Source organism: Achromobacter sp. JCM 18799 (genome assembly GCF_055395645.1).
On the sequence record NZ_AP043866.1, the window covers coordinates 6,103,933 to 6,159,073 of the forward strand.

General features: G+C 63.8%; 52 protein-coding genes, 1 tRNA gene and 1 pseudogene (2 of these 54 running past the window's edge). 38 read left to right on the forward strand and 16 right to left on the reverse strand.

Annotated elements, in window-relative coordinates; translation table 11 throughout:
- Positions 1-676, reverse strand: the 5' portion of a protein-coding gene (locus tag ACZ5YA_RS28940; RefSeq protein ID WP_464091566.1) for a zincin-like metallopeptidase domain-containing protein. 458 nt of this gene lie to the left of the window's left edge; the window shows 676 of its 1,134 coding nt (coding positions 1-676); the start codon lies at positions 674-676; its stop codon lies off the left edge, out of view.
- A gap of 116 nt (positions 677-792) precedes the next feature.
- Here ACZ5YA_RS28940 and ACZ5YA_RS28945 point away from each other — a divergent pair, with 116 nt between their 5' ends.
- The 5 genes from ACZ5YA_RS28945 to ACZ5YA_RS28965 all read left to right on the forward strand — a co-directional run bounded on the left by ACZ5YA_RS28945 (position 793) and on the right by ACZ5YA_RS28965 (position 3,228).
- Positions 793-1,008, forward strand: coding sequence for a hypothetical protein (locus ACZ5YA_RS28945; RefSeq protein ID WP_464091567.1), 216 nt, complete (start codon positions 793-795; stop codon positions 1,006-1,008).
- Positions 1,005-1,850, forward strand: a complete 846-nt coding sequence (locus ACZ5YA_RS28950) for a transglutaminase-like domain-containing protein (RefSeq protein ID WP_464091568.1) — start codon at positions 1,005-1,007, stop codon at positions 1,848-1,850. The genes ACZ5YA_RS28945 and ACZ5YA_RS28950 overlap by 4 nt, the downstream gene beginning before the upstream one ends.
- Positions 1,851-2,040: 190 nt before the next feature.
- The gene (locus tag ACZ5YA_RS28955) at positions 2,041-2,424 is read left to right on the forward strand and encodes a hypothetical protein (RefSeq protein WP_464091569.1); all 384 of its coding nucleotides are present in this window, start codon (positions 2,041-2,043) and stop codon (positions 2,422-2,424) included.
- Positions 2,425-2,452: 28 nt separating this feature from the next.
- Positions 2,453-2,956, forward strand: a complete 504-nt coding sequence (locus tag ACZ5YA_RS28960) for a hypothetical protein (RefSeq protein ID WP_464091570.1) — start codon at positions 2,453-2,455, stop codon at positions 2,954-2,956.
- Entirely contained in the window at positions 2,953-3,228 is a 276-nt protein-coding gene (locus ACZ5YA_RS28965; protein ID WP_131728729.1) for a hypothetical protein, read from the forward strand. The genes ACZ5YA_RS28960 and ACZ5YA_RS28965 overlap by 4 nt, the downstream gene beginning before the upstream one ends.
- On the opposite strand, the gene ACZ5YA_RS28970 is transcribed toward ACZ5YA_RS28965, so the two are convergent.
- Positions 3,225-4,505 carry a tyrosine-type recombinase/integrase gene (locus ACZ5YA_RS28970; RefSeq protein WP_464091571.1) on the reverse strand — a complete coding sequence of 427 codons (1,281 nt, stop codon included), beginning with the start codon at positions 4,503-4,505 and terminating at the stop codon, positions 3,225-3,227. The two genes, ACZ5YA_RS28965 and ACZ5YA_RS28970, sit on opposite strands and share 4 nt — an antisense overlap.
- Before the next feature lie 131 nt (positions 4,506-4,636).
- Between ACZ5YA_RS28970 and ACZ5YA_RS28975 the strand changes: the two are divergent.
- The 3 genes and pseudogenes from ACZ5YA_RS28975 to ACZ5YA_RS28985 all read left to right on the forward strand — a co-directional run.
- Positions 4,637-5,623: pseudogene (locus tag ACZ5YA_RS28975) on the forward strand (replication-associated recombination protein A); the annotation flags it as partial.
- 42 nt (positions 5,624-5,665) lie between these two features.
- Positions 5,666-7,024, forward strand: coding sequence for a serine--tRNA ligase (serS, locus tag ACZ5YA_RS28980; protein ID WP_464091572.1), 1,359 nt, complete (start codon positions 5,666-5,668; stop codon positions 7,022-7,024).
- A gap of 232 nt (positions 7,025-7,256) precedes the next feature.
- A complete protein-coding gene (locus tag ACZ5YA_RS28985; protein ID WP_082400638.1) occupies positions 7,257-7,505 on the forward strand; it encodes a hypothetical protein in 249 nt (82 codons plus the stop codon).
- 257 nt (positions 7,506-7,762) lie between these two features.
- Here ACZ5YA_RS28985 and ACZ5YA_RS28990 read toward each other — a convergent pair whose 3' ends face one another.
- From ACZ5YA_RS28990 to ACZ5YA_RS29000, 3 genes are all read right to left on the reverse strand, one after another.
- Positions 7,763-8,101, reverse strand: a complete 339-nt coding sequence (locus ACZ5YA_RS28990) for a virulence factor (RefSeq protein WP_059373816.1) — start codon at positions 8,099-8,101, stop codon at positions 7,763-7,765.
- A gap of 332 nt (positions 8,102-8,433) precedes the next feature.
- Positions 8,434-9,513 (reverse strand): IS630 family transposase, encoded by a 1,080-nt coding sequence (locus ACZ5YA_RS28995; RefSeq protein ID WP_005801445.1) that lies wholly within the window; start codon positions 9,511-9,513, stop codon positions 8,434-8,436.
- Positions 9,514-9,589: 76 nt separating this feature from the next.
- Entirely contained in the window at positions 9,590-10,102 is a 513-nt protein-coding gene (locus tag ACZ5YA_RS29000) for an ASCH domain-containing protein (protein WP_059373817.1), read from the reverse strand.
- A 191-nt stretch (positions 10,103-10,293) separates the two neighbouring features.
- Between ACZ5YA_RS29000 and ACZ5YA_RS29005 the strand changes: the two genes are divergently transcribed.
- Both ACZ5YA_RS29005 and ACZ5YA_RS29010 read left to right on the forward strand, forming a co-directional pair.
- Positions 10,294-10,491 (forward strand): hypothetical protein, encoded by a 198-nt coding sequence (locus ACZ5YA_RS29005; protein ID WP_013391913.1) that lies wholly within the window; start codon positions 10,294-10,296, stop codon positions 10,489-10,491.
- Between the two features lie 67 nt (positions 10,492-10,558).
- Positions 10,559-11,755, forward strand: a complete 1,197-nt coding sequence (locus ACZ5YA_RS29010) for an amidohydrolase family protein (protein WP_251877658.1) — start codon at positions 10,559-10,561, stop codon at positions 11,753-11,755.
- Between the two features lie 10 nt (positions 11,756-11,765).
- Here the strand turns inward: ACZ5YA_RS29010 and ACZ5YA_RS29015 are convergent, their stop codons facing one another.
- Complete coding sequence (locus ACZ5YA_RS29015; protein WP_059373819.1) at positions 11,766-12,644, reverse strand: LysR family transcriptional regulator; 879 nt, start codon at positions 12,642-12,644, stop codon at positions 11,766-11,768.
- Positions 12,645-12,802: 158 nt separating this feature from the next.
- Between ACZ5YA_RS29015 and ACZ5YA_RS29020 the strand changes: the two genes are divergently transcribed.
- The 4 genes from ACZ5YA_RS29020 to ACZ5YA_RS29035 all read left to right on the forward strand — a co-directional run bounded on the left by ACZ5YA_RS29020 (position 12,803) and on the right by ACZ5YA_RS29035 (position 18,308).
- Positions 12,803-13,930 (forward strand): mandelate racemase/muconate lactonizing enzyme family protein, encoded by a 1,128-nt coding sequence (locus ACZ5YA_RS29020; RefSeq protein ID WP_054450128.1) that lies wholly within the window; start codon positions 12,803-12,805, stop codon positions 13,928-13,930.
- Positions 13,931-14,074: 144 nt separating this feature from the next.
- Entirely contained in the window at positions 14,075-15,055 is a 981-nt protein-coding gene (locus ACZ5YA_RS29025; protein ID WP_059373820.1) for a Bug family tripartite tricarboxylate transporter substrate binding protein, read from the forward strand.
- 98 nt (positions 15,056-15,153) lie between these two features.
- Positions 15,154-16,740 carry an EAL domain-containing protein gene (locus ACZ5YA_RS29030; protein WP_464091573.1) on the forward strand — a complete coding sequence of 529 codons (1,587 nt, stop codon included), beginning with the start codon at positions 15,154-15,156 and terminating at the stop codon, positions 16,738-16,740.
- Positions 16,741-17,087: 347 nt separating this feature from the next.
- Entirely contained in the window at positions 17,088-18,308 is a 1,221-nt protein-coding gene (locus ACZ5YA_RS29035) for a porin (RefSeq protein ID WP_464091574.1), read from the forward strand.
- 56 nt (positions 18,309-18,364) lie between these two features.
- Here ACZ5YA_RS29035 and ACZ5YA_RS29040 read toward each other — a convergent pair whose 3' ends face one another.
- On the reverse strand, positions 18,365-19,204 hold the full coding sequence (locus ACZ5YA_RS29040; protein WP_059373822.1) for an IclR family transcriptional regulator: 840 nt from the start codon (positions 19,202-19,204) through the stop codon (positions 18,365-18,367).
- A 172-nt stretch (positions 19,205-19,376) separates the two neighbouring features.
- Between ACZ5YA_RS29040 and ACZ5YA_RS29045 the strand changes: the two genes are divergently transcribed.
- The 4 genes from ACZ5YA_RS29045 to ACZ5YA_RS29060 all read left to right on the forward strand — a co-directional run bounded on the left by ACZ5YA_RS29045 (position 19,377) and on the right by ACZ5YA_RS29060 (position 24,648).
- Positions 19,377-21,029: an MFS transporter gene (locus ACZ5YA_RS29045; RefSeq protein ID WP_464091575.1), complete on the forward strand. Its 1,653-nt coding sequence runs from the start codon at positions 19,377-19,379 to the stop codon at positions 21,027-21,029.
- 16 nt (positions 21,030-21,045) lie between these two features.
- Positions 21,046-22,002 (forward strand): carbon-nitrogen hydrolase family protein, encoded by a 957-nt coding sequence (locus ACZ5YA_RS29050; RefSeq protein ID WP_118931708.1) that lies wholly within the window; start codon positions 21,046-21,048, stop codon positions 22,000-22,002.
- A gap of 3 nt (positions 22,003-22,005) precedes the next feature.
- The gene (locus ACZ5YA_RS29055; RefSeq protein WP_059373825.1) at positions 22,006-22,623 is read left to right on the forward strand and encodes a flavin reductase family protein; all 618 of its coding nucleotides are present in this window, start codon (positions 22,006-22,008) and stop codon (positions 22,621-22,623) included.
- Positions 22,624-23,058: 435 nt separating this feature from the next.
- Complete coding sequence (locus tag ACZ5YA_RS29060; protein WP_306633992.1) at positions 23,059-24,648, forward strand: methyl-accepting chemotaxis protein; 1,590 nt, start codon at positions 23,059-23,061, stop codon at positions 24,646-24,648.
- A gap of 145 nt (positions 24,649-24,793) precedes the next feature.
- Here the strand turns inward: ACZ5YA_RS29060 and ACZ5YA_RS29065 are convergent.
- Positions 24,794-24,884, reverse strand: a tRNA-Ser gene (locus tag ACZ5YA_RS29065).
- A 277-nt stretch (positions 24,885-25,161) separates the two neighbouring features.
- On the opposite strand from ACZ5YA_RS29065, the gene ACZ5YA_RS29070 reads away from it, so the two are divergent.
- The 3 genes from ACZ5YA_RS29070 to yaaA all read left to right on the forward strand — a co-directional run bounded on the left by ACZ5YA_RS29070 (position 25,162) and on the right by yaaA (position 28,049).
- Complete coding sequence (locus ACZ5YA_RS29070) at positions 25,162-26,379, forward strand: cation:proton antiporter domain-containing protein (protein WP_306633990.1); 1,218 nt, start codon at positions 25,162-25,164, stop codon at positions 26,377-26,379.
- A gap of 102 nt (positions 26,380-26,481) precedes the next feature.
- Complete coding sequence (locus ACZ5YA_RS29075; protein ID WP_059373828.1) at positions 26,482-27,264, forward strand: 3-hydroxybutyrate dehydrogenase; 783 nt, start codon at positions 26,482-26,484, stop codon at positions 27,262-27,264.
- Positions 27,265-27,278: 14 nt separating this feature from the next.
- A complete protein-coding gene (gene yaaA, locus ACZ5YA_RS29080) occupies positions 27,279-28,049 on the forward strand; it encodes a peroxide stress protein YaaA (RefSeq protein ID WP_464091576.1) in 771 nt (256 codons plus the stop codon).
- Between the two features lie 58 nt (positions 28,050-28,107).
- On the opposite strand, the gene ACZ5YA_RS29085 is transcribed toward yaaA, so the two are convergent.
- On the reverse strand, positions 28,108-30,330 hold the full coding sequence (locus ACZ5YA_RS29085) for an FUSC family protein (RefSeq protein ID WP_251877646.1): 2,223 nt from the start codon (positions 30,328-30,330) through the stop codon (positions 28,108-28,110).
- A gap of 471 nt (positions 30,331-30,801) precedes the next feature.
- Here ACZ5YA_RS29085 and ACZ5YA_RS29090 point away from each other — a divergent pair, with 471 nt between their 5' ends.
- The 4 genes from ACZ5YA_RS29090 to pssA all read left to right on the forward strand — a co-directional run bounded on the left by ACZ5YA_RS29090 (position 30,802) and on the right by pssA (position 35,064).
- Positions 30,802-32,517: an acetolactate synthase 3 catalytic subunit gene (locus ACZ5YA_RS29090; RefSeq protein WP_464091577.1), complete on the forward strand. Its 1,716-nt coding sequence runs from the start codon at positions 30,802-30,804 to the stop codon at positions 32,515-32,517.
- Between the two features lie 11 nt (positions 32,518-32,528).
- The gene (ilvN, locus tag ACZ5YA_RS29095) at positions 32,529-33,020 is read left to right on the forward strand and encodes an acetolactate synthase small subunit (RefSeq protein WP_054450173.1); all 492 of its coding nucleotides are present in this window, start codon (positions 32,529-32,531) and stop codon (positions 33,018-33,020) included.
- Positions 33,021-33,096: 76 nt separating this feature from the next.
- The gene (gene ilvC / locus ACZ5YA_RS29100; RefSeq protein ID WP_013391929.1) at positions 33,097-34,113 is read left to right on the forward strand and encodes a ketol-acid reductoisomerase; all 1,017 of its coding nucleotides are present in this window, start codon (positions 33,097-33,099) and stop codon (positions 34,111-34,113) included.
- Between the two features lie 177 nt (positions 34,114-34,290).
- Positions 34,291-35,064 (forward strand): CDP-diacylglycerol--serine O-phosphatidyltransferase, encoded by a 774-nt coding sequence (gene pssA, locus ACZ5YA_RS29105; RefSeq protein WP_059373830.1) that lies wholly within the window; start codon positions 34,291-34,293, stop codon positions 35,062-35,064.
- Positions 35,065-35,129: 65 nt separating this feature from the next.
- On the opposite strand, the gene ACZ5YA_RS29110 is transcribed toward pssA, so the two are convergent.
- Positions 35,130-35,648: a hypothetical protein gene (locus ACZ5YA_RS29110; RefSeq protein WP_464091578.1), complete on the reverse strand. Its 519-nt coding sequence runs from the start codon at positions 35,646-35,648 to the stop codon at positions 35,130-35,132.
- Positions 35,649-35,960: 312 nt separating this feature from the next.
- Here ACZ5YA_RS29110 and rpsO point away from each other — a divergent pair, with 312 nt between their 5' ends.
- The 4 genes from rpsO to ACZ5YA_RS29130 all read left to right on the forward strand — a co-directional run bounded on the left by rpsO (position 35,961) and on the right by ACZ5YA_RS29130 (position 40,665).
- Positions 35,961-36,230, forward strand: coding sequence for a 30S ribosomal protein S15 (rpsO, locus tag ACZ5YA_RS29115; protein ID WP_006223612.1), 270 nt, complete (start codon positions 35,961-35,963; stop codon positions 36,228-36,230).
- A gap of 90 nt (positions 36,231-36,320) precedes the next feature.
- Positions 36,321-38,483, forward strand: a complete 2,163-nt coding sequence (gene pnp, locus ACZ5YA_RS29120; protein ID WP_059373832.1) for a polyribonucleotide nucleotidyltransferase — start codon at positions 36,321-36,323, stop codon at positions 38,481-38,483.
- A 288-nt stretch (positions 38,484-38,771) separates the two neighbouring features.
- Positions 38,772-39,434 (forward strand): hypothetical protein, encoded by a 663-nt coding sequence (locus ACZ5YA_RS29125; RefSeq protein ID WP_410469166.1) that lies wholly within the window; start codon positions 38,772-38,774, stop codon positions 39,432-39,434.
- Positions 39,435-39,447: 13 nt separating this feature from the next.
- Positions 39,448-40,665, forward strand: a complete 1,218-nt coding sequence (locus tag ACZ5YA_RS29130; protein WP_059373834.1) for a threonine ammonia-lyase — start codon at positions 39,448-39,450, stop codon at positions 40,663-40,665.
- A 15-nt stretch (positions 40,666-40,680) separates the two neighbouring features.
- On the opposite strand, the gene ACZ5YA_RS29135 is transcribed toward ACZ5YA_RS29130, so the two are convergent.
- From ACZ5YA_RS29135 to ACZ5YA_RS29145, 3 genes are all read right to left on the reverse strand, one after another.
- On the reverse strand, positions 40,681-41,244 hold the full coding sequence (locus ACZ5YA_RS29135; protein WP_240633213.1) for a PIN domain-containing protein: 564 nt from the start codon (positions 41,242-41,244) through the stop codon (positions 40,681-40,683).
- A gap of 177 nt (positions 41,245-41,421) precedes the next feature.
- On the reverse strand, positions 41,422-42,111 hold the full coding sequence (locus ACZ5YA_RS29140) for a glutathione S-transferase family protein (protein ID WP_059373836.1): 690 nt from the start codon (positions 42,109-42,111) through the stop codon (positions 41,422-41,424).
- 523 nt (positions 42,112-42,634) lie between these two features.
- Positions 42,635-43,558: a carbon-nitrogen hydrolase family protein gene (locus ACZ5YA_RS29145; RefSeq protein WP_464091579.1), complete on the reverse strand. Its 924-nt coding sequence runs from the start codon at positions 43,556-43,558 to the stop codon at positions 42,635-42,637.
- Between the two features lie 84 nt (positions 43,559-43,642).
- Here ACZ5YA_RS29145 and ACZ5YA_RS29150 point away from each other — a divergent pair, with 84 nt between their 5' ends.
- Positions 43,643-44,575, forward strand: a complete 933-nt coding sequence (locus tag ACZ5YA_RS29150) for a LysR substrate-binding domain-containing protein (RefSeq protein ID WP_464091580.1) — start codon at positions 43,643-43,645, stop codon at positions 44,573-44,575.
- Positions 44,576-44,584: 9 nt separating this feature from the next.
- Here the strand turns inward: ACZ5YA_RS29150 and ACZ5YA_RS29155 are convergent, their stop codons facing one another.
- Complete coding sequence (locus tag ACZ5YA_RS29155; protein ID WP_464091581.1) at positions 44,585-46,120, reverse strand: tetratricopeptide repeat protein; 1,536 nt, start codon at positions 46,118-46,120, stop codon at positions 44,585-44,587.
- Positions 46,121-46,143: 23 nt separating this feature from the next.
- Entirely contained in the window at positions 46,144-47,232 is a 1,089-nt protein-coding gene (locus ACZ5YA_RS29160; protein WP_464091582.1) for an RDD family protein, read from the reverse strand.
- A 106-nt stretch (positions 47,233-47,338) separates the two neighbouring features.
- Here ACZ5YA_RS29160 and ACZ5YA_RS29165 point away from each other — a divergent pair, with 106 nt between their 5' ends.
- The 4 genes from ACZ5YA_RS29165 to ACZ5YA_RS29180 all read left to right on the forward strand — a co-directional run bounded on the left by ACZ5YA_RS29165 (position 47,339) and on the right by ACZ5YA_RS29180 (position 51,618).
- On the forward strand, positions 47,339-48,259 hold the full coding sequence (locus ACZ5YA_RS29165; RefSeq protein ID WP_118931717.1) for a LysR family transcriptional regulator: 921 nt from the start codon (positions 47,339-47,341) through the stop codon (positions 48,257-48,259).
- Between the two features lie 170 nt (positions 48,260-48,429).
- Complete coding sequence (locus ACZ5YA_RS29170) at positions 48,430-49,638, forward strand: CaiB/BaiF CoA transferase family protein (RefSeq protein ID WP_280015028.1); 1,209 nt, start codon at positions 48,430-48,432, stop codon at positions 49,636-49,638.
- 70 nt (positions 49,639-49,708) lie between these two features.
- Complete coding sequence (locus tag ACZ5YA_RS29175; RefSeq protein ID WP_059375549.1) at positions 49,709-50,668, forward strand: Bug family tripartite tricarboxylate transporter substrate binding protein; 960 nt, start codon at positions 49,709-49,711, stop codon at positions 50,666-50,668.
- Positions 50,669-50,691: 23 nt separating this feature from the next.
- On the forward strand, positions 50,692-51,618 hold the full coding sequence (locus ACZ5YA_RS29180; RefSeq protein WP_059375546.1) for a hydroxymethylglutaryl-CoA lyase: 927 nt from the start codon (positions 50,692-50,694) through the stop codon (positions 51,616-51,618).
- A 25-nt stretch (positions 51,619-51,643) separates the two neighbouring features.
- Here the strand turns inward: ACZ5YA_RS29180 and ACZ5YA_RS29185 are convergent, their stop codons facing one another.
- Positions 51,644-52,081: a universal stress protein gene (locus ACZ5YA_RS29185; RefSeq protein ID WP_059375544.1), complete on the reverse strand. Its 438-nt coding sequence runs from the start codon at positions 52,079-52,081 to the stop codon at positions 51,644-51,646.
- A gap of 238 nt (positions 52,082-52,319) precedes the next feature.
- Between ACZ5YA_RS29185 and cobA the strand changes: the two genes are divergently transcribed.
- The 4 genes in view from cobA to ahbB are tightly spaced (at most 7 nt apart) and all read left to right on the forward strand, a layout consistent with a single transcriptional unit that may run on beyond the window.
- On the forward strand, positions 52,320-53,111 hold the full coding sequence (cobA, locus tag ACZ5YA_RS29190; protein ID WP_118931719.1) for a uroporphyrinogen-III C-methyltransferase: 792 nt from the start codon (positions 52,320-52,322) through the stop codon (positions 53,109-53,111).
- Positions 53,090-53,437, forward strand: coding sequence for a c-type cytochrome (locus ACZ5YA_RS29195; RefSeq protein ID WP_464091583.1), 348 nt, complete (start codon positions 53,090-53,092; stop codon positions 53,435-53,437). The genes cobA and ACZ5YA_RS29195 overlap by 22 nt, the downstream gene beginning before the upstream one ends.
- A 7-nt stretch (positions 53,438-53,444) precedes the next feature.
- A complete protein-coding gene (locus ACZ5YA_RS29200) occupies positions 53,445-54,614 on the forward strand; it encodes a cytochrome D1 domain-containing protein (protein WP_280015031.1) in 1,170 nt (389 codons plus the stop codon).
- Positions 54,604-55,141: the 5' portion of a siroheme decarboxylase subunit beta gene (ahbB, locus tag ACZ5YA_RS29205; protein ID WP_464091584.1), read on the forward strand. Its footprint extends 461 nt past the window's final position; 538 of the gene's 999 nt are visible here — the first part of the coding sequence; its start codon is at positions 54,604-54,606; its stop codon lies off the right edge, out of view. The genes ACZ5YA_RS29200 and ahbB overlap by 11 nt, the downstream gene beginning before the upstream one ends.

Consider the following 55,141-nt stretch of genomic DNA (forward strand, 5'->3'; position numbering starts at 1 on the left):
ATCTATGTTGACCTGGTAGGTGAATGAGGTCCTGACTGGGTGAGTAATAAGCCTTGCCTTCTGCTGTGGAGCCAAAGCGCAAGCCCGTCGCTTCCATCGCAAGTCCCATCTTACGAATGAAATCCACCTCTTCGAACTCATTCATGACCTTAGGCGCACGAGCAGGAAACATCTCTTGCCCCGCATCAGATAGCTGGCTCACATTGTAGGCAGGATAGAACTTAACAAACTTACGAGTCTTTTGTTCCTGCTTCTCTTCCTCACTCTCTGAACTATCGTTCTTATTTCCTTCGGCTGAATCCTTTACGGGAACCACACTTGTAAAGCAGACATAGTTTGTGCATTTCTCCCCTTTTCTTATTCTTACCTCTCCGTTTGTCTCTTTGAAGAGTCTTGCTACATCAGTGCCAGTCACAAAGCCAGGATGCTCATATTGAGAAGACAGTAAACCCATGATGTTAGTAGGACCCGTATATTCTCTTCCTGTGACGGCATTGTAGGGAAGCTGATTTGATACGAACCAACCCTTCTTGTATTTTGTAGGGTTCTCACGAAAATCAATCATGATCTGAACGAGCTTATCTCCTGTGAGCTTTAACTTCTCATCGGCAAGTTCTTGCCAACTCTTCTTGGCACCCTCGTATGTGCTGCTTGTTTTATTCTTGTTATATGCCATAGCATCCTCCTTTTAACTTGAGAATACTAAATCCATCTTTGATGTCAACTTTCTGTCAATAGTCTCTTGCGTTTTTCGAGTTATATGTTATAGCTATAACATACAAGGAGGAAAATATGACAAAAACAACATACGATATCAAAGAAGCTATTCTAAATGCCGCTCTGTTTGTGTCTATCGTATTTATTACGACACTGGCATACAACTACATTCAGGAAAAATTGGAAAAGCGATCTATCCGATCTGAGGCGGTAACTGCATTTCAAGTGGAAGATATCCTCAAGAATGGAAGTCACCTAAATAAGGTGTTGGTAGAACAGGGGGCAAAATGAAGAAGATCCCCATATTGACAACAATTGCTCTATCAGTCGTTTCTGCTTCAGCTATGTTCGCAAATCAGAACACAATCGCTGATCTAAAGCCTCAGATGCTTCTAGCATCAAACTTCAAAGAAAAGCCTGATTTCAGACTTCAAAAACTAGAAGCTGCCATGGAGCAGCATGAAGAAGAGAAGCCTCAAGATTGGGACACTCTTGTAGATATCGTAAGAAAAGCTCGTGTAGAGCATGGCGATTACGCAATGGTGGCCACAGCCAATGTAATCATCAATCAAATCCCGTATGTTGATGGGACTGATGGCAGCTACTTCCCACCTCTCAAAGGATTTCAAAGAGGCGGTGTGGTCTGTAAAGACTATGCAGTAGCTAAATACATTCTGTTGAAAGAAGCGGGATTTCCTGCTGAAAAGATGGCTCTTTTAATCCATCAATCCGTTCTCGATCCTGAGAATGGAGCTCACGTTGTTCTAATTGTTGATATAGACAATGAGCTATGGATAGCAAATCAATTTTGGAATTCTACTGCGAACGAGTTCTACAAGGACTATAAGATTGATCGCAAGAAATTCCAGAAAGAGATCAAAGAGAAAGGTGTTGCTGCATTGCGCACTGATATTTGGTTTGACAATAAGTACAACAAGAAGAGCTTAACCAAACTTCGTCATTATGCTTACACAGATAGATTAGTTCTTTCTGTGGTTAATGAATACGGCATCTTTCAGCAAGCTAAGTTTGATGCTATGCAAGCAAAATTAGCAAAGATTAAGTCTAACCGAAAGCCTAAGGCCGCTCCGAAAAAGAAGAAACAACAATCAGTGGGGGTGAGTCAAGCATGATGCCATCTTTACAAATGCGAATTATTGATTATATTGAATCTGTATAACGAGGAGAAAATATGGATTCAATTATCAAATTCGCTATGTTTCTCAATATCCTTGCTTCATTGGCATTGGTAGGAATCGTTTCCTACTATTCTTATGTTGGCATGGTTAAGTTGAGAAGTGCGATAAAAAGAAAGGAGGCGTCATGTCAAGAATAAAAGATAGACACAAAGCATTGAAGATAAATTCTGTTCATGCGCAGAAACTCGAAGAGATCCGCCTTGCCTTTGGCATGAGTAGCCGGAAGGCAGGTGCTTTCATCCTTGGCTATGTCTATGGGATAGAGAGCATCGTGAAGGAGTCGCACTCTTCCCCAAGCACCTCCAAACTAGCTGAGCAGAGAAACATCTTTCTACCGATGACAGATGAGCAATTTGATTCAGCTATAGATCAAGCTAAGAAATTGGGTTATGACTTCTCAACCATTTTCAAAGTTGCCGTGGATAAGTTCTATGAAGAATGGAAAGGAAATGGGGTCGATCTTCAAAAGACTGCATTTATTAGACGAATACTTAAAGGGCACTTATGAGCCTAGATAACAATAACAAGGAGAAACTATGATCAAAGAAATTCAATTGCCCAATGCTCAAAGAGACATCGAACTCTTGATGATTGGTTATGCACAAGATGTGCCAGGTGTGATTCAGTCCGCATTGGATCAAATAGAGGATTCATTTGAAAGGCTAACTTTCCAAGATGAAGAGGAAAGCTATACGTTCGTGAACTTCCTCACTGCTCTCTATCAAATCTTGAGGCTTCATTTTGAAGCATCTGAAATGATGAATCTTCATCCTGAGCCACTTTATTCAGATGAACGTTTTGATGATGCTGTTGTTAAGCTTGCTCAAATGTATGAGTTAGAAGACTCATCCGTTCAAGCGGCGTCCATGAAATTTCTCTTCGCTTTTGAACATATCTTAAATGGATATGAGGAGAATGCTATTTCTTGGAGGGAGTTCTTGTTTGATGGTTATGAAGAGGTTAGAAAGCATATCCTTGCTATGCAACTAGCAGCCAATAAAAAAGCCATCGATAGTGATGGCTCAAAAGGTGAAGTATGAGTTGGCAGGCTACTAAAAGAAGGGTGGAAAGAAAGCTCGATGTGGCAGCAATGTCACTCATGAAAAAAATCGTGTTTTCTTTCTACTTCCTAGCGTATGTCGGCTTCATTGCTAACTTCTTTGCTCAGGCTAAACAAACAAGCGCCAGTCAATTCATTTCCGCTTTTATCCTTCAATTGTTAGGATTCAGCTTTGTTGTTGGAGTTGTATCGCTAATCGCTTGGGTGTTGTACAAGATGCTGGGCTTTCTAATCAAGCCTTTTGTGAGTTAGTTTCTGTCGCCATAGTATGCATTGGTCATTGCCATACTTCCATGACCAGCCAATGCCATAATTTCTTGTTCATTCAATGCTTCACCCCTTCTAAGCTTTGCAAAGATGTCTGCCATACGATCAGGCATCTTTTCTTTCTCTTGCTCAATGGTTTGAGGTGATGCTCCCATTTCTTTCGCAATTTGGAAGGTATTGTTTGATCGTTGACGAATCAGCTTAGTAATCGCCGTTCGCCTTGTATCGTGAAAGTGAGGGCGGCGCTTCTCATCCTCATACATATCCAAAGCAGTCAAAGCATCAACCCAATATTGGCGAAAATTCCAATTGGTGAGTTTGAAGACCTTCCCTTGCTTTTGCTTGTTGTCACGAAGCCATTGCCTCAATTGCTCATCGTCAGGGATGGAGATTGTTCTATCTTTGCCATTCTTTGTTTTGGGAAAGTAGATAGTCCAATCATGCAGATCCACATTCTCCCAAAGACATCCCAATACCTCACTCTTTCGAGCTCCACTTTCAAGGCACAAGATGAAGACATACAACGGCTCTTGGTTCTTCTTCATGCTGAGCCATTCGCCAATCTTTGCTGCCTCATCGTCTGAGATGACTCGCTTTCGTCCGAGGTAAGGTTTTGGCTTTTCATCTCTGGGCAACATCTTGACAGGATTGATGATGCCATTGGGAAACTGAGTGGGATACATCTTATAGACTCTATCGAAGCCTGAGCTAACAATAGAGAGTTCCTTCAAGATGGTGTTGTCCTTGATGCCTGACTTCTTGCGAGATGCGATGTAGGCCATGATGAGCCAAAAGTCCACGGTATCCAGCTTGAAGTCACCAAAGGGGATGAAATCCTCACTGTAGGTTCGCTTGAGCATGGCATTGACAATGTTGTTGCCATAGCGATAGTTAGGAAATTTCGCCCCAAGATCTGCCATGTAGATCGGGATGGCAGGGATGGAACTCTCGCACCGATTCTTGTTGGTCTGCAGCGAATTGGGCGAGTGTTTGCTCAGGTAATCATCGAAGTGCTTTTGAAGCATGGAGGCTATACTCGGCATCTCCATCTGATACTTCAGATCGATGAGCTTATCCTGAGGAATGCCCATCTTGAGCCGCTTGAGTTCGTCTTCCTCGAAGGAGCGGGCTAGACTTTCCTCATCGAACACCTTGTTGATGTTCTCGCCATTCTGGCGAATTTGAACGCGCCATTTCTTCACCGAGACCTTACGCCCCGTTTGACGGTTCAGAACCTTATACGTGTATGGATATACAGCCATCAGAACCTCGACTTTGCACAACAAACTTTTGTGGGCAATCTGTTGTGCTTGAGAACGGCGAATTTGTGCAATTCGGCGCGTATGATTACCTGAAAACCCTTGAAAATCAACGGGTGCATAGCATTTTACTTCGCTTCAACAAGGCGCAGCAGGATGCCTTCCTGCCCTATGTGGAAAGCGGGCTGTTCACCTTCATCGGCGCCACCACCGAAAACCCCTCGTTCGAGGTCAATTCGGCGTTGTTGTCGCGGGCGCGGGTGTACGTGCTGCAATCGCTTACCGCCGAGGAACTGCAGCAACTGGTCGACCGCGCCGTGCAGGCCCTGAACGACGGGCTGGAAGAGGGCGAACGCATCCATGTCGAGGCCGACGCGCGTGAACAACTGGCGGCCTGGGCCGACGGCGACGCGCGCCGCCTGATCAGCGCGGTCGAAGTGGTGGCCGAGTCGGCGCAAGCCGCCGGCCGCGACACGGTGGACGCGGCCTGGCTGGAGATCTCGCTGTCGCAGAACCTGCGCCGCTTCGACAAGGGCGGCGACGCGTTCTACGACCAGATCAGCGCCCTGCACAAGTCGGTGCGCGGCTCCAACCCCGACGCCGCGCTGTACTGGTTCTGCCGCATGATCGACGGCGGCGCCGATCCCAAGTACCTCTCGCGCCGCCTGGTGCGCATGGCGGTGGAGGACATCGGCCTGGCCGATCCCCGCGCCACGGACCTGGCCGTGAACGGCGCCGATATCTATGAACGCCTGGGTTCGCCGGAAGGCGAGCTGGCGCTGGCGCAGGCCGTGGTCTACATGGCCTGCGCGGCCAAGTCGAACGCCGTCTACAACGCCTACAACCAGGCGCGCAAGTTCGCGGCCGAGCACGGCAGCGCGCCGGTGCCGATCCATCTGCGCAACGCGCCTACCAAATTGATGAAGCAGCTGGGCCATGGCAAGGCCTACCGCTACGCGCACGACGAGCCGCACGGCTACGCCGCCGCCGAGCAATATTTCCCCGATGGACTCAATCCCTCCTTCTATCGGCCGACCGATCGCGGCCTGGAGGCTAAAATCCAGCAAAAGCTGGCATTCCTGCGCGAGCTGGACGCGCAGGAACGCGCCAAGAAACGGTAACGGGCGCCGCCCGTTGCTTCACGCAACCTCACCGATATCACCATGCTAGACCCGATACTGCTGCGCAAAGACCTGCAAACCGTCGTAGACCGCCTCAAGAGCCGTGGCGTGTCCTTCGACACGGAACGGTTCAATGAGCTGGAATCCCGCCGCAAGGCCGTCCAGACCGAAACCGAGTCCCTGCAAGCCCGCCGCAACGCGCTGGCCAAGCAGATCGGCCAGCTCAAGGCCAAGGGCGAGGACGCCAGCGCCGTCATGGCCGAATCGCAGGCCGTGCCTGTGCGCCTGAAGCAGCTGGAAGAAGAGCTGGCCGCCTTGCAGCAGCCGCTCAACGAACTGCTGATGTCGGTGCCCAACCTGCCGCACGCCAGCGTGCCGCTGGGCGAATCCGCCGACGACAACGTCGAAGTGCGCCGCTGGCTGCCGGGCGCGGCTGACGCCGACGGCAATCCGCCGGCCCTGGCCTTCGAGGCCCGCGACCACGTCGCCATCGGCGAACCGCTGGGCCTGGATTTCGACATGGCCGCCAAGCTGTCCGGCGCCCGCTTCTCGTTCATGCGCGGCCCCATCGCCCGCCTGCACCGCGCGCTGTCGCAGTTCATGCTGGACCTGCAGACGGGCACGCACGGTTATACCGAGTGCTACACCCCCTACATCGTCAACGCCTCGACGCTGTACGGCACGGGCCAGCTGCCGAAGTTCAAGGACGACATGTTCGCCGTGTCCAAGGGCGGCGGCGACGACGATCCCAAGGTCGACGATCAGGGCAAGCCGTACGTGCGTGAAGACCAGTACCTGATCTCCACCTCGGAAATCACCTTGACCAGCGTGGCGCGCGACACCATCCAGGCTGCCGCCGACCTGCCGCTCAAGCTTACGGCGCACACGCCGTGCTTCCGCTCGGAAGCCGGCAGCGGCGGCCGCGATACCCGCGGCATGATCCGCCAACACCAGTTCGACAAGGTCGAAATGGTGCAGATCACCCAGCCGGATCAGTCCTACGAGGCGCTGGAAGACATGGTGGGCCACGCCGAGCGCGTGCTGCAGCTGCTGGGCCTGCCGTACCGCGTGGTGCTGCTGTGCACGGGCGACATGGGCTTTGGTTCGGCCAAGACCTATGACCTGGAAGTGTGGCTGCCGGCGCAGAACACCTGGCGCGAGATTTCCTCGGTGTCGAACTGCGAAACCTTCCAGGCCCGCCGCATGCAGGCGCGCTTCCGCAATGCCCAGGGCAAGCCGGAATATGTGCACACGCTCAACGGTTCCGGTCTGGCTGTGGGCCGCGCGCTGGTCGCCGTGCTGGAAAACCACCAGCAAGCCGACGGCAGCGTGCTGATTCCGGAGGCGCTGCAGCCTTACATGGGCGGCCTGACGGTGCTGAATCCGGCGCCGAAAGCCTGACGTTTTTCAGCTGTCCATCCGCCATTTGGCGGAGTAAAAGACGGAGCCTTCGGGCTCCGTTTTTTTTTATTATCTGTACATATTCCTGTCGCCTCACGCCATTAAGCTGACCGCGCGAGTGTTTGATTATGATGTGAGCAATTGTGTATTCCAATAAAAGGGCCGGATAGTTACGGCACAATATGCCCCGTGTGCTACACGCTTCATTCACTTAAATAACAAGGAGTTGCCCATGACTTCAAGAATGATTGGAGATTTTCGTGTGAGATGCTCCGTGGCTCAGGAAGACGAGCAGGGCTACCGCGTGCAGATATGGACCCGCCGTGTTGGCGGCACCGCGCCGGAAAAATGCTGGACCGTGCCCGGACAGGCGCCGTTTTCGAGCCTGCACGAAGCCGAGCAGGAAAGCCTGCAACTGTTCCAAGGCATCAACGGCGTGCGTTTCAACGGTGAACCGGAGTTTGCCCATGCGTCCGCATAATGGTTGGTGGCGGTCGTCGAGCGAGCCCCGCCGTTGGATCGATCTCGTTCAGGAAACGCCGCGGTGGAGCGATGGCAAGGCCAGCAAAACCCCGCAGCAACCGGCCGTGCTGGCTGGCAAACCCGTGCAGGCGCCCGCAGCCTGAGGGGTATTTCACCGGGCACCGGACATTGCCCGCAGAAAAAAAAGGCCACTCTTGCGAGTGGCCTTTGTCGTTTCCGGGGCAACCGGCCTGCGCTTGACGCGCGGCCCGCAGCTTAATCGTCGTGGTCGTGTCCGCGGCCCCGGCCGCGGTAATAATCGTGTCCGTGTCCGCGCCCGCGGCCATAGTAGTAGCCGCGGTCATAGTAGCGGCCGCCGCCGCGGTAATACACCGGCGCCGGATAGACCACCGGCGGTGCGACGTACACCGGCGCGGGGCGGTAATAGACGGGCGGCGGGGGCGGCACGTATACCGGCTGCGGCGCGACGTAGACCGGCGCGGGGTACACGACCCCCGGTATGCCGATCGAGATGCCGACGTCCACCCGAGCCAGGGCGACGCTGGAGATCAGCAGACCAGCGGCACCAGCACCAGCGATAAGCCATTTTTTCATCTTGCACCTGCCTGCCGCGTGACGCAGCAAAGTTGAGTATTCGTTGAGCTTATTTTCGGGCTTTTTGCGCTGGCAGAAGTAAGCGGGCCGGCCTCAATCGCGACAATCCGCAACCGTCCCCGTCCAGGTGGCATGGGGCTTGCTGCCACGCAGCAGCGCAGGTCCGCTCTGACGCGGCCGCGATTGAAATGGATTGAAATCGCCTGGAATCAGGTGAAGCCGGATAGCCAGGTTACAGGCAGTCACCATCCGCCCCTGTTTCCGCGTAACGACGTTGCGCGGGCGCACCAGTTTTTGGGGGCGGGGCTAGTGTGGTGTCTCAAAAGTAATCATCAAATAATGGTACTCGCTGCCCGCGCCACAGATGCCAAGATGGTGTCCGCACTTTTATGCCACACGAACGGCTTGGGATCCTCGTTGTGACGATCAATGTATTCCCGTATGGATTGCTCCAGCTGAGCAACGCTGGTGTGGGCGCTGCGCTTGATCCACTGCTCGCTGATCTGGCTAAAGAAACGCTCGACCAGATTGAGCCAGGACGCTGAGGTGGGCGTGAAGTGAACGTGGTAGCGAGGATGGGCTGCTAGCCAGGCCCGCACTGCCTGCGTCTTGTGCGTGCCGTAGTTGTCCATGATCAGGTGGATGTCTTGTTCGCCAGGCACCGCTGCATCGATGGCTTTGAGGAACTGCAGGAATTCCACACTGCGGTGACGGCGCTTGAGCTGTCCTATGACTTTGCCAGTGGCCACATCCAGCGCTGCAAACAGCGACGTTGTGCCATGGCGCTTGTAATCGTGCGTGCGCGTGCTGGGTTTGCCAAACGTCAGTGGTAACCCTGGTTGGGTGCGATCCAGAGCCTGGATCTGGCTCTTCTCGTCCACGCACAGCACCAAGGCGCGATCGGGTGGTGCCATATACAGCCCCACCACATCCCGTACCTTGTCCACGAAATGGGGATCCGTCGATAGCTTGAAGGTTTCTTGCAGGTGCGGCTTCAGCCCAAAGGCATGCCAGATGCGCTGCACCGTCGCGGGCGATACGCCAGCGTGCCGACTCATCTGGCGCACGCTCCAGTGCGTGGCGTTGTCAGGCTTGCTCTGGCGAACCTTGTCCACAATGAGCTGAACCTGCTCGTCGCCCACACTGCGCGGGCGGCCAGCGCGCGGGGCATCGGTCAAACCCGCCAGACGATACGCCCGGTAGCGCCGCCGCCACTTGGAGACAGTTTGCACCGTCGTGCCCAAGCGTTGGGCAATCATGGTGCCCGACTCCCCATCTGCGCAGCCCAGCACGATTCGCATGCGCAGCTTCTCGTCCTCGGGCGCTTTGCGTACGCGCAGTCGCGCATGCAGCTCTGCGCGCTCGGCATCGGTGATCTGCAGCTTCGTGGCGGGGCGTCCAGGGTGGGCCATCAGCGTAGTCTCCTATAAGGAAGCTGATTCGACCAACACCGGTCAAAATAGTTCTATCTATTTTTGAGACACCACACTAGGCGTCCTGTTCCCCGTCGACCTGTTGGCGGCGGAATTCGACCACCCAGACCCAGGGGTTCGCAGCCCAGGCATGCGAGCCGTAACGCTCGCACCAGGTCAAGGCGAAGGCGGTTTGCAGCGGCACGCCCGGCAGCAGGGCGGAGCTTTGGTACAAGGCTTGCGTGCCTTCGGCGCGGGCATCGGCTTCGGACAGCGTTTGCAGGCGCTGGACGCGCACCCCCACGATAACGGCGGTGGCGAAGGTATTGCCGGCTTCGTCGGTCAATTCGATGCTGTCGCCGGATTTTCCAAATGGACACCTGACCCAGCTGGAGGTTTTGCGCAATTCGGATGGATGATCCAGCGACGGGCCCATGGCTACCCATCTGCCGGAATCCGCAGCGTCCGCATACCAGACCGTGGTCAGTTTGGTCGGTTGCGGCTTGAGGATGCGCCGGCTCTGCACTTTACGGCCGTCCAAAACAGCTTGTTTAAGCGGCTCGCTGAATTGAAGAGACTGCCTTTTCATACGCTCGCGGTTCCTCCAACGATCAAAGCATATGCGCCAATGCGGCGACAGCCTGGTCGACGCATGCCTACTGTGCGGGCGGTTTGGGCCTGGAATCGGGAAGTATGCCGCCTCAACGCCATCATGTCAGGCATGACCTGGATTTATGTGTCTTTTTGAATACGGCGCGGGGATGTTTGTATACTCGAAACATGACTACGAACCTGCATGATCTCAAGCCGGGTTACTACTGGTACACCATGGCAAACGACCCGCTCGCCATTATTCATATCCACGAGGATGGCGGCGCCACGCTGATGGGTACGGATTACCGCATCGGCGCCGAAGGCGTGGCCGACATGGTCCGCCAGGGTGAACGCTTCTTCTGGATAGAACCGCCCCAAGCCTGAGCTTGATGGCGCGTGCCGCCTGGTCTGCGCAAGGCCGGCCGCCACGCGCGGCGCCTGGAATCCTGCCATGACCGATCTGTTTTTGAAGAATGTCCGCGCCCCGCAAGGCGGCGCGGTGGACGTGCTGGTGCGCGACGGACGTATCCAGAGCATCGGGTCCGGCCTCGCCGCCGCGCCCGGCGTGCCTGTCGAGGACGGCGCCGGCGCCTTGCTGCTGCCCGGCCTGGTCGAAGGCCATACGCACCTGGACAAGACCACCTGGGATTCGCCCTGGTACGTGAACGAAGTGGGCCCGGCGCTGACCGACCGCATCGAGAACGAACGCGTCTGGCGCGCCCGCAGCGGTCATGACGCGGCCAGCCATTCGCGCGCCCTGGCGCTGGCCTTCCTGCGCGAAGGCGCGACCCGCATCCGTACGCACGTGGATATCGATACCGATGCCGGGCTGCGCCACCTGGAGGGCGTGCATGCCACGCGCCAGGAGCTGGCCGGACGTGTCGAGATCCAGACCGTGGCCTTTCCCCAGTCGGGCCTGCTGATCCGGCCCGGTACGGCCGAACTGCTGGACCAGGCGCTGGCGCAGGGCGCGGACGTGCTGGGCGGGTTGGATCCCTCGGCCATAGACCGCGATCCGGCGAGGTCGCTCGACGTGCTGTTCGGCCTGGCGGACAAGCATCGCAAGCCTGTTGATATCCATCTGCACGAGCCGGGCGAATTGGGCGCCTTTACCCTGGACCTGATCCTGGACCGCGTCCAGGCGCTGGGCATGCAGGGCAAGGTCGTCATCAGCCACGCCTTCTGTCTGGGCGGCGTGGACGCCAAGCGGCTGGACGGCCTGCTGCGGCGGCTGGCTGCGCTGGATGTGGCCTTGCTGACGACGGCGCCGCCGTCGCGGCCCGTGCCGGCCGTGCGCGCCTGCCGCGAGGCGGGGGTGACGATCTTCGGCGGCAACGACGGCATTCGCGATACCTGGACTCCCTACGGCAGCCCCGACATGCTGGCGCGCGCCATGCTGATCGGCCTGCGCAACGACCTGCGGCGCGACGACGAGGTCGAATGGGCGTTCGATTGCGTGACCGCGGCGGCGGCCCGCGCCTGCGGTTTCGCGGACTATGGCCTGGCGCCGGGTTCGCGCGCGGATCTGGTGCTGGTCGACGCCAGCTGTATTGCGCAAGCCGTGGCGACGCGTGCGCCGCGCCGCCTGGTGGTGTCGGGCGGCGTGGTCGTGGCCCGCGACGGCCGCGACGCAAACGCACAGGACTGATCTTCCGGGCTTAGTCCAGGCCGAGCTGAGTCTCGGCCATTTCCACGAAGGCCTGCATCAGCGCCGAACGCACGCCGGAGCGCAGCCAGATCGCGCCCACGGTGCGCACCGGGCAGGGCGGCGGCAGAGGCCAGCGCCTGACGCGGGCTGACGGTTCTCCGATGGTCGCCCAATCCGGCAGCAGCGCCACGCCCAATCCTTCCGACACCAGCTTGGCAATGGAATCGATTCCATCCAGCTCGAAGCGTACGTGCGGCCGCAGGCTGCGCGCGCGCAGGTAGTCGTCGGCCATCTTGCCGCCCACCACGCTGCGGTCATAGCAGATGTAGGGTTCGCGCGCGATGACTTCCAGCGGGTCGCGCACCTTCATGTCGGCCGGCGTGACCAGCACCAGCGGCTCTTGCCGCAGGTCGCGCCAGGCGCAGGTCTTGGGGATGGCGAACAAGGGATGCACCAGCAGCGCGCCGTCCAGTTCGCCGGACAGCACCTTGCCGTAGAGCAGGGTGGTGGGCGCCGGTTCTATGTAGATTTCAATATGGGGATGGCGCGCAGTCCAGGCGCGCAGCACGGGCGGCATGATGCCGGTCAGCGCGGTGGGCGTGGCGCCCAGGCGCAGCGGACCGGCCGGCAGTTCGGTGTCGGACGCAGCCGAACGCAGGTCGCGCACGTCGCGCAGGACGGCGCGGGCACGCTCCAGGATCCGCACGCCGGCCTGCGTGGGCTTCACCGTGCGGCCGGAGCGCGCGATCAAGGCGCTGCCCATGTCCGCTTCCAGCGCGCGCAGGCGCTGCTGCACCGTGGCGGGCGTCAGCCCCTGGTGGCGCGCGGCCTGGGCGATGGAGCCCAGTTCCACCACGTGCACATAGGTTTGCAGAAAGCGCGAATCCACGGGCCGGACCCTCCTGAAAAGATGCTTTTTCCATATTCTAAAGATGGATGAAGATAATTGTTGTTTTCTTTGGCCACGGCAAGAATACGGTCAGAGCGTTGAGGCCCCGCATGCCGCGCCGGCCCCGCCCGACCATCCCGATTACCAAGGAGCCAGTTGTGCCCATCATTGAATCCATAGACGTGTGCGCCGCCGCGGTGCCCCTGGACAAGGTCACCTCGTTTTCGAATCGCACCGTGTCGACGCGGCACTACGGCCTGGTGAAGGTCCGTTCCTCCGACGGCGTGGAAGGCATCGGCTTCTGCTACGTGGGCAGCGCCGGCGGCGCCATCTTTGAGGCCGCGGTGCAGAACCTGCTGGGTCCGGTGCTGCTGGGCAAGGATTCGCTCGCCGTCGAAGGCCTGTGGCAGGCGATGTACCAGGAAGCCCTGCTGCAAGGCCGGCAAGGCACGGTGATGCGCGCATTGAGCGCCCTGGATATCGCGCTGTGGGACCTGAACGCCAAGACCGTCGGCCTGCCGCTGCACAAGTATCTGGGCGCGGTCGAACTCGAAACCGTGCCGGCCTATGCCAGCGGCGGCTACTACCTCGACGGCAAGACGCCCCAGCACCTGGGCGAAGAAATGGCGAGCTACGTGGATAAGGGCTTTCGCGCCGTCAAGATGAAGACGGGCCGCCTGTCCCCGGCCGAGGAAGAGGCGCGCCTGAAGGCGGCGCGCGAGGCCATCGGCCCCGACGTCGAGTTGATGATGGACTGCAACAACGCCTGGCAGGACGTGACGCAGGCCATGCAGTACATCCGCCGCTTCGAACAGTACGATCCGTACTTCATCGAAGAACCCTTCGGCCCCGACGACATCGACAGCCACGCCAAGCTGGCGCGCCTGACGCGCCTGCCCATCGCCACCGCCGAGATCGGCTATGGCCGCTGGTATCACAAGGAGTTGCTGGACAAGGGCGCCGCAGGCATCCTGCAGACCGATGCCGCCGTCTGCGGCGGCATCACCGAATGGAAGCGCATCGCCGCCACCGCCGCCAGCTACGGCGTCGTGGTTTGCCCGCACTGGTTCCATGACGTGCATGCGCCGCTGGTCGCCGCGACGCCGAATGCGCGCTACGTCGAATTCTTCTGGGACGATCAGGTCCTGAACTTCCGCAGACTGGTCGACCGCCAGTTGACGCACAAGCAGGGACGCGTGGTGCTGCATCAGGAGCCTGGCCTGGGTTTCGGTTTCGACGAGCGCATGGTCGAGCGCTACGGCAAGTGGAGCCGGGTCGCTGGCTGAGGGTAGGGGGCGCGGCCTGCCGGCCGCGCGCCGCAGCGCAGGAACATCGCAGCCAGGCCGCGCCAGACGGCCGGCAGCGGTGAGCAGTGACAGTATTCCAAGAACCAGTCGCCGGCCATCGGACCGGCGCGCGAGGAGACAGCAATGCAACGTAGGCAATTCATGACCGGCGCCGCGGCGCTGGGGGCCGCGCTGGTCCTGCCGGCGACGGCGCGGGCGCAAGACCTGCCGCAGGGGCCGGTGAAGATCGTGGTGGGCTTTCCCGCCGGCGGCGGCACCGACGTGCTGGCGCGCCTGCTGGGGCAGAAGCTGGGCGTGATGTGGAATATTCCCGTCATCGTCGAAAACCGCGCGGGCGCGGCCGGCATCATCGCCGCCGAACAGGTGGCGCGCCAGCCCAACGACGGCAATACGCTGTTGATGGCGCACGTCAACAGCCATGGGATCGCGCCGGGCCTGCAGCCCAAGCTGGCCTATTCGGTGGAGCGCGACTTCACGCCGATCGCCCTGGTCGGCAAGACGCCCACCATCTTGCTTGGCGGCGCCTCGCAACCCGCCAAGACGCTGCCCGAGCTGGTTGCGCTGTGCAAGGCGCAGCCGGGCAAGATCGTGTTCGGTTCGGCCGGCAGCGGTTCGGCGCAGCACCTGGCGCTGGAGATCTTCAAGGCCCGCGCGGGGATCGACGTGCTGCACGTGCCCTACAAGGGCTCGGCTCCCTTGATGAATGACCTGCTGGGCGGCCACGTGCAGTACTGCTTCGAAGGCATGACCACCGCCACGCCGCTGGTGCAGTCCGGCAAGGTGATCGCGCTGGCGCAGACCTTGCAGCAGCGCTCCAAGAGCCACCCCAACGTGCCGACCGTGGCCGAACAGGGCTATCCCGGATTCGAGGCCAGCATCTGGTTCGGCATGGTCGGTCCGGGCAAGATGCCCGCCGCCATGGTCCAGCGCATGAACCAGGACATCGACCGGGTGTTGGCGATGCCGGACGTGCAGGAAAAGCTGGCGCAGGTGGGGGCGGAGGACGGCGGCGGCAGCGTCCAGCGCTTTGCCGACTTCATGAAGCAGGAGCAGCAGAAGTACGCCCAGACCATACGCGACGCGAAGATCGTGGCGGAGGGCTGAGGCGGCGCCAGTGAGCGGAAATTGATGGAGACATTGGCCCCCCAAAAAGTGTAAAAAGATATAACCTCGCCAGCCGGCGATCCCAGGGGACGGCCTCGATGCCGCGCAAGCTTGTAATCGGCATCGCCATCGCTCTCGCCGCCGCCGCGGCCCTGTTGCCCATCGGCTTCGCGCTGCACATGTCCTGGTCCCGCGCCGTCGCGGGCGAGCAGCGCTATCTGGACGACCAGGCTCAGCGCATCCTGAGGGACACCCAGGAGCTGCTGGACCAGACCGTGGCCACGCTACGCGATCTGGACGAGCTGGCATTCGAGCCCTGTTCGCCCCAGCACATCCGCCATATGCGGGCGCTGGCCCTGCGGGACCGGGCCGTGGACGATCTGGCCTATGTGGCGGGCGGGATCGTCCAGTGCACCACCTGGGGCGTGCCCAGCTACGAAGAGCCGCTGATTCCGGCCCAGGTCGAACTGACCAACGGCGGACGCCTGTTGCTGGATGCGGTGCCCGTCTTGAGTCCCGGCATCAGGATGGTGGCGGTGCGCCACGGCGATTACAGCGCCTTGTTCGAACCCGGCCGGTTCACTGAAAAGGCGCTCACGGACGGCGCGCAACTCGCCGTGGTCCTGCCGGGCGTGGGCATGCTGGGAACCCGCAACGACCCCGATCTCGTGCTGGTGTCGCAGGCGCTGAATGGCGGCAAGCTGGACATCGACGAGGCCTACCTCAGCGCCGTCGCGCGCAATGCGGACCTGGCCGTCGTCCTGCTCGAACCGCAGACCGAAGCGCTGGACATGCTGCCGCGCGAGCGCCTGTTCTGGCTGCCCATGGGGACGCTGGTCGCGGCCGCCATGATCGCGCTGGTCGTCTGGCTGTCGCGCCGGCGCCTGTCGATCGCGGGCGAACTGGCCGCCGGCATCAGGCGGCGGGAATTCGTCGTCCACTACCAGCCCATCATCGACCTGCGCACAGGCCGCTGCATCGGCGCCGAGGCGCTGGTGCGCTGGATCCGGCGCGGCGGCAAGACCCTGAGACCCGACCTGTTCATCTCGATCGCCGAAGACAACGGCCTGATGGCCCGCATCACCGAAGAGGTGTTTCGCCTGGTGATCCGGGATATGGAGGAGCTGCTGGGCGAGGACCGGGGAGCGCACATCTCCGTCAACCTGAGCGCCAGCGATCTCAAGGATGGCGGGGCATTGCGGGTGTTGCAGCGCATGCTGGAAGGCACGGTCATCGATCCGCGGCAGATCTGGCTGGAAGCCACCGAGCGCGGCTTCATGGACGTGGACAAGGCCTGCAGCGTCATCGAACAGGCCCGTGCGCAAGGCCATGCCGTGGCCATCGATGACTTCGGCACGGGCTACTCCAGCCTGTCCTATCTGCAGCGGCTGCCGCTCGACTCGCTGAAGATCGACAAGTCCTTCGTCGACACCATCGGCACCGATTCCGCGACCCACAAGGTCACGGACCACATCATCGACATGGCCAAGTCGCTGAACCTGCTGACTGTGGCCGAAGGCATCGAGCGCCAGGAACAGGAAGACCACCTGAAAGCGCGCGAGGTGGATTTCGGCCAGGGTTGGCTGTACGGCAAGCCCATGCCGGCGCCGGAGTTCATCGCGTACTACAAGAAAAACGTGGCCAGCACGCCGCCGCCCAGCCGGCTGCCCGACGCGCGGAGGTGAGGCCGGGGGGCGCGGCTTTGTCCTGATCGGTCGCCTGGATCCGTGCCGTGCCGTTTTCATCGCTTCGGGAAATCCCGCATTGTTCTCACGTCTGCCAAATCGGAATAATAGAATCAGAATTCACATTCTGAAATGGCGGGCCACGACAGCTTGATGGGCGGCGAAGGTGGAGGAGGGCCGTTGCTGGCGTTGTCGATATGGCTGACCACAACAAATCTCGGGAGACATGCGTGCGCCAAGATGTAGCCATTCGTCAGTGGGGGCAGTTGCCCCGGTCAGGTTTGCCAACGCAACAGGATTGCGCCGGCTGTAGGTTGCCGCTGCTTGTGCATGCTGGGTTCGAACCCATGCTTGTCGCCGGCGTTGGCGTCATGGTTTGCCGGATAGCTGCTTTTGCTGCGCTGGTAATGGCGATTGCCGGCGCAATAGGCCGTTGCGCCATTGATGTTCGAACGGGCGGCATTAAGCCTCGGCGCCTGTTACTGCAATTGCTTCTGTGCGGAATCCCGGTCCTGTCGTGCGCGCCTTGGGCGGATTCGAGGGCGGCCACGGTGCAGCTGTATGGCGTTGTCGATACCTTCATGATGCACGGACGCAATGGCGGAACGGGGACCGTCCGGATGGGCTCTGGCGGCGTCTCCGATTCGTTCTGGGGCATTCGGACCGTCGAAGACCTGGGCAACGGGGTGCGTGTCAGTTTTCGTCTGGAAGGCGACGTCGATACGACGAACGGCAGGCAATTGCATCCCACCAGTACGTACAACCGCGAGGCAAACATAGCGGTCAGTTCGGATGCCTGGGGCACGCTCAGGCTGGGCAGGCAATATCCCGCCGCGCTACCCGTGTCGGTGGACCCGTTCTTCTTCGTTCAACGGTTCTCGCCAGTGGCGTTCTTCCCCCAGCTCGTGACAGATCTTGGGGCAGGCATCGCCCCGCTGCCGCAGCGGATCGACAATGCGATTTCCTACCAGACTCCATCGATGGACGGGGTAGTCATATATGCGGTGTATGCCCCGCGGTACTCCGGGAATGTAGGCACAGGCGAAATCAGCCGCAATAGCGACAAGTTCGTCAATGGCTATGCGGGCATCCAGACGAACTACTCGCGCGGTCCGTGGTCGCTTGGCGCATCCTACGGTGCGATAAGGCCGGCGAATCCTGTGGGGCGTAACAAGGTTCCGCTGGATTCGTCCCGTACCGATGTGATCGCCATCAGCGCCGCCCATACGACGGGCGCGCTGCAGACATCCATTGGATACGGCAGGATCAGTTCCAACGTGCCCGGCACATACGGCGCTCAGATGATGTCGGTCGGCTCCTTGCTGCTGCAAGGCCCGCACGTGTTTCGAGCGTTGCTTTTGTACCGGACCATCAATGGCCGATCAGATCGCGCCTTTGGCGGGGTGCTCGGCTACGACTATCAGCTGTCCAAGCGGGTTAGCGTTTACACGCGGATGGCGGGCTTCTTGAATAGCTCAGGGTCCGCTTTTGGCATCGCCGCCAACGTTCCGCGGGAGATGGGCGCCACGACCACGACGCTCGCCTTTGGCATCTCGCAACGATTTTGAGCCCTTGTTTTTGAGCCCTTGTGTCAGGTGCGGCGGCGACACCTGCCGCACGCCGCTCAGCGCGCCTGCGGCTCCACCCAGCCCGCCGTCGCCGAGATCGAGCGCGCCTTCTCGCTGAGCAGTCGCGCGGTATCGGATTGCAGGTCGTCGTCGATGGCGCCCACCGGCCCCATCAGCGTAATGGCGGCCTTCATCTCGCCCAGCATGTCGAATATGGGCGCGGACAGCGACGTGAAGTGCGGCAGCAGCGCGTCGCGGCAACGGCTGAGGTGGTGCTCCAGCACTTCCTCGCGGATGGCCTGCACGTCCTTTTGCGTATAGGACTTGCCGCCGTACCCGTCCGAGCCGGCTGAGGCCATTTCCTGTTCCAGCAGTTCGCGCGTGCTGGCTTCCGGCAGGTGCGCCAGGAAGTTGCGGCCCAGCGCCGAGGACAGCAGCGGCAGCACGCTGCCCACGCGCAGTTCCAGTAGGGGGCGGCTGCGGGCGCCTTCGACGCGGTAGACGATGGTCGGGCCCTTGTTGCCCCACACGCCCAGGAACACGGTGTGGCCGGTGATCGCGGCCACTTCGGCCATGATGGGCCGGGCGGTGGTGAATACGTCGAACTGTTCCAGGGCCGCCAGGCCCAGCCGCAGGGCATAGGGCCCCAGGCCGTAGTGGCCGGTATCCGCGTGCTGCTGCACCACGCCCACCTTCTGGAAGCTGACCAGGTAGTAGTGGACGTTGGGCACCGTCAATTCACAGGCGTCCGCGATTTCCTTCAGGGGCAGGGGACGGCCGGCCTTGCGGATGACGTCCAGGATCCGGAACCCCACTTCGATCGACTGGATGCCCCTGCGCGCGGCGGCAGGCGCCTGTTCCGCGTTCTTTTCCATCTTGCCGGCGGGCCTTGCCATTGCTGCCTCCACTGTTTTTCTGGCGCGAGTGTAGCAGCGGGGCGTCGCGCTTCCGGCCAGGAGGCGCGACCGTCGCGCCGGGTTTTCCCTAGCTTTTTCAGGCCTTGGTTTAAGTTTGATAATAGTTAATGACTACAGCATTATCAATCTAAAGCGATTGGGGAAAGCAGGCATGGAAGCGAATGTGGCAATGCAGCGGATCGACGCCGGTCCGACGCTCAGCAGGAAGGAGGAACGCCAGGTGGTGGTGGCCTCGACCCTGGGCACCTTGTTCGAGTGGTACGACTTTTTCATCTACGGGACCCTGGCCGTCTTCATGAGCCAGGTGCTGTTCCCGCAGGACAACCCCACCGTGGCGCTGCTGGCCGCGCTGGGCGCGCTGGCGGTGGGCTTCATCATCCGGCCCCTGGGCGCGGTGATGTTCGGCTACCTGGGCGACAAGCTGGGCCGCAAGTACACCTTCCTCATCACCGTGGTGATGATGGGCGGCGCGACCGTCCTGATCGGCTGCCTGCCCACCTATGAATCAGCCGGCCACCTGTCGTGGATCCTGCTGCTGACCCTGCGCGTGGTGCAGGGGCTGGCGGTGGGCGGCGAGTACGGCGGCGCGGTCATCTACGTGGCCGAACACTGCGAACCCAAGCGCCGCGGGCTGCTGACGGGCTGGATCCAGATCACCTCGTCGGCGGGCCTGATCCTGTCCTTGATCGTGATCCTGTGCACCCAGGCGTCCATGAGCGCCGAGGATTTCCGCCAGTGGGGCTGGCGCCTGCCGTTCATCCTGTCGATCGTGATGCTGGCGATTTCGATCTACGTGCGCGCCAAGCTGCACGAGTCGCCCGTGTTCACCCGCATGAAGCAGCAGAACCGCCTGTCCAAGAATCCGGTCAAGGAGACCTTCGGCCAATGGTCCAGCCTGCGGCTGGTGCTGCTGGCGCTGATCGGCGTCACCGCCGGCCAGGGCGCCACCTACTTCACCGGCCAGTTCTACGTCATGATCTTCATGCAGCAGGCCGTGCAGCTGGACCAGACCAGCGTCTACACGCTGATCCTGATCGGCTTCATCATCGGCGCGCCGACCTTTGTGCTGTTCGGCTGGCTGTCGGACCGCATCGGCCGCAAGTGGATCATGATGGTCGGCCTGTTCGTTGCCGCCATCGGCTACCACTCCATGTTCGACGTGCTGCTCAAGGCGGGCAACCCGGCCCTGGCGCAAGCTATGCAGAGCACGCCGGTGCGCGTGCATGCCGATACCAGCGGCGGCGCCTGCGACTTCGGGCTGCAGGCCGCCATGATCGGCAGCCATGCCGACCACAAGAGGGTCTGCGTGCAGGCCAAGAAATTCCTGGTGGGCAAGGGCATCAACTTTGAATACGCCGCGCCGCTGCCCGGCCAGAGCATCGCCATGAGCGTGGGCGGCACGACCGTCAACGGCTTTGACCGCGCCGCCTACACCAGCGCGCTGACGGCCGCCGGTTATCCGGAGCGCGCCGATCCCGCGCGCGTCGACCGCACGACCATCATCCTGATCCTGGTGCTGATGACGGCCGTGGTCGCCATGGTCTACGGCCCGGTGGCGTCCTATCTGGTCGAACTGTTCCCGGCCCGTATCCGCTATACGGCGCTATCCTTCCCGTACCACATCGGCGCCGGCATCTTCGGCGGCATCGTGCCCTTTACCGCCACCTATCTGGCCCAGGCCAGCGGCAATATCTTTGGCGGCCTGATGTATCCGGTCGTGGTGACCGCGGTGGTCGGCGTCATCGGCAGCCTGTTCCTGCCGAACACCCGTGCCCGCGCCATCGACGAAGACGCTGCACACTGAGAAAAAAAGGAGAGACATGTCCACGCAACAGAGCTTCAAGGCTGCCGTCATCCAGGCGGCGTCCATTCCCACCGACAGCGTCGCCTGCGCCCAGAAAGCGGCATCCCTGATCCGGCAGGCGGCGGAGCAGGGCGCCCGCGTGCTGGTGTTCCCCGAGGCGTTCCTGGGCGGCTACCCCAAGGGCAACTCCTTCGGCGCGCCCATCGGCATGCGCAAGCCCGAAGGCCGAGACGCCTTCGCCAGCTATCACAACCAGGCCATCCGGCTGGATGGCGAGGAAGTCGCGCTGGTAGCCCAGGCCGCGGCCGACACCGACAGCTTCGTCGTCATGGGCTGCATCGAAGCCGACGGCGGCACGCTGTACTGCACCGTGCTGTACTTCAATGGCCGCGAAGGGCTGGCGGGCAAGCACCGCAAGCTCATGCCCACCGCCGGCGAACGCCTGATCTGGGGTTTCGGCGACGGCTCCACCATGCCCGTCTTCGACACCCCCTATGGCAAGATCGGCGCCGTCATCTGCTGGGAAAACTACATGCCCATGCTGCGCATGTACATGTACAGCCAGGGCGTGGCGCTGTATTGCGCGCCGACCGCCGATGACCGCGATTCCTGGATTCCCAGCATGCGCCACATCGCGCTGGAAGGCCGCTGCTACGTCCTCACGGCCTGCCAGCACCTGCGCCGCGATGCCTATCCCGACGATTTCGAATGCGCCTTGGGCGATGCGCCCGATACCGTGCTGATGCGCGGCGGCAGCGCCATCATCGATCCGCTGGGCGAAGTGCTGGCGGGTCCGGATTTTTCCGCCGAAACCATCCTGTACGCCGACATCAATCCCAACCAGATCCTGCGCGGCAAGTACGACTTCGACGTTTCCGGCCACTATGCCCGTCCGGACGTGTTCCAGCTGCAGGTCGACACGCGCGAAAAGCGCGCCGTGTCGGCGCTGAACGCCGGGCAGCAGGAGGCCTGATCCATGCATTTCGATTTCAGCGCCTTGCCGGCGCAGACGGTCTACAACGTGCTGACCTCGACCGTCACCCCGCGCCCGATCGCATGGCTCACCACGGTTTCCGGCAAAGGCGTTGTCAACGCGGCTCCGTTCAGCTTCTTCAACGTCATGGGGCATCAGCCGCCGACGGTCGCCATCGGCCTGATGCGCCATGCCAGCGGAGAACTGAAGGACTCCGGCGCCAACATCATCGAGAACGGCGAGTTCGTGGTGAACCTGGTGCCGGAGTCGCTGGTCGCGCAGATGAACCAGACCTGCGCCGATTACCCGGCGGACGTGGACGAGATGGCCGCGGCCGGCCTGACCGCGCTGCCGGCGTCCCATGTGCGTCCTCCGCTGATCAAGGGCTCCCCGGTGTCGCTGGAATGCGTCAGCCAGGCGACCATCGTGACCGGCCCGCGCCAGCTCGTGGTGATCGGGCGGGTGCTGGGCGCGCATGTCGACGATGCCTACGTGCTGGACGCCGAGCGCGGCTACATGGACACGCCGGCCATGGGGCTGATCGCGCGCATGCACGGCGGCGGCTGGTACGCGCGCAGCACGGATCTGTTCCAGCTGGCGCGGCCGACGGCGCCGTTGTGACACGCCAGGATTGCTGAGGAAAATGGCGGCTCGCTTGAGCCGCCTTTTTTTATGGACGACGAGCTGAAAGAGACAGGCTTCCCGGCGGTCCGTTTGCGTGGCGTCAAGGCCGCGCACCGCGAAGGATGCGAGATTGATGGCCGGCAGCCTGGCGCCGGCGACGCAAAGGGAAGAGCTTGCGTCAATTCGCTCTTCATTTCTCCCGATGCGGGCCAAATCCGCGCTGTTAGCATTCCGCCGGCTGTCTCGTCTGCCCTCGCAACAGAGGCTTTCGGCGGCATTTTTCATATACAACGGACATAAATTTGGGGGCGGATATCCAGGGGCTTACGGGCATCTGGCTTGCATTGGCGGCGGGGACTGCCCGGCGCCGAGCTTCTGCCTGGGTGCGTATCCGTGCTTGCCCCGGGAGTAGCCGGGAGCAATATGAACAACATGAAGCTTGGAACCCGTCTTGCGGGTGGATTCGCCATCCTGCTGGCCATGATCATCGTCATGTGCGTGGTGGGTCTGGTCAGTCTGGCCAACATCAACGAATCGGTCGAGACCGTCACGCAGCGTTCCCTGATCAAGGAACGCCTGATCAACGATTGGGCCCGCAACATCCAGTCCGGGGTGACCCGCACCACTGCGATCGCCAAGAGCGCCGATGCGAGTCTGGCCGGCTTCTTCGCGGAAGAAGCGGCGACCTCCACCCGTAATTCCTCGGCGCTGCAGCAGCAGATCGAGCCGCTGATCCAGAGCGATCAGGAAAAGGAGCTGTGGGAAGGCATCCGGAAATCCCGGGCGGACTACCTGCGCACCCGCGACGGCATATTCAAGGCCAAGCAGGAAGGCAATGTGCAGGCGGCCGACACGATTTTCAATCGGGAGTTCCTGCCGGCCACGCGCCAGTTCATCGATCAGATCACGCGTCTGTCCAGTCTGCAGCGCGCGGAAATCGACGCCCGCGCGGCCGACATAGCAGGCGCCTACGGCACGGCCAATCTCTGGATGATCATCATCGGCTCCGTTGCGGTAATCAGCGGGCTGTTGCTGGCAGTCCTGCTGACGCGCAGCATCACGCGCCCGCTGTCCGAGGCGGTGCGCGTGGCGCGCACGGTGGCCGCCAGCGACCTCACCAGTGCCATAAGCGTGACTTCGCGCGACGAGATCGGGCAATTGATGCGGGCGCTGGAATCCATGAACGCCAATCTGGCCGGCACCGTCGCCAGGATACGGGCGGGCGTGGACAGCATTGCGTCCGCTTCCGGCGAGATCGCCGCGGGCAACACCGACCTGTCTTCCCGGACCGAGCAGCAGGCTGCGTCCCTGGAGGAAACCGCCGCGTCCATGGAGCAGCTGTCTTCCACCGTGAAGCTGAACGCCGACCGCGCCGTGCAGGCGAACCAGCTGGCTTCGGCTGCGTCTGAAACCGCGGCGCTGGGCGGCTCCACGGTCACCGAAGTCGTCAGCACCATGAGCGCGATTTCGGCCAGTTCCGTCAAGATCGCCGACATCGTCTCCGTGATCGAGGGCATCGCCTTCCAGACCAACATCCTGGCCCTGAACGCGGCCGTGGAGGCGGCGCGCGCGGGCGAACAGGGCAAGGGCTTCGCCGTGGTCGCCGCCGAGGTGCGCACCCTGGCGCAACGCAGCGCCCAGGCCGCCAAGGAGATCAAGACCCTGATCGAAGACACCGTGCAGAAGATCGAGCAGGGCTCCGGCAGCGCGGAGCGCGCTGGCTCGACGATGCAGGAGATCGTCGGCGCGGTGCGGCGCGTGACGGACATCATGGGTGAAATCGCCGCGGCCTCCGCCGAGCAGGCCGATGGCATCGGGCACGTCAATCTGGCCGTGTCGCAGATGGACGAGGTGACGCAGCAGAACGCTGCCCTGGTGGAAGAAGCCGCCGCTGCCGCAGGGTCCATGCAGGATCAGACGGCGGAACTGACCCGGGCGGTCAGTGCGTTCAAGTTGCCGGGGGGTAGCCGGGCGGGCGTCGCCGTTGCGGCGCCGGCGGCCTTGCAGCTCGCGGCCTACTAGCCGGGAAACGCGGAAAAAGCCCCTCTCAAGGGGCTGGCGCGGAAAAAACAAAAGCCCCTCGAAAGGGGCTGGCGCAGAAAAACAAAAGCCCCTCGAAAGGGGCTTTTGAGTCGCACTTTTGAGTTCATCATCAGTGCTTGAATACTGGCGGAGAGGGTGGGATTCGAACCCACGGTACGGGGATACCGTACGCCTGATTTCGAGTCAGGTACATTCGACCACTCTGCCACCTCTCCTTGCTGGGTTTCGTAACGGCGGTTGTCCTGGCCGGGTTGCCCCAGAGCCGGGTCTTCCACTAAAGACCCCTGGTCGGAAGGATCTCGTTGTCGAAGCAGCGAAGCCCGCAATTCTACAGGATTTTTTTTGTTTGTGTAAAGGGGGTAGTTGAAAGTCCCCCACAGCGGGTTTCAACTGGCTTTCAGTGGCTGCGATCTTTGCCCAGAATTCCACTTGCCCGGCGTCCCTGCCCGGCAGTCTTCTCGTCTCGGCGCTCATCCCGGAACCGCTAGTCCCATGGATCTCATCCTTATCCTTCTGCTTGCGGCCGTGCTGTGCGTGCCCTTGACCCAGCTGCTGGGCCTGGGCGCCATTCCGGGATACCTGCTGGCCGGCGTGCTGGTGGGGCCGTCCTGCCTCAGGCTCGTCACCAATGTGGACACCATGATCAATGTGTCCCAGTGGGGCGTGGTGATGATGTTGTTCATCATCGGGCTGGAGCTTTCGCCCAAACGCCTGTGGGCCATGCGCAACGAAGTCTTCGTGCTGGGTTCCTTGCAGATGCTGGCTTGCGGGCTGCTGCTGGCGGTGGTGTTCGGCGCGGCGCTGCGGCATCTGGCCGGCATGGAGTGGCAGGCGGCGATCCTTTGCGGCCTGTCGCTGGCCCTGTCGTCCACGGCGGTGGCCTTGCGGCTGCTGGACGAACGCGTGCTGACGCGCACGCCGCTGGGCAGGTCGGCGCTGGGAATTCTGCTGTTCCAGGACATGGCGGCGATCCCCATGCTGGTGGCGGCGGGCTTGCTGGGCTCCGACGGCACCTCGGCGCCGTCCTTCAAGGAGGCGCTGATCGCCGTGCTGGTGGTCGCCGCCGCTTACCGTCTGCGCCTGCTGGGCTGGGCAGCCAAGGCGCAACTGAACGAATTGTTTACTGCCGCCGCCTTGTTGATGGTGGTGGGCGCTGCCCAATTGTTCGACTTCGCCGGCCTGTCCGCGGGCCTGGGGGGATTCCTGGTGGGCGTGCTGATGGCCGAATCGCGCTACCGGCACGATCTGGAAAAGGCGATCGACCCCTTCAAGGGCTTGTTGCTGGGCCTGTTCTTCGTGGCCATCGGCATGTCCGTGAACTTGAAGGTGGTGGCCAACCACTGGTCGTTCATCGCCGCGGGCGTACTCGCGCTGCTACTGGTCAAGGCCTTGATTCTTTATGGATTTTCCCGCTTTCTCGGGTTGCCGCGCTATCACCGGCTGCTGTTTGCGCTGGCGTTGGCGCAGGGCGGGGAGTTCAGCTTTGCCATCTTCAATGAAGCCTGGGACAACAATCTGGTGAACCTGGAACAGCGCGACGTGCTGTCCGTCATCGTGGCGATTTCGATGGGCGTGGTGCCGATGCTGATCAAGCTGCTGGAACGCATACCCGAAAACCGGGGCGGCATGGCCGATCTGCCAACGGCGGAATCGGCCCAGGACGAGGCGCCGAAACCTCCTGCGCCGCGCGACACTCCGCCCGCTGCTTGACCCTGCGGGCCGTGCGGGCATGGCATGATTGCCGTCATGCCGGGCAGCTACACTTGACCCTTGCTTGGCCCGTCCAATGTGCCCGACCACAGGAGAATGCTCATGCTTAAAGGAAAAGTCGCCCTTGTCACCGGTTCCACCAGCGGCATCGGCCTGGGTATCGCCACTGCCTTTGCCCAGCAAGGCGCCGATATCGTCTTGAACGGCTTCGGCGATGCCGCCGAAATCGAAAAGCTCCGCGCCAGCCTGGCTGACAAGCATGGCGTGAAGGTCATCTACGACGGCGCCGACCTGTCCAAGGGCGCGGCCGTGCGCGAGCTGGTCGAGAACGCCGTGCGCCAATTGGGCCGCATCGACATCCTGGTCAACAACGCCGGCATCCAGCACACCGCCTTGATCGAAGATTTCCCCGCCGAAAAATGGGACGCGATCCTGGCGCTGAACCTGTCGGCCGTGTTCCACGGCACCGCAGCAGCCTTGCCGCACATGAAGAAGCAGGGCTTCGGCCGCATCATCAACATCGCCTCGGCCCATGGCCTGGTGGCTTCGGCCAACAAGTCGGCCTACGTGGCCGCCAAGCATGGCGTGGTCGGCTTCACCAAGGTGACCGCGCTGGAAACGGCCGGCCAGGGCATCACCGCCAACGCCATCTGCCCGGGCTGGGTGCGCACGCCGTTGGTTGAAAAGCAGATCACCGCGCTGGCGGAAAAGGATGGCGTCGATCAGGAAACCGCCGCACGCGAACTGCTGAGCGAAAAGCAGCCGTCGCTGCAATTCGTGACGCCGGAGCAACTGGGAGGCACCGCCGTGTTCCTGGCTTCGGATGCCGCCGCGCAAATCACAGGTACGTCCGTCTCGGTCGATGGCGGCTGGACGGCACGCTAAAAAGGAATTCCGGAATGCTGTTTTTGCTTTCTCCCGCCAAGAAGCTGGATTACGACTCGCCGCTGCACATCGAGACGCATACCCAGCCGCTGTTCGTGGACCAGGCCGCCGGCCTCATCAAGGTGCTGAAAACCAAGTCGGCCGAGGATATCTCCGAGCTCATGAGCCTGAGCCCGGCGCTGTCCGAACTCAACGTGCAGCGCTACGCCCACTGGAAGCGCAGCTTCACGCAGGCCAACTCGCGCCAGGCGGTGCTGGCCTTCAACGGCGACGTCTACGAAGGGCTGGAGGCCGCGACCCTGTCGGCCAAGCAGCTGGACTGGGCGCAGGAGCACGTGGCCATCCTGAGCGGCCTGTATGGCGTGCTGCGTCCGCTGGACCTGATGCAGCCGTACCGCCTGGAAATGGGCACGCGCCTGGCCACGCCCAAGGGTAAGAACCTGTACGAGTACTGGGGCCCGGCCATCGCCGACTATCTCAACGAACGGCAGGCCGGCCAGAAGACGCCCGTGATCGTCAACCTGGCGTCCGAGGAATACTTCAAGTCGGTCGACCTGAAGACGCTGAAGGCGCGTGTCGTGCAATGCGTGTTCCAGGACTGGAAGAACGGCGCCTGGAAGGTCATCAGCTTCCACGCCAAGCGCGCGCGCGGCCTGATGGCGCGCTACGCGATCCTGCACAAGGTGTCCAAGCCCGAAGGCCTGCAGGGGTTTGACCTCGAAGGCTACAAGTTCGACGCCTCCGCCTCGTCGGAAGACAAGCTGGTGTTCCGCCGCAAGGTCTGATCCGGTCCCGGGCCTCGCGCCCGGGTTCTTCCCATTCCGCCAGATCAAGCGGCGGCAGTCACGCAGCCGCCGCCACCGGCGGCGCGTGCGTGGGATCGGCCAGCGCGTGCAGTTCCTGGCGGATCATGTGCGTCGCCTTCAGCATCTGCTTGACCGGATAGACCAGCGCGGCCTGTTCGCCTTCGGTGTCGAACTGGGTCGGCAGACCGGTGGGCGCCTGCACCCGATTCTCGTCCAGCAGGTCCACCATGCCGGTCAGCGCCCGCTGCACGGCTTCGGGCGTGGCCGGCAGACCGGCCAGAATGGGGATGGCCGCCGTGATCTGCGAGGCCAGGATGTGGTTCTGGATCAGCAGGTTGTTGAGCTCCGGCACGCTTACCTGATGCGAGGTGGGCTCGCTCATCATGCGGTAGAACGCCTCGGCGAAATTGCTGAAGGAGATGTGCACGTTCTTGCGCGCCAGCCGCCAGGCCAGGTCGGCGTCCGTGACCGCCGGAGTCTCGCCGGCGGCGGCGCCCACGGGCGCGCCGTGGGCTTGCATGGCCTCGACGTAGCGCAGACCGGCGATCAGGTATTCGCGGTTGGCGCGCGTGGCCGCGGCCGCCAGCGGCTTCAGGTAGCGGGCTTCCCACCAGGGCAGGATGTAGCTGCAGATCAGCGCCAGCGCGCAGCCGATCAGCGTGTCGATGGCGCGTTCGCCGATCACCGACATGGACACCGTGCCCGGCGACACGAAGTGGAACACCAGCACCACGAACAGCGTGTTGAAGGTGGCGCTGGCCATGTAGTTCAGCTGCACCAGGCTGTTGCCCATGATGCAGGCCCCCAGCAGCGCGGCGAACAGCAGTTCGGGCCGGTCGGTCAGGTTGAACAGCAGCAAGGCCAGGATGCAGCCGATCAGCGTGCCCGTCAGGCGCCAGCTATTGCGCTGTCGCGTCAACGCGAAGCCCGGCTTCATGATGATGACGATCGTCAGCATGATCCAGTAGTTGTGCGCGGAGAACGCCGGCGACAGCCACTGGCTGGCCAGCGTCATCGCGATGGCCGCGGCCGCCGTGACGCGCAGCGCGTAGCGGAAGTGCGGCGAGTCCAGGCGCAGGTTGCTGGTCAGGAGCCCCACGCGGAATTCCTGGCGCGAAATGAAGCGCGTCAGCGACTTGTTGATGCGCAGCACGTCGGTGGGCTTGGCGTCGGGCGAGGCGGCGGTGTGGTCGGCCAGGCGGTCGACGATGCGCGCCGAATTGCGCAGCCGGCGCAGCACCTGGACGATCAGCGCCAGCATCTCGGGCTCGCGTTCGCCCAGGCCCTGCTGCTTGAGCTGTTCGATCTCGTATTCGATGGCGCGCAGTTCGGCCTTGGCGCTGCTGCGGTACTGCACCTTGCGCCCGCGCGACACGTCCAGCGCGATGCGGTTGAGCTCCAGCGACATCTTCACCAGCGCGTCGCGCATGAACATCAGGCAGTCGCTGCCGGCCAGCGCGCGGCGCAGCGCCGCGTAGTCGGTGTGCGTGGCCACCAGCGTGTCCAGCAGCTGCAGCATGTCGACGAACATGTTCCAGATCATCACGCGCTGGCGGTCGCCCAGGCCCTTGCCGCGGGGCAGGGCGCGCAGCACCATGTCGCGCGCCGCCTGGTGCTTTTCCGTCATGACGGATTGGCGCTGGATCAGCTCGCGGTAGGCGTCGTCCAGGTCGGCGGTTTCATCGTAGAAAGTGGCGCGCGCCGCCACGTAGTCGGCGGTGGCGAAGAGCGCCACCGACATGGCCTGCTGCTCTTCGCGCAGCCAGAACAGGCGCGAGAAGCCCAGGCTGAACGCGACATAGAACAGCGCCCCGCCCAGGGTGGCCGCGGCGTGCGCCAGCACCTCGTGCGGCGCCAGCGGGGAGTGCATGGTCAGGGTCATCAGCAGCAGGCCGGCAAAGCCGATCAGCCCGCCGCGTTTGCCGAACACCGTGAACATCGAATAGACGAAACACTGCGCGATGACCGCCAGCCAGATCAGCACGGGGTGCGAGGATGCGAAGCCGGTGATGACGACCGTCAGCGTGCCCAGCGCCGCGCCGCCCAGCATCTCGTTGGTGCGGTGGCGCTGCGGCCCGCCCGGCTGGTCGATGATGGCCAGGCATTGCGCGCCGAAGGTCGCGACCAGTCCGGTGGTGTAGTTGCCGAAGAGGCCGCCCAGCACCAGCACGGGCAACAGCATTCCCACTCCCTGACGCACCCCTCCGAAGAAGTAGTGGCTGTAGAGGAAGCGGCGGATGCTGGCAATGCGCAAATCCATGGGCAGGGGCTCGGTTCAGGACGACGAAACAAGTATAGAGAGGCTGCCCGAATTTTTGGGGCCAGATGGTTACCGAACCTTCCGCGCAACGCTGCGGGAAAGGTCGATTTGCTACCTTTGACGCAACGCGGTAAATTGCTCCACTTGCATCGGTCTGCCTATCCGAAACCGGTGCGTTGAGGCGGATTGCCAGGGTCACCTCCCAGCCATCCCGCAGCAGTTACACCTGCCGTTGGCCGCGCCACAAGCGTGTGTTGCCAAGGCTTCCATTTCGACCTCCAGCGTCCCCAAGGGGCGTTTGCACTGCGTTCTGTCGAGCGTGTGCCGGGTCGGCAAGGTGTCCGGGTGGCGTGGCTCCGTGAGCCGCAAAGCGCCGGATCATGTTGTCGGGACCGGTATGGGTTCAGTTGCCGCCGTATCCGGGCGAGCAGCAGTCAGGGTTGCAGGGCCGGTACTGAAAGGAATGACAACATGGAACTGAATGGCGCCGATATCGTCGTGCGCTGCCTGGCCGATGAAGGCGTGGAACACGTTTTCGGCTACCCCGGCGGCGCGGTGCTTTACATCTACGACGCGATTTTCAAGCAAGACAAATTCCAGCATATCCTGGTTCGTCACGAGCAGGCCGCCGTGCACGCCGCCGATGCCTATTCGCGCTCGTCGCAAAAGGTCGGCGTCTGCCTCGTGACCAGCGGACCGGGCGTGACCAATGCCGTCACCGGCATCGCCACCGCCTACATGGATTCCATCCCCATGGTCATCATCAGCGGGCAGGTGCCCACTGCGGCCATCGGCGAGGACGCCTTCCAGGAATGCGACACCGTCGGCATCACGCGTCCCTGCGTCAAGCACAACTTCCTTGTGCGCGACGTCAAGGACCTGGCCGAAACCATGCGCCGCGCGTTCTACATCGCGCGCACCGGCCGTCCCGGCCCGGTGCTGGTGGATATCCCCAAGGACATCACCATCGCGCAGTGCAAGTACACGCCGCCCAAGGGCGAGATCTCGATGCGCTCCTACGCGCCCGTCAACAAGGGCCACCAGGGGCAGATCAAGAAAGCCGTGCAGATGCTGCTGGCCGCCGAGCGGCCCATGATCTACACGGGCGGCGGGGTCATTCTGTCGAACGCCGCGCCCGAGCTGAACAAGCTCGTGTCGCAACTGGGCGCGCCTTGCACCAGCACCCTGATGGGTCTGGGCGGCTACCCGGCCAGCAGCGGCCAGTTCGTCGGCATGCCCGGCATGCACGGCACGTACGAGGCCAATATGGCGATGCAGCACTGCGACGTGCTGCTGGCCATCGGCGCCCGTTTCGATGACCGCGTGATCGGCAACCCCAAGCACTTCGCCCAGAACGCGCGCAAGATCATCCATATCGATATCGATCCCTCGTCGATCTCCAAGCGCGTGCGCGTGGATGTCCCGATCGTCGGTAACGTCAAGGACGTCCTGGCCGACCTCAGTGCGCAGTACGACATTGCTGCAGCCGAGCACAAGCCCGCCCCGATCACCAAGTGGTGGGAGCAGGTCGAGTCCTGGCGCGGCAAGGAATGCCTGAAGTTCGCCAACTCTGACGAAGTCATCAAGCCGCAGTTCGTGGTGGAAAAGCTCTGGGAAGTGACTGGCGGCGACGCCTTCGTGACTTCCGACGTGGGCCAGCACCAGATGTGGGCCGCGCAGTACTACAAGTTCGACAAGCCGCGCCGCTGGATCAACTCCGGCGGCCTGGGCACCATGGGCGTGGGCCTGCCGTACGCCATGGGCGTGCAGATGGCCAATCCTGGACACGACGTCGCCGTCATCACCGGCGAAGGCTCCATCCAGATGAACATCCAGGAACTGTCGACCTGCCATCAGTACCGCCTGACGCCGAAGATCATCTGCCTGAACAACCGCTTCCTGGGTATGGTCCGGCAGTGGCAGCAGATCGACTACGGTTCGCGCTACTCCGAGTCCTACATGGATTCGCTGCCCGATTTCGTCAAGGTGGCCGAGGCCTATGGCCACGTGGGTCTGCGCATCGAACGCCCGGCGGACGTCGAGCCGGCGCTGCGCGAAGCGTTCAAGAAGCACAAGGATCGCCTGGTGTTCCTGGACTTCATCACCGACCGCACCGAAAACGTGTGGCCGATGGTCAAGGCCGGCCGCGGGCTGACCGAAATGCTGCTTGGCTCTGAAGACCTGTAAGGAGGCCACCCATGAAGCACGTGATTTCCGTCCTCCTCGAAAACGAACCCGGCGCGCTGTCGCGCGTGGTGGGCCTGTTTTCCGCGCGGGGCTACAACATCGAGACCCTGACCGTGGCGCCCACCGAGGACTCCACGCTGTCGCGCATGACCATCGTGACCACCGGTTCCGATGAGATCATCGAGCAGATCACCAAGCACCTGAACCGCCTGGTGGATGTGGTCAAGGTCGTCGACCTGACCGAAGGCGCGCACATCGAGCGCGAGCTGATGCTCGTGAAGGTGCGCGCGGTCGGCAAGGAGCGCGAGGAAATGAAGCGCATGGCGGATATCTTCCGCGGCCGCATCATCGACGTGACCGACAAGTCCTACACCATCGAATTGACCGGGGTGCAGGAAAAAGTACAGGCCTTCCTGGAGGCCCTGGACCGCAGTGCAATCCTTGAAACCGTGCGCACCGGCGTGTCCGGCATCGGACGCGGTGAACGGATTTTGAAGATTTGACCGGCCTTCCAGGCCAAGCCGCACCCTACATCTGAATTAAACAAATATCCAAAATACTGGAATCTGGAGCACAACCATGAAAGTTTTCTACGACAAAGACTGCGATCTCTCCCTGGTCAAGGGCAAGACTGTTGCCATCATCGGCTACGGCTCGCAAGGCCACGCGCACGCGCAGAACCTGCATGAGTCCGGCGTGAAGGTCGTGGTCGGCCTGCGCAAGGGCGGCGCCTCGTGGAACAAGGCCGCCAACGCCGGCCTGGAAGTCAAGGAAGTCGCCGACGCCGTCAAGTCCGCCGACATCGTCATGATGTTGCTGCCCGACGAGAACATCGCCTCGGTCTACAACAAGGAAGTGCACGCCAACATCAAGCCCGGCGCCGCCCTGGCGTTTGCCCACGGCTTCAACGTGCACTACGGCCAAGTCGTGCCGCGTGAAGACATCGACGTCATCATGATCGCCCCGAAGGCCCCGGGCCACACCGTGCGCAACACCTACAAGCAAGGCGGCGGCGTGCCCCATCTGGTGGCCGTGTACCAGGACAAGTCGGGCGCCGCGCGTGACGTGGCCCTGTCGTACGCCAGCGCCAACGGCGGCGGCCGTGCCGGCATCATCGAAACCAACTTCCGCGAAGAAACCGAAACCGACCTGTTCGGCGAACAGGCCGTGCTGTGCGGCGGTACCGTCGAACTGATCAAGGCTGGTTTCGACACGCTGGTGGAAGCCGGCTACGCGCCCGAAATGGCGTACTTCGAGTGCCTGCACGAACTGAAGCTGATCGTCGACCTGATCTATGAAGGCGGCATCGCCAACATGAACTACTCGATCTCGAACAACGCCGAGTTCGGCGAGTACGAAACGGGTCCGAAGATCGTCACCGACGAAACCCGCAAGGCCATGCGCCAGTGCCTGACGGACATCCAGACCGGCGAATACGCCAAGAAGTTCATCCTGGAAAACACCGCCGGCGCTCCGACGCTGACCTCGCGCCGCCGCATCAACGCGGAATCGCAGATCGAGCAAGTGGGCGGCAAGCTGCGCGCCATGATGCCCTGGATCGCCGCCAACAAGCTGGTGGACAAGTCCAAGAACTGATCCATGCCACTGCGCGGGGCTTGCCCCGCGCAATCAGGGTCGAAGCGGCATGCCTGCGAGGGTATGCCGCTTTTTTTGCAGGCTTCCCGTCGATCGGCCGGGCACGCGGCTTGCTTCGCCCCGCAAGCGGGGCCAGATGGGTTAACCTTTCAGTGTTCGTTGTAAGTTATTGAGACCATGCCCAATTTTTCCATGCGCGATTCCGAGAACCGCCACCGCGGCATTTACCTGCTGCCCAACGCGTTCACCACCGCCGCACTGTTCGCGGGGTTCTATGCCGTCGTGCAGGCCATGAACGACCGCTTCGAAGTGGCCGCCATCGCCATTTTCGCGGCCATGGTGCTGGACGGCATGGACGGCCGGGTCGCCCGCCTGACCAACACCCAGTCCGCGTTTGGCGAGCAATACGACTCCCTGTCCGACATGACCTCCTTCGGCGTCGCGCCCGCGCTGGTCATGTACGAATGGATCCTGAACGACCTGGGCCGCTGGGGCTGGCTGGCCGCGTTCGTCTATGTCGCCGGCGCCGCGCTGCGTCTGGCGCGCTTCAACACCAACATCGCCGTGGTCGACAAGCGCTACTTCCAGGGCTTGCCCAGCCCGGCGGCCGGTGCGCTGGTGGCGGGCTTCGTCTGGCTGGCCGTGGACAACAAGCTGCCCATCCATGACAGCCTGATGGCCTGGGCGGCGTTCACGCTGACCATGTACGCGGGCATTTCCATGGTGTCGAACGCGCCGTTCTTCAGCGGCAAGAGCTTCGCCCTGGGCCGCAGCGTGCCGTTCTGGGGCATCCTGCTGGTAGTGGCCGTATTCGTTTTCGTGTCCAGCGATCCTCCGGTCGTGCTGTTCGGCCTGTTCGTGCTGTACGGCCTGTCGGGCTGGATCATGTGGGCCTGGCGCTGGAACCGCGCGCGCCGCCTGACGCAGGAACGCCGCAACCAATCTTCGTGATTGGCGGCAATCTTGAAAAACAAAACCCGCCGGATGGCGGGTTTTGTCTTTCAAGGGCGGGGGAATCAGCGCCACATGAACCGGTCGTCGTCGTACATGGGATCCGGGCCGGGATGGAAGTGCGTCAGCCTGTTGCCGTCGCGGCTCATGTACACGTACATCAGCGAGTTCCAGACCCCGTTTTCCTTGTAACGGTACGACCAGACCACCTCGCGCTTCTCGCCCAGGCCGGCTTCCTCGATGCGCGCGGGCGGGCCGAATTCGCAGCGCACGCGGTCGGGACCCCATTCGCCTTCGCTCAGCACCTTGAAATGCGCATCCGTCAGCAGCGGCACCACCTGGCCCACGCGCCCATCGGTGCCGACATTGGTACCCCAGGCATATTGGCCCATGGGCTGCTGCGTCCAGATCACGCGCCGTCCGCCATTGGCTTGCGGGCATTCGAAGTTGGGTTGGCCGAACTGGGTCAGCACGTCGGCGTAGGGCGTGCCGGGAGGAATCTGGGCCATGTTCGAGCAGGCGGCCAGCCCGGCCAACGCGGCGGCGGCCAGCGCCAGGCGGGCGCCTTTGTAATATTTAGACATGTCTTGCTCCTTACGTGGCATCGCGGCCTGCAGCGGGGCAGGCGGCCCTCATTGGGGTAATTCTAGCGAATCAGCTATAATCATCGAGCTTTATCAAGTGTATTGATCTTGCAACATCCTTTGCGCTGGCCGCAGAGCTGGTCCAGGTGCCAGGCCCCGGTGTCGAAACACCGCGTCCACACCCGGGTTCCAGGCTTCTGTTTGAGTCATCAATGGCAGCAGTGAGAAAGCGAATTCCGCCAGGTTCGCGCAAAATTTTTCCAAACCACGTCAGGGCGCCTCGGCCCTGTCGCATGTCCGAAGAGGTCATAAATGTCTGTAGCTGACATCAAGAAATCCGATATCGTCGCGCAATTCCAACGCGCTCAAGGCGATACCGGCTCCCCCGAAGTTCAGGTGGCTCTGCTCACCGCCCGCATCAACGAACTGACCGGTCACTTCAAAGAACACATGAAGGACCATCACTCGCGCCGCGGTCTGCTCCGTATGGTCAGCCGTCGCCGCAAGCTGCTCGACTATCTCAAGGGCCGCAATCCCGATTCGTACCGCGCACTGATCGAAAAACTCGGTCTGCGCAAGTGATCGACGGGGCTGGCTCCCCATGACGCAACCGTGGTCGGTGCGACGTATGTCGCGACGGCCACGGTTTTTCATTTGTAAGGAATAATCGTCATGTTCAACAAAGTGACAAAATCGTTCCAGTACGGCCAGCACACGGTCGTCCTGGAAACTGGCGAGATCGCTCGCCAGGCCTCCGGCGCCGTTGTGGTGTCGATCGAGGACACCGTCGTCCTGGCCACCGTCGTGGCTTCCAAGAAGGCCAAGCCGGGTCAAACGTTTTTCCCGCTGACCGTTGACTACATCGAGAAGACCTACGCCGCCGGCCGCATCCCGGGTGGCTTCTTCAAGCGCGAAGGCAAGCCCTCCGAGAAGGAAACGCTGACCTCGCGCCTGATCGACCGTCCCCTGCGTCCGCTGTTCCCCGAAGACTTCTACAACGAAGTCCAGGTGGTCATCCATACGCTGTCGGTCAATCCTGAAATCGATCCCGACATCCCCGCCATGATCGGCGCCTCGGCCGCGCTGGCCATCTCGGGCATCCCGTTCAACGGCCCGATCGGCGCCGCGCGCGTGGGCTACATCGATGGCCAGTACGCCATCAACCCGACCGCCTCGCAGCTGAAGTCGTCCAAGCTGGACCTGGTCGTCGCCGGCACCGAAAACGCCGTGCTGATGGTGGAATCCGAAGCCGACCAGCTGTCCGAAGAAATCATGCTGGGCGGCGTGGTCTACGGCCACCAGCAAATGCAGGCCGTCATCAACGCCATTCACGAACTGGTGAAGGACGCCGGCAAGCCCGATTGGGACTGGCAAGCGCCCGCCAAGGACGAAGCCCTGATCGCCGCGGTCACCGCCGCTGCCCAGGAAGGCCTGAACGCCGCCTACCAGATCCGCGAAAAGCAGGCTCGCACCACCAAGCTGCGCGAAGTGTCGGCTGACGTGTCGGCCAAGCTGGCTGCCGCCGCCGCCGAAAAGGGCGAAGCGGCGCCGGACGCCGTTGCTGTCGACAACATCATGTTCTCGCTGGAATCCGCCATCGTGCGCGGCCAGATCCTGAACGGCGAGCCCCGCATCGACGGCCGCGACACCCGGACCGTGCGTCCCATCAGCGTGCGTCTGGGCGTGCTGCCCCGCGCACACGGCAGCGCGCTGTTCACCCGTGGTGAAACCCAGGCGCTGGTCGTGGCCACGCTGGGCACCAAGCAGGATGAGCAGATCATCGACGCGCTCATGGGCGAGTACCGCGACCGCTTCATGCTGCACTACAACATGCCTCCGTTCGCCACCGGCGAAACGGGCCGCATCGGTGTGCCCAAGCGCCGCGAAATCGGTCACGGCCGCCTGGCCAAGCGCGCGCTGATCCCGCTGCTGCCGGCTCCGGAAGACTTCCAGTACACCATCCGCATCGTCTCGGAAATCACCGAGTCCAACGGCTCGTCGTCGATGGCTTCGGTCTGCGGCGGCTCGCTGGCCATGATGGACGCCGGCGTGCCGGTCAAGGATCACGTGGCCGGCGTGGCCATGGGCCTGATCCTGGACGGCGGCAAGTTCGCCGTGCTGACGGACATCCTGGGCGACGAAGATCACCTGGGCGACATGGACTTCAAGGTTGCGGGCACCGAGAACGGCGTCACCGCACTGCAGATGGACATCAAGATCCAGGGCATCACCAAGGAAATCATGCAAGTGGCGCTGGCTCAGGCCCGCGAAGGCCGCCTGCACATCCTGGGCAAGATGAAGGAAGCGCTGGACGGTTCGCGCGGCGAGCTCTCGGCTTTCGCTCCGCGCATGCTGACCATCAAGATCAACCCCGAGAAGATCCGCGACGTGATCGGCAAGGGCGGTGCCACCATCCGCGCGCTGACCGAAGAAACCGGCACGCAGATCGACATCTCCGACGACGGCACGATCGTGATCGCCAGCGTCGACGAAGCGCAGGCCAAGGAAGCCCAGCGCCGCATCGTCGAACTGACCGCCGACGTCGAAGTGGGCCAGATCTACGAAGGCGCCGTGCTGCGCCTGCTGGATTTCGGCGCCATCGTGCAAGTGCTGCCGGGCCGCGACGGCCTGCTGCACATCTCGGAAATCGCCAACTACCGCATCGCCAACATCAACGATGTGCTGAAGGTCGGCCAGCAAGTCCGCGTCAAGGTCATCGAGGCCGACGACAAGGGCCGCCTGCGCCTGTCCATCAAGGCCATCGGCGGCATCGAGCAGCAGCAATCCGCTGCGGCCCCCGAAGCCGCCCCGCAATCGGAACCGCAAGCTGAATAAGCCTGCTTGACCGGTAGTATGAAACGGCGCCTTCGGGCGCCGTTTTTCATGCGCCGGCCTGGGCCGCGACGGCCGGTCCTGATTCATCTTCTTGCTTCTTCAGACCCCGGACATCTCCCAACTGCGCTTACCTTCCTGTAAAGTCTTGCGCGAGAGCGAGGCCCCCCGACCACGGAGGATGGCCCGCGCGACGTGGCAAAGAAGGGGGAAACGGATGGGCAAGGCATGACGGCGTGGGCCAGATCCGCCAGTGCCGCGGCGCTGCTTGCGGCCTTGCTGAGCGGCTGCATGAGCAGCCCCGCGCCGGGCAAGGGCGGTCCCAAGAGCGAAGACATGTCCGCCGACCAGTTCGGCCAGACCGACTTCAACCGCACCGTCACGCTGGAGGTGCGCGACAACCTGGCCAGCCTGTATGTCCTGCTGGACAAGCTCTACCGCCGCAATCCGCGCGAGTGGCGCAAGTCCGGCGCGCCCGATCTGGCCAAGGCGGTGTCGCTGGTCAAGCATTCCATCGAGGTCCGCGTCCCGCCCAAGGACCTGGCGGGGCTGCGCGATATCCAGATCCTGGCCGTGTCCCTGGACCCCAACTATTCCGGCGACCGGGTCGGCGCTTTCATCTACGGCCTGGCCGACACCATCATCGCGGCCCACAACGGCAAAACCCGCCTGTACGCCACCGACGCGCTGGACGGGCAGCGGGTCTACAATGCCGCACGGAACGTCGAGGCAGCCGCCTGGCTGCTGGCGTCGCGCCGCAATACCCAGGGCGAACCCTTGCTGCTGGCCAACGAAATGTCCCAGAACGCCACCAACCTCAGCTTTGAACGCGAATTCGGCGCCATCATCGGCCGCCTGGATCTGATCGCGAATCTGCTGGGCGAGAACACGCGGCGCATCGGGATCAACTACGCGCAGGGCCTGCTGCTGTTCAATTTCCTGCCGGTGCGCTAACAGGATTTCCATCGTGATCGATATCGCCTCCATTCAGACCGCCCGCGAGAACCTGCGCGGCCAGGTGCTGAAGACCCCGTTTACCCTGTCCCGCACGCTGTCCGACATCTTCGGCGCGGAGATCTGGCTGAAGTTCGAGAACCTGCAGTTCACGGCTTCGTTCAAGGAGCGCGGCGCGCTCAACCGCATGCTGACGCTGTCGGAAGAAGAACGCGCCAAGGGCGTGATCGCAGTGTCCGCCGGCAACCACGCGCAGGGCGTGGCCTACCATGCCCAGCGCATGGGCGTGCCGGCCGTGATCGTGATGCCGCGCTTCACCCCCACCGTCAAGATCGCCAACACGCGCCGCTTCGGCGCCGAGGTGGTGCTGGCCGGCGATACCTTCGACGACGCCAAGGCGCGCGGCTACGAGCTGGCGCAGGAGCGCGGCCTGATCATGATCCACCCGTACGACGACGAGGCGGTCATATCCGGGCAGGGCACGGTGGCGCTGGAAATGCTGGAAGACCAACCGCAGCTGGACACCCTGGTCGTCGCCATCGGCGGCGGCGGCCTGATCTCCGGCATCGCCACCGCGGCCAAGGCGCTCAAGCCCGGCATCGAGATCATCGGTGTGCAGACCGAGCGCTTCCCGTCCATGTACGCGGCCGTCAAGGGCGTGTCCATGCCGCAGGGCGCGTACACCATTGCCGAAGGCATCGCGGTGAAGTCGCCGGGCGCGCTGACCCAGCCCATCGTGACGCAATTGGTCGATCGCCTGGAGCTGGTCAGCGAAAGCGATATCGAACACGCCATCGTGGTGCTGCTGGAAATCGAGAAATCGGTGGTCGAAGGCGCGGGCGCCGCAGGCCTGGCCGCGCTGCTGCGCGCGCAGGAAGAGGGCAGCGACCGCTACAAGGGCAAGCGCATCGGCCTGGTGCTGACGGGCGGCAACATCGACCCGCTGATGCTGGGCGAACTGATCGAGCGCGGCATGGTGCGAGCAGGCCGCCTGGCGCGTATCCGCGTGGACCTGCGCGACCTGCCGGGCGCGCTGGCACACGCCACCAAGCTCATCGCCGACGCGCAGGCCAACATCACCGAAGTGCACCACCAGCGCGCGTTCACGTCATTGCCGGTGCGCAATGTCGAGGTGGATTTCGTGCTGCAGACGCGCGGCCACGAGCACATCCAGGAAGTGATCGACATACTGAACGCGGCGGGCTTTGCCGCCAGCAACCACGACCACTGAGCGCGCCGGCGCGGTTCAGGCGGCGCCGTTCTGCGCGGCGTCGCGCGCCAGCAGGTTCTTCAGGCCGTACAGGCGCTCGCGGTGCAGCGTCGCCGACAGCGGCTCGGGCTCGCGCCCCAGCGCCACATAGTCCGCGGGCACCTGTGCCGCCGCCGCGCGGATGGCATCGGGCGCGGCCTGCCACCACTGCGTCAGCATGCGGTCGGGGTTGTAGACGTCCAGCCCCTGGCGCCGCAGTTCGGAACGATTGAAATCCTTCAGATTCCAGGTCAGCACCTGCACCACAGGCGGCTGCTGCAGGCCGCAGCGCGCGCGCCGCGCCAGGCCGGCCGCGATCACGTGGAAGTCCTTGGGATCGCTGTAGCGCAAGGACGCCTCGTAGACCTGGGTGTCCGTTTCGCGGGCGCCGGGAAAGCGCGCGTTCATGTCGTCCCAGAGTTCCATCATCACCTCCGGCGGGATCTCCCAGATGCGCGAGGCGTTGCGGCGCCATTCCTCGCCGATGCGGTCGGTCCAGACCGGCGTGTACACGCCGGCCTCGGCCAGCCTGAGCAGCAGGCGGCGCAGGATGCCGGACATGAGGACGCAGGCGTCGAGGACGATGAAGGGCGGGGGGGAGGAAGCGGCGGTCAAGTGAGGTCTGAAGCCCCGCCGGCACATGGCGGGCAGGGCGGAAACGTGGAAAACGAGGCGCAAGAATAACGTTTTTGGAAGCGGCCCGGGGCCGGCTGCCGTGCGCAAGAGGGGCGGCAGGCTCTAACCGAGTTCGGCGCGCACCGCATTGCACAGGCTCACCAGGTTGCGCCGCGACACCAGGCACTGCTTGAGCGGGGTATCGATGGCGTAGAAATAGATATTGGCGAGAAAGCCATAGAGCCCCGCGTCCACGCTGCCCGGATTGGGGCCGAACATGAAGCCGTTGTCGCCCAGCAGGCTGGAGATGGCCTCCAGGTCGGCGATCCCGCGGGCATAGGCGTCTTCGGGGGCATAACGGCCTATGCCTTGGTAGTGATAGCGCTGGAAGTTGTACTGGCGGGCGGCTTCCAGCTGCTCGGGTTTGACGTCCGGATGGGCGTCCAGCAGCGCCTTGCGGAAGATTGGCCAATAGCGGTCGTCGCGCCAGCGCGAATAGGACATGACCCAGTACAGATCGTCCAGCGCGCGGCGCACCAGCAGGTCCTGCCGCTGCTGCTCGGGCGTGAGGGAATCGTCGATGGTCAGTTCGTACTGGCGCTTCAGGTGGGCGATGATGGCGTCGCTGTCGCCGATGCGCAGATCGCCGTCGGCGATATAGGGCAACTGGCCGCGCGGCGCGGACTGCACGTCCAGCGTATGCCGATGGTCGAACGGCAAGCGGCACAGCTTCAGGAAGGCGTAGATCTTCAGGCCGTAGGGGTTGTTGTCTTCCAGCCCATAGAGTCCGGGGTACGAATAGAGGGTGATCATGGCGCGCTCCCTGATTACCGGACTAGATTAGATCGGCGGGGCGAATTTTGCGCGCTTCAGTTTGACGAGGCAGGCGTTCGCCGGTTTGCGACGAAGGGGGGACGCCTGTCCTGTGGCGGGGTGGTGCCCGAGACCGGAATCGAACCGGTACGGCCGCGAGGCCGAGGGATTTTCTTACCACTTCGGCTTTCGCCGCCAGCGCGGATGCGCTGTTCGTGGTCTGGAGCACGCCTTCACCATAGCCTTGCGGCCTTAGGTGCCCGCCGTCTGCTCTCTACACCTTCCCCGGCCATGCGGCCTGGGCTTGGCTCGGCGTTGGCTCGGAACGGGTCCAGGGCATTCGCCGAGTTTGACGGGCTACACCTTTGGAGTTTCCCCCAAAGGGCTCAAATTAGTTCAAGTCCCTTGTGTCTACCAATTTCACCACTCGGGCGTTGCACGGCCCCGGAAGGGCCGGCAGCGGGCGAGACTATACCATCCCGGGGCCAGAGGCCTGGATTACGGACTCCTGGCGACGGGGCGTTCAGGAGACGAAGCGCACGGCGGGGCGCGGGCGTTCGTCCACGGTCAGGGAAAAGACGTCGGGGCGCGAGTAGTGCCCCACCACGTCGAAGTCATAGCGGGCGCGCACCAGTTCCGCCGTATCGACCTGGGCGGTCAGCAGGCCGGCCTTGCCGCGCAGCGGGCCGGCCAGCACGTCGCCCAGCGGACCGACGATGACCGAGCCGCCGTTGATCAGCGGACGGTTGGCGTCCCAGCCTGGCACGTCCTGGCCCAGTTCGGCGGGCGAGGGCTGCACCTGGCAGGCGCTGACCACGAAGCAGCGGCCCTCATGCGCGATGTGGCGCATCGAGCACTGCCAGATGTCGCGCTCGTCCACCGTGGGCGCGCACCAGATTTCCACGCCCTTGGCGTACATGGCGGTGCGCAGCAGCGGCATGTGGTTTTCCCAGCAGATGGCGCCGCCGATGCGGCCGGCTTCGGTGTCGACGACCGGCAGCGTCGAGCCGTCGCCCTGGCCCCATATCAGGCGTTCGGTGCCGGTGGGCATGAGCTTGCGGTGCTTGGCGACGAGGCCGGTCGCGGGCTCGAAGAACAGGGCGGTGCAGTACAGCGTGTTGCCGCCGCGTTCGATCACGCCCACCACCAGGCTGGCTCCGGTGCGCTGCGACAGGGCGGCGAGCGCCTCGGTTTCGGGACCGGGCACATCGATGGCGTTGTCGTAATAGCGGGCGTAGGCTTCGCGGCCTTCGGGCAGGCGGTAGCCCAGGCGGGTGCCGAAGATCTCGCCCTTGGGATAGCCGCCCAGCAGCGCTTCGGGCATGACCACGAGCGAGGCGCCAGAGGCGGCGATCTGGCCTTCGTAGGCGAGGATGTCTTCCAGGGTGCGGGCGCGGCCTTCGGGGGAGGAGCCGATCTGCAGGGCGGCGACGGTTTTCGTGGTCATGGCGAGGGTCTCGGGAACGTGGCAACGGGGCTTCAGTGTCCGGCCGGCCCTAAAATCAATCAATCCTGGTCAGAGATAAATGATATGAACCAGATTGATATCGAGTCGGCCGACCTGAACTTGCTCAAGGTCTTCGAGGCCATCTATGACGAGGGCGGCGCGGGGCGTGCCGCGCTGCGCCTGGGCGTCACGCAGTCGGCCGTCAGCGCGGCGCTGGGCCGCTTGCGCGCGCTTTATGGCGATCCGCTGTTCACGCGCACCGGCAGAGGGCTGTCGCCCAGCCTGCGGGCGCGCGAACTGCGGCCTGTCATCGGCGAAGCCCTGGACAAGTGCCGTCAGAGCCTGTCGCTGGCGTGGCCGGGCGCGGCGGGCTTCGTCGGCCGCTCGGTCACGCTGGGCCTGTCGGACGATTTTGAGATCGCGCTAGGGAGGGACGCGATCCGCGCCCTGGCGGACAGCGCGCCGGGCCTGCGCATCATTTTCCGGCAGACCCACAGCCGCCTGGCCGCCGACATGCTGATGGCGCGCGAGGCCGATCTGGTGATCGCCTCGGGCGGATTGACCACGCAGGCCTTGCAGCGCGTGACGGTCGGACAGGGCGGCTATGCCTGCCTGCTGGACCCCGCCAGCCTGGCGCCGGGCCAGACCTCGCTGTCGCTGGAGGAATTTGTCCGCCGCCAGCACATTCTGGTGTCGTCCGGCGGCTTCATCGGCGTGGTGGATGAAGTACTGCATGGGCTGGGACTGACGCGCCAGGTGCAGGCATCGACCACGCATTTTTCGGCGCTGGCGTTTCTGCTGCCAGGCAGCGATGCCCTGTCGACCTTGCCCGCGCACGCGGCGCGCGGCCTGGCCGCGGCCTCCGGCCTGCGCATGCTGCCGTGCCCGGTGGCGATGCCGGGCTATGCCATCGAAATGGGTTGGCGCGCCGACGCCTTGCGGGATGAGGCGGTGGCCGTGGTCAGGCGCGGTTTGCTGGACTTGCTGAATGGCTATGAATGGGAGCGCGCCGCCTAGGCGCGCGGCCTAATTGCGCCGGAACAACCGGCTCAGCAGGCCGCGCGGCGCGGCGGCGGCCTGCTCCGCGGCCAGGGCGTTGTTCAAGGACAGTTCCTGGTACTGGGGCTTGCCGTTCTGTTGATAGGAGGCGGCAGCCTGGCGATAGGCCATGGCGGATTCCGCGTGGCGCTTCATTTCACTGTAGGCTTGGCCGCGCGAAAATAGCGCCCAGCTGCGATAGTCTGGATCGATCGCGATCAGCCGGTCGCAGGCAGTCAGCGCCTCGTCGTGGCGCTTGGCGGCGATCAGCGCGTTGATGCGCTCGGCGTGCAGGGCGCCGTCATCCGGCCAGCGCGCCATGGCGCGGTCGGCGTCGGCCACGGCCTCGTCCGCGCGGCCCAGATGGATCAGCGCCTCGATGCGGGCGCGGCGCCACTTCAGCCAGTCCGGATCCAGCGAGATCGCCACTTCGGACAGCGGCAGGGCTTCCTCATGGCGCTCCAGCCGGTTCAGCATGTCGGCCGCGTTGCCGGGCAGGAAGTCGCTGTCGGGCGCCAGCTCGTAGCCCTGCAGGTAGTACGCCAGCGCCTCATCCCAGTTGCGCTGGTCGCGTTGCGCGTTGCCGGCAACGAACAGCAGTTGGGCGTCGCCGCTGGTCATGGGGTCCAGCTCCCGGAGCGCCTGCTCGGCCAGCTCCGGATCGCCGCTGCGCACGTACTCGCGGGCCTGTTCCCTGCGGCCTTCCCAGCCGCTGTCAGACAGCGCGTCCAGATGATGCCACAACGGCGCGGCTTCGTCTGCGCGGCCCAAGCGGTGCAGGGACCGCGCCTTGCCTTCCAGGGGCCAGTCCCAGTCGGGCTCGCGCCGTAGCAGGCTGGTCCATTCCTCGACGGCATCCGCGTGGCGTTCCAGCGCCTGCAGGCACGAGGCGCGGTTGTGCTGGATGGCGTTCTGCTCGCCCAGGATGGCGCGGGCGCGGTCGAACATTGCGATGGCGTTGTGCAGGTCGCCCAGGCTGCGGTAAGTGTTGCCGGCGTCGTACAGGAACATGCCGTTGCCCGGCGCCAGCGAGGTCGCGCGCCGGAAATGCGGCTCGGCTTCGGCGTGTCGCCCGGCGTTGGCCAGGTTGGACGCGATATAGCAATGCGGCGCGCCGGCGGATGGGCGCAACTGCGCGGCGCGGGTCCAGCACTGGATGGCCTGGTCCAGCTGGCGGTCGTTGATCAGCAGATAGGCCTGCGCCATCAGCAGCCCGAAGTGCGAAGGCGTGCGTTGCAGGGCATCGCGCAGGACGCGCCAGGCTTCCTGTCGTTCGCCGGCGTTGTAGCGCGCGGTGGCCTGGACGCGGATGGCGTCGGCGCAATGCGGGTCCAGGGTCAGCGCCCGGTCCAGGTCGGCCTGGCGCGCAGCGTGGGCGCCGCGCTTGTCGTGATAACGGGCGCGCAGCGCCCACAGGAGGGCCGAGGCGGGCTGTTCGCGCAACCCTTGTTCACACAGCGCCAGCATTTGCGCGTGCTCGTCGCCGTCGTCGGCGCGATGGATGGATTCGATCAGGGCGGACATGCGCGGGATTCCGTGGGGTAGGGCTAGGGCGCCGAGGCGCCGGCTTCGTGGCGGCAGATGTAGGGACGGTCGGCGCGCGGGATGTCGTCGCTGCCGCACTGCCAGCGGCGGATGCCGCCGCCTTTCTTTTCGGAACGCAGTTCGGGCAGGTAGACGAGATGCTTGCCGCCGAGCGCGGGCGCGTCCGCGGCGCTGGGGGCGCCAGCGATGGTGAAGCGCAGCACGCCGTTGACCGGATTCAGGCTCAGCGCGCTGAAGCCGCTGCTGTTCAACGATTCCGCGGTGACGCCGAGCGCCGCCATGTCCGGCGCGTAGGTTCCCGTGCGTTGGTAATGGTTTTCGGCCAGCATGCGCACGGGTTGCGACACCAGGTCCAGGCGGATCACCTCGGCGCGCAGGGGATTGTCTTCCTGCTTGGGCTCCATGACGATGGCGCCGATGATCATGCCGCCCGCGACCAGCAACAGCACGCCGAGCACGATGAAGATGAACTTGCCCGCGCCCGTGATGGAGCGGGTCTTGGCGATGGCGGGCCGGATGGCGCGCGGGTCCGCCTGGCTGGAGACCACGTAGGTGCCGGAGATCCAGTTGTGCATGGCGCGTTCGCCGAAGATGGTCCTCTGGATGCGGTAGAAGATGCCGGGCAGCGCGATGTTCAGCACGTACTTCATCAGGTGCCGCCAACTGGCGCGCAGGACGCCAGGGTGATCGCCATTGCGGTTCACGACGCGCAGCTTCAGCACCCGCTTGCCTGGGGATCCGCCGGCCCAGGCGTCCATCAGGGCCGGCAGCATCAGGCCGATGAAACCGGCGGCCATGGCCAGCAGGACGGGGCGCGCAGCGCCGGCCAGGGATTCGTAGGTCAGATTGGCGGCGGTGCTGAATCCGATCATGGCCGCGACCATCACGACGGCGTCGATCGCGGTGGCGCCAAGCCGCGGCCAGATGCCGGGGAAGACCGGGGCATTGCCGGCGCGGGCCGGGGCGGCCTTGGCGGTCTTCGCAGCCTTCGCGGCAGGCGCGGCCGCTGTGGGGGCGGCCAGCGGCGCATTGCAGCTGAAGCACTGGGTGTTGGAGGCCGGATTCTGCCAGTTGCAGCGGGGGCATTGCATGGGCGGCGGTGGCGGCCTGGAAATGCCGCAAGAGCGTGGGGAGTGCGGATGTTACCGGGAAAACCCCGATCCCAGGACGCTGCCACTAAGCACGACACTTCCCGCCATGAAGCCCGTCCAGCCCCTTTCGCCGCATCCTCGCGATATCGATCCCGTCTCCCTGCGCCTGTTCCTCGCGGCGCTGGAGGAGGGCAGCCTGGCGCGCGCCGCCGCCCGCGAGAACATCGTCCCTTCCGCCGTCAGCAAACGCATGTCGGAAATGGAGGACGCCTTCGGCGTGCCACTGCTGGAGCGTGGGGTCAAAGGCGTGCAGCCCACGCCCGCGGGCAATGCCCTGGCCACGCACGTGCGCATGGTGCTGCAGAGCATGGACCGCATGCGCCGCGAAATGGCGGGCTTTGCGACCGGCGTGCGCGGCAGCATCCGGCTGGCGGTCAGCGTGGCGGCGCTGTCCGGCGAACTGCCGGCGCAGATCCAGTCCTTTCGCCGCGCCTATCCCCAGATCGATATCTCGCTGGAAGAAGGCACCACGCAGGAGGTGTTCCGCGCGGTGCTGGACGGTCAGGCCGACGTGGCGGTGGGTTCCGATTTCGGTCATGACGGTTTGCAGGTCTTTAATTGCGGCCGCTGCGATCTGGCGGCGGTGGTGCCTGGCCAGCATCTGCTGGCCGATCGCGACACGCTGGACTACGCGCAGCTGCTGCCCTTCGAGCAGATCGAACTGAACCGCGACAACGGCATCAGCGCGGTGTTCGAGCAGGCGGCGCAGGATGCGGGCGTGGCGCGGCGCATCAGCGCGCGGGTCAGCTCGCACGAAACCATCTGCATGCTGGTGGCGCGCGGCATGGGCGTGGCCGTGGTGCCCATGTACCTCAAGGCGCGCCACGCCAACCTGGACATCCGCTTCATTCCGCTTTCTGGAGCCTGGTCCAGCACTTCCTTGTGCATCGCCGTGCTGGGGGTGGACGCCTTGCCGCCCGCGGCCCGCGTGCTGTTGGCCCATCTGGGCGTGGCGGACGCCGCCTGAAACGACAGGGCTCAGGGCTTTCCCGGACGTTCCCAAACGAGAATGCCCCCGTGCTGAAAGAGCGCTACCCGCTGATCCGGCTTGCCGCCGATGATGGGGGCATGGGGCGGCGGCATGCATCGATCTTGCCACCGCCTGTTTTTCAGCGCATCAGGCCCGAGGATATGCAGATGGCAGCAACACCGGCTTCACCCTTCATGGACCACTCCGAGTTGCCGCTGCGCGGCATCAAGGTGCTGGAGCTGTCCCACATGATCATGGGCCCGGCGGCCGGCCTGGCGCTGGCGGACCTGGGAGCCGAAGTCATCAAGGTGGAGCCGATCGAAGGCGACCGCACCCGGCGCCTGAAAGGCTCGGGCAGCGGCTACTTCCCGGTCTTCAACCGCAACAAGCAAAGCCTGGCGATCGACCTGAAGGCAAGCGCAGGGCAGGCCGTGGTGCGCCAGCTGGCCTTGCAGGCGGACATGGTGGTGGAGAATTTTCGCGACGGCAGCCTGGCCCAGTACGGGCTGGACTATGAGTCGCTGTCGGCCGAGAACCCCGGGCTGATCTACGTATCGCTCAAGGGCTTTCTGTCCGGTCCCTACAAGCAGCGCACCGCGCTCGACGAAGTGGTGCAGATGATGGGCGGGCTGGCCTACATCAACGGCGGCGCGGACTCGCCCCAGCGCGTGGCGGCCTCGGTCAACGACATCCTGGGCGGCACCTTCGGCGTGGTGGGCGCGCTGGCGGCGCTGCACGACCGCCACGCCACGGGGCGCGGCAGGCACGTGCGCTCCGGCCTGTTCGAGAACAATCTGCTGCTGGTCGCGCAGTTCATCGCGCAGTACCAGCTGACGGGCGCCGCGCCCAAGCCCATGGGGGCGGAACGCCGGCCGCCCTGGGGCGTGTACGACGTGTTCGAGACCGCCGACGGCCGCGTGTTCGTCGCCGTGGTGGGCGATGCGCAATGGCGCAACTTCGCGCAGAAATTCCTGCCGCCCGAATGGGCCGCCGATCCGCGCCTGGCCACCGCCGTCGACCGCGAGGCGGCGCGGCCCTGGCTGGTGCCGGGCGTGGGCGAGATCCTGAAAACCTGGAAGACCGACGAACTCTGCGCGGCCTTGGAAGCCGCCGGCCTGTCGTACGGCCCGATACGCCAGCCGCACGACCTGCTGGACGACGCGCATCTGAACGCCGGCGGCGCGCTGTTGAAGACCCGGCTGCCGGACGGCGGGGAGATATCCGCGGCGGCGTTGCCTATCGAGTTCGACGGCCTGAAGGCCGGCAAGCGTTCCGATCCGCCGCGGCAGGGCGGCGACACGCAGGCCATCCTGCAGGGTCTGGGCTGGGATGCCGCGCGCATCGAGGCCCTGCGCAGCGCAGGCGTCATTGCATGAACGGGCGGTAGCGCCCGATATCGGTCGAGGCGGCGCAGACCGCCAAGACTTCCATCGAAGAGGAGACAAGATGATCCGCAAACTGTTCGCGGTGGCCGCGCTGGCCGCCGCCTGTGCCGCACACGCCCAGGACTACCCCAGCAAGCCCATCCGCATCATCATCCCGTCCACGCCGGGCGGGGGCACCGACTACATCGGTCGCCTGATGAGCACCAAGTTGCATGAACTCAACGGCTGGTCCGTCATCCCCGAGAACAAGCCGGGCGCGGGCACGGCGCTGGGCCTGGCCGAAGCGGCGCGTTCGCCTGCCCAGGGTTACGACCTGGTGATCGGCCAGTCCGACAACGTCACCCTGATTCCGCTGCTGATGAAGGTGTCGTACGACCCGGTCAAGGACCTGGCCCCGGTGGCGTTGGTGGCCACCACGCCCATGGTGCTGCTGGTGTCGGACAGCTCGCCCTACAAGACGCTGCCCGAAGTGATCGACGCCGCCAAGAAGGATCCGAACAAGATCTCCTATGGCACCTCGGGCACGGGCGGCGGCGTGCACATCGCCATCGAAATGCTGCAGCACGCGGCCGGCTTCAAGATGCAGCACGTGCCGTACAAGGGCTCGGCGCCGGCGCTGGCGGACCTGATGGGCGGGCATCTGCAGTTCGCGGGCTCTTCGATCTCGTCGGCGGCCACGCTGATCAAGTCCGGCAAGGTGCGCGCGCTGGCGGTCACCTCGCCCAAGCGCAATCCGGCGCTGCCGGAGGTGCCCACGGTCGCGGAGCTGGGCTACAAGGATTTCAGCGTGGTGACCTACTACGGCGTGCTGGCTCCGGCCAAGACGCCGCCCGCCATCGTGTCGCGCCTGAACAGCGACTTCAACAAGCTGCTGGCGCGCAAGGACGTGCAGGAGGCGCTGGCCGCGCAAGGCCTGGAAACCGATCCAGTGTCCACCGAACGGTTTGCCGCGCTGATCAATTCGGATATCGCCAAGGCGCGCCAGACCATCGAAAGCGCGGGCATCGTGGTGCAGCAATAGGCGGGCCGGGAAAAGGACAGCACATGAACCAGGAAATCAGGCTTTGCGAAGTGGGTCCGCGCGACGGGCTGCAGATGGCCAAGGGCATGATGTCCGCGGCCGATAAGCTGCGCTGGATCCGGCAACTGGCCGATGCCGGCCTGCGCGAGATCGAGGCGGGCAGCTTCGTGTCGCCGCGGTTGGTGCCGCAGATGGCCGATACGGGCGCCGTCCTGCCCGAGGTCCTGAAGATCGACGGGCTGACCGTCGTCGCTCTGGTCTGCAACCTCAAGGGCGCCATTGCCGCCTACGAGGCAGGCGCGCACGCGCTGTCGTTTCCCGTCTCGGTCAGCGACACGCATAGCCGCGCCAACGTGGGCAAGGGCACCGACGCGCAGGTGGAGGTGCTGGCCGCCATTGTCGATTGGGCGCGGGCACAGCCGCGGCCCATGCGCATCGATGCGGCGGTCGCCACCGCCTTCGGCTGTTCGCTCGAAGGCGCCGTGCCGGTGCGGCGTGTCGCGCAGGTGGCCGCCGCCGCCGCGTTGGCAGGCGCAGACGAGATCGCGCTGGCAGACACCGTGGGCTATGCCCATCCGGCGCTGGTGCGCGATGCGGTGCGCGCCGCGCAGGACGCCGTGGGCGCGCGGCTGGTCAAGCTGCATCTGCACGACACGATGGGGCTGGGCCTGGCCAATGCGCTGGCCGGGCTGGACGAGGGCATCCGCGCCTTCGATTCCTGCCTGGGCGGCTTGGGCGGCTGCCCCTTCGCGCCTGGCGCGTCGGGCAACATCGTTACCGAAGACCTGGTCTTCATGCTGGAAAGCATGGGCTACCGCACGGGCGTGGATCTGTCGCGGCTGTTGCAGGCGCGGCCCTTGCTGGCCCAGGCGCTGCCGCAGGAAAGCCTGCGCAGCGGCGTGGCCGCCGCTGGCATACCGAAGACCTACCGGGCGCGCGTCCCGGTCTAGCGCAAGTCCGGGAAAGGGGGCGGCGCTAGCGGTAGACGATCACCGGCAGCGTCGAATGCGCCATCACCTTCTGCGTCTGGCTGCCCAGCAGCACGGCCGCCAGCCCGCCATGGCCGCGCGAGGCCATGGCGATCAGGTCGCAGCCTTGCGTCATGGCGATATCGATGATGGTCTGCGCCGGGTTATTGCTTTCGCGCATTTCGGTGGTGCAGGACACGCCCGCGGCGGTGGCCTGCGCGGCCGCTTGCGACAGGTACGACCTGGCGAGCTCCTTGGCCTCGCGCTCATACTCCGTATGCACCCCTTCCAGATGCACCGTTTCCATGGAAGTGGGGCGGTAGGCGCTGTACACCGTCAGCACCGTGACGCTTGCGCCCAGGGCGCTGGCCAGGCCCAGTCCTTGCGCCAGGCCGGCATATGAGCGTTCGGATCCGTCGATGGGGATGAGTATGTGCTTGTACATGACTACCTCCTGAGGGTGGGGAGGGCGGCGCGAGTGCGCGCGGCCCTAGGAGCGTGAACAGCGGCTGTCCTCATACTACGCCTTGTGGCGGCTCTCGGCGAATCGCGAGGAAAATACGCTGGGCGCGGCCGGCGCACCCATGGCGGCGGCACGGACCGTACCTACTGCGTCGCCATCCCGCTACCTACACTTCCTCCTGAAGCCTTATTTGCGCAGCGCGGCTGCAAGGGAGGGAGTAGTGAGCGGAACGGTTTACTTGGTTGGCGCCGGTCCGGGCGATCCCGAGCTGCTGACGGTGCGCGCCTTGCGGCTGTTGCAGCAGGCCGATGCCGTGGTCTGTGACCGGCTGGTGGGCGCCGGCATCCTGCCCCTCATCAATCCCGCCGCGCAATTCCATGACGTCGGCAAGATGGTGGGCGACTGCCGGCATCGGCAGGAAGACATCCATCAGTTGCTGTTGGCGCTGGCGGGGTCTTGCTCCCGCGTCGTGCGCTTGAAGGGCGGTGATCCGTTCATTTTCGGCCGGGGCGGCGAAGAACTGCTGTTCCTGTCCCGGCATGGCGTACCGGTTGAGGTCGTGCCGGGCATCAGCGCCGCCAATGGCTGCGCGGCAGCGTTGGGCATTCCTTTGACGCATCGGGGCGTGGCGGCCAGCGTGCGTTTCATCACGGGCCATCTGCGGGACGATGCTGGTCTTGAACTGGACTGGAGTTCGCTGGTCGATCCCACCTGTACCCTGGTGTTCTACATGGGGGTTGCCAACGCCGCCGAGATCGTCGCGTCCTTGCAGCGGCATGGGCGTGGCGGCGATACGCCGGCCGCGCTGGTTCATTCCGGCACCACCGAAGCCCAGGACTGGACGGTGGCCCCCTTGCGCCAGATTCCGCAGCTGGTGGCCGGCTTCAAGCCGCCCACGCTGCTGGTGGTCGGCGACGTGGTACGTCTGGCGCAGCGGGCATGGTCCGCCGCCGCGGCGGGACAGCTGCTGTTGCGTGACACGGCCGAGCCATGCGCCCCGGTCGCGGCCTGACATGCCTGGCGCTGGCCTGTTGCACGGGGCTGGGCGCGGCGGCGGGCCAGGTGCAGGCGGCGCCGGACCTCGATCCCGCCGATCGGCAGCGGCTCATCCACCTGGTGCGGCAGGACTGCGGCTCCTGCCATGGATTACGCCTGAGTGGCGGCCTGGGGCCGGCGCTGACGCCGCAAGCGCTTGCCGGCAAGCCGCCGGCCTATCTCGAACAGGCGATTCTGCGCGGCCTGCCGGGGACCGCCATGCCAGGGTGGCGCGGCGTGCTTGCGCCCGATGAAGCCACCTGGATCGCCGCGCGCCTGCTCCAAGGCTTTCCTGAGGAATAGAGGATTCATGAAACTGCGACTCCTGCTTGTCCTGGCCGCCGTTGCGCTGGCCGGCTGCGCAGCGGCTACCGACCCGCGCGGCACCAACGACCTGGGCATGGTGATCGAGCGTGCCGATGGCGCCGTCTCCATCGTCGAAACCAGCGGGCAGACCCGGCTGGCGCGGGTCGAAGGGCTGGGCGATCTTTCCCACGCGCACATCGCCTATTCCCGCGATGGCCGCTACGGCTACGTCTTCGGCCGCGACGGCGGGCTGAGCAAGGTGGATCTGCTGCGGAGGCGCGTGGACCGCCGCATCATCCAGTCCGGCAATGCAATCGGCGGCGCCATTTCGCAGGACGGCCGGCTGATCGTGGTGCAGAACTACACGCCTGGCGGCATCAAGGTATTCGATGCCCAGACCTTGCGCCAGATCAGCGAAGTGCCGGCCGAGTATGCGCCGGGCAAGCGTTCCAAAGTGGTCGGCCTGGCGGACCTGCCCGGACAGAAGTTCGCCTACGCGCTGTTCGACGCGGGCGAGATCTGGATCACCGATCTGTCGGACCCCGCCCGCCCGGCCACGCAGCGCTATGAGGCCGGCCGTCAACCCTACGATGCGCTCGTCACCCCTGACGGCCGCTATTACATCGCCGGGCTGTTTGGCGAGGATGCGCTGGCCATGATGGACCTCTGGCATCCGGAGGCTGGCGTGCGCAAGATCCTGCAGGGCTATGGGCGCGGCGAGGAAGCGCTGCCGGTCTACAAGATGCCCCATCTGCGAGGCTGGAGCGCGGCGGGCGGCCGGCTGTTCCTGCCCGCCATCGGCAGGCACGAGGTGCTGGTGGTGGATACCGCCACCTGGCAGGAAACCGGCCGCATCGCCACGTTGGGCCAGCCGGTGTTCGTCATGGCGCAGCCCGATGGCCGCCGTGTCTGGGTCAACTTCGCGGTGCCCGACAACGGCCAGGTGCAGGTCATCGACACCGACACCCTGGCCGTGGTCCGGACGCTGGCGCCGGGCCGCGGCGTGCTGCACATGGAGTTCACGCCGCGCGGAGAGGCGGTATGGCTGTCGGCACGCGACGATGACCGGGTCGTGGTGTACGACACCCGGACGCTGCAACGCGGCGCCACGCTCGACATTCCCAAGCCCAGCGGCATTTTCTTCACCAACAGGAGCGGCCGCATTGGATTCTGAGCTGTCCGCTACAGATTTGCGTCTGCTCGATGGCTGGCAGCGCGACTTCCCGCTGGTCTCGCGCCCCTACGCCTTGCTGGCCGAGCGCGTCGGCCAGGATGAAGACACGGTGCTGGCGCGCTTTCGCCTGTGGCAGCGAGCGGGCGTGGTGAGCCGGATCGGCCCGGTGCTGCACCAGTCCTGTTTCGCCAGCGCGCTGGTCGGCATGCGGGTGCCGGCCGGCCGCGTGGATCAGGTCGCCGCCTACGTCAGCAGTCTGCCGCAGGTCAATCACAACTACGAGCGCGAGCATGCGCTGAACCTGTGGTTTGTGGCCGCCAGCCGCACGCCTGGCGCGTTGGCGCGCTTGCTGGCGCGGATCGGGCAAGACACCGGCTGCGAGCCGCTGGCCTTGCCCATGGAGGCCGAGTACCACATCGACTTGGGTTTCAGCCTGAGTACGCCACAACAACGCGCAGCGCCGCAGCGCGGCGGCAGTCCAGCCGCGCTGCCGCCCGCCGGCAGCGCGCAAGAGGTCTTGCTCCACG

What these genes read in the sequence shown, in the direction of transcription:
- yaaA (WP_464091576.1), top strand. Translation starts at nt 27,279, where the DNA reads ATGCTGTTTTTGCTTTCTCCCGCCAAGAAGCTGGATTACGACTCGCCG.
- ACZ5YA_RS29090 (WP_464091577.1), top strand. Translation starts at nt 30,802, where the DNA reads ATGGAACTGAATGGCGCCGATATCGTCGTGCGCTGCCTGGCCGATGAA.
- ACZ5YA_RS29045 (WP_464091575.1), top strand. Translation starts at nt 19,377, where the DNA reads ATGGAAGCGAATGTGGCAATGCAGCGGATCGACGCCGGTCCGACGCTC.
- ACZ5YA_RS28960 (WP_464091570.1), top strand. Translation starts at nt 2,453, where the DNA reads ATGATCAAAGAAATTCAATTGCCCAATGCTCAAAGAGACATCGAACTC.
- ilvN (WP_054450173.1), top strand. Translation starts at nt 32,529, where the DNA reads ATGAAGCACGTGATTTCCGTCCTCCTCGAAAACGAACCCGGCGCGCTG.
- rpsO (WP_006223612.1), top strand. Translation starts at nt 35,961, where the DNA reads ATGTCTGTAGCTGACATCAAGAAATCCGATATCGTCGCGCAATTCCAA.
- ACZ5YA_RS28985 (WP_082400638.1), top strand. Translation starts at nt 7,257, where the DNA reads ATGACTTCAAGAATGATTGGAGATTTTCGTGTGAGATGCTCCGTGGCT.
- serS (WP_464091572.1), top strand. Translation starts at nt 5,666, where the DNA reads ATGCTAGACCCGATACTGCTGCGCAAAGACCTGCAAACCGTCGTAGAC.
- ACZ5YA_RS28995 (WP_005801445.1), bottom strand. Translation starts at nt 9,513, where the DNA reads ATGGCCCACCCTGGACGCCCCGCCACGAAGCTGCAGATCACCGATGCC.
- ACZ5YA_RS29110 (WP_464091578.1), bottom strand. Translation starts at nt 35,648, where the DNA reads ATGTCTAAATATTACAAAGGCGCCCGCCTGGCGCTGGCCGCCGCCGCG.
- ACZ5YA_RS28965 (WP_131728729.1), top strand. Translation starts at nt 2,953, where the DNA reads ATGAGTTGGCAGGCTACTAAAAGAAGGGTGGAAAGAAAGCTCGATGTG.
- ACZ5YA_RS29060 (WP_306633992.1), top strand. Translation starts at nt 23,059, where the DNA reads ATGAAGCTTGGAACCCGTCTTGCGGGTGGATTCGCCATCCTGCTGGCC.
- ACZ5YA_RS29150 (WP_464091580.1), top strand. Translation starts at nt 43,643, where the DNA reads ATGAACCAGATTGATATCGAGTCGGCCGACCTGAACTTGCTCAAGGTC.
- ACZ5YA_RS29200 (WP_280015031.1), top strand. Translation starts at nt 53,445, where the DNA reads ATGAAACTGCGACTCCTGCTTGTCCTGGCCGCCGTTGCGCTGGCCGGC.
- ACZ5YA_RS29135 (WP_240633213.1), bottom strand. Translation starts at nt 41,244, where the DNA reads ATGTCCGGCATCCTGCGCCGCCTGCTGCTCAGGCTGGCCGAGGCCGGC.
- ACZ5YA_RS29075 (WP_059373828.1), top strand. Translation starts at nt 26,482, where the DNA reads ATGCTTAAAGGAAAAGTCGCCCTTGTCACCGGTTCCACCAGCGGCATC.
- ACZ5YA_RS29050 (WP_118931708.1), top strand. Translation starts at nt 21,046, where the DNA reads ATGTCCACGCAACAGAGCTTCAAGGCTGCCGTCATCCAGGCGGCGTCC.
- ACZ5YA_RS29195 (WP_464091583.1), top strand. Translation starts at nt 53,090, where the DNA reads ATGCGCCCCGGTCGCGGCCTGACATGCCTGGCGCTGGCCTGTTGCACG.
- ACZ5YA_RS29040 (WP_059373822.1), bottom strand. Translation starts at nt 19,204, where the DNA reads ATGGCAAGGCCCGCCGGCAAGATGGAAAAGAACGCGGAACAGGCGCCT.
- ACZ5YA_RS28955 (WP_464091569.1), top strand. Translation starts at nt 2,041, where the DNA reads ATGTCAAGAATAAAAGATAGACACAAAGCATTGAAGATAAATTCTGTT.
- ACZ5YA_RS29160 (WP_464091582.1), bottom strand. Translation starts at nt 47,232, where the DNA reads ATGCAATGCCCCCGCTGCAACTGGCAGAATCCGGCCTCCAACACCCAG.
- ACZ5YA_RS28950 (WP_464091568.1), top strand. Translation starts at nt 1,005, where the DNA reads ATGAAGAAGATCCCCATATTGACAACAATTGCTCTATCAGTCGTTTCT.
- ACZ5YA_RS28970 (WP_464091571.1), bottom strand. Translation starts at nt 4,505, where the DNA reads ATGGCTGTATATCCATACACGTATAAGGTTCTGAACCGTCAAACGGGG.
- ACZ5YA_RS29085 (WP_251877646.1), bottom strand. Translation starts at nt 30,330, where the DNA reads ATGGATTTGCGCATTGCCAGCATCCGCCGCTTCCTCTACAGCCACTAC.
- ACZ5YA_RS29030 (WP_464091573.1), top strand. Translation starts at nt 15,154, where the DNA reads ATGCCGCGCAAGCTTGTAATCGGCATCGCCATCGCTCTCGCCGCCGCC.
- ACZ5YA_RS29035 (WP_464091574.1), top strand. Translation starts at nt 17,088, where the DNA reads ATGCTTGTCGCCGGCGTTGGCGTCATGGTTTGCCGGATAGCTGCTTTT.
- ACZ5YA_RS29165 (WP_118931717.1), top strand. Translation starts at nt 47,339, where the DNA reads ATGAAGCCCGTCCAGCCCCTTTCGCCGCATCCTCGCGATATCGATCCC.
- pssA (WP_059373830.1), top strand. Translation starts at nt 34,291, where the DNA reads ATGCCCAATTTTTCCATGCGCGATTCCGAGAACCGCCACCGCGGCATT.
- ACZ5YA_RS29025 (WP_059373820.1), top strand. Translation starts at nt 14,075, where the DNA reads ATGCAACGTAGGCAATTCATGACCGGCGCCGCGGCGCTGGGGGCCGCG.
- ACZ5YA_RS29180 (WP_059375546.1), top strand. Translation starts at nt 50,692, where the DNA reads ATGAACCAGGAAATCAGGCTTTGCGAAGTGGGTCCGCGCGACGGGCTG.
- ACZ5YA_RS29000 (WP_059373817.1), bottom strand. Translation starts at nt 10,102, where the DNA reads ATGAAAAGGCAGTCTCTTCAATTCAGCGAGCCGCTTAAACAAGCTGTT.
- ACZ5YA_RS29010 (WP_251877658.1), top strand. Translation starts at nt 10,559, where the DNA reads ATGACCGATCTGTTTTTGAAGAATGTCCGCGCCCCGCAAGGCGGCGCG.
- ACZ5YA_RS29175 (WP_059375549.1), top strand. Translation starts at nt 49,709, where the DNA reads ATGATCCGCAAACTGTTCGCGGTGGCCGCGCTGGCCGCCGCCTGTGCC.
- ACZ5YA_RS29125 (WP_410469166.1), top strand. Translation starts at nt 38,772, where the DNA reads ATGAGCAGCCCCGCGCCGGGCAAGGGCGGTCCCAAGAGCGAAGACATG.
- ilvC (WP_013391929.1), top strand. Translation starts at nt 33,097, where the DNA reads ATGAAAGTTTTCTACGACAAAGACTGCGATCTCTCCCTGGTCAAGGGC.
- ACZ5YA_RS29170 (WP_280015028.1), top strand. Translation starts at nt 48,430, where the DNA reads ATGGCAGCAACACCGGCTTCACCCTTCATGGACCACTCCGAGTTGCCG.
- ACZ5YA_RS29140 (WP_059373836.1), bottom strand. Translation starts at nt 42,111, where the DNA reads ATGATCACCCTCTATTCGTACCCCGGACTCTATGGGCTGGAAGACAAC.
- ACZ5YA_RS29070 (WP_306633990.1), top strand. Translation starts at nt 25,162, where the DNA reads ATGGATCTCATCCTTATCCTTCTGCTTGCGGCCGTGCTGTGCGTGCCC.
- ACZ5YA_RS29145 (WP_464091579.1), bottom strand. Translation starts at nt 43,558, where the DNA reads ATGACCACGAAAACCGTCGCCGCCCTGCAGATCGGCTCCTCCCCCGAA.
- ACZ5YA_RS28945 (WP_464091567.1), top strand. Translation starts at nt 793, where the DNA reads ATGACAAAAACAACATACGATATCAAAGAAGCTATTCTAAATGCCGCT.
- ACZ5YA_RS29155 (WP_464091581.1), bottom strand. Translation starts at nt 46,120, where the DNA reads ATGTCCGCCCTGATCGAATCCATCCATCGCGCCGACGACGGCGACGAG.
- pnp (WP_059373832.1), top strand. Translation starts at nt 36,321, where the DNA reads ATGTTCAACAAAGTGACAAAATCGTTCCAGTACGGCCAGCACACGGTC.
- ACZ5YA_RS29005 (WP_013391913.1), top strand. Translation starts at nt 10,294, where the DNA reads ATGACTACGAACCTGCATGATCTCAAGCCGGGTTACTACTGGTACACC.
- ACZ5YA_RS29055 (WP_059373825.1), top strand. Translation starts at nt 22,006, where the DNA reads ATGCATTTCGATTTCAGCGCCTTGCCGGCGCAGACGGTCTACAACGTG.
- ACZ5YA_RS29185 (WP_059375544.1), bottom strand. Translation starts at nt 52,081, where the DNA reads ATGTACAAGCACATACTCATCCCCATCGACGGATCCGAACGCTCATAT.
- ACZ5YA_RS28990 (WP_059373816.1), bottom strand. Translation starts at nt 8,101, where the DNA reads ATGAAAAAATGGCTTATCGCTGGTGCTGGTGCCGCTGGTCTGCTGATC.